Raw genomic sequence first — 57,671 nt, 5'->3', positions numbered from 1 at the left:
TGGGGGTAGGCGAAGACCGAAGGCGAAGACAAAAGCAGAAAACTAGAAGACAAAAAAGGGGGACAGGCACCTGGCGGAGCCAGTCCCCCTTTTTTGGGGAGGGGATGAGGCAAGTGAGCGGCCGTGATCGCTGTACGTCAGATTGACTCACAATATTCGGGGGAGTAATCTGTGTGGCAGTTGGCCACACGCGTGCTCCTCTCTGGTAAGGCAGGATTCATGGCAAGTCTCTCCCGAAATGATGCGCGGATCAATGTCCGGCTTCCGAGTGAATTGAAGCAGACCATCGAAGAGGCGGCTTCCGCTTTGGGGCAGACTGTCAGTGAGTTTGCGATCTCCACAGTCGTTCGCGAAGCCCGGCAGGTGCTCCAGGACGCTCAGATCACGCGTCTTACGAATCGGGATCGTGACCAATTCCTGCGGGCACTGGACGCCGCGGACGCGAAACCGAACGCAGCACTCAAAGCCGCAGCCCGTCGTTACGGAAAACTCCGTGGCTAAATCGCCAGTCTCGTCCTGGATCATCGAACCTTTCGACCGGATGCGGCACGACAGGTCTGGCTTCAATTGCGGGATTCCCATGTTGAACGACTGGCTCACAACAAAGGTGAGTCAGTTCGAGAAGAAGGATCTGGCTCGGACCTATGTGCTGATGGAGACCGGCAGCAATTTGGTCAAAGGATACTATGCCCTCTCGAACCACACTGTGATCTATGAATCCTTGACTGCAGATCAGGCGAAGGGGCTACCGCAGATCGACATGCCCGTCGTGTTGATCGGTCGTTTGGCGGTCGATCGATCCGTACAGGGACGGAAGCTGGGCGAGTCTCTGCTGATCGACGCACTCCGCCGAGCGGAATATCTCGCCGCGAAGATCGGGATCAGGGCCGTGGAAGTGGATGCCATCAACCCGTCTGCAAGATGTTTCTACGAACGGTACGGATTCCTCAGCCTGTCCGACGATCCTCATCACCTCTTCCTGCCCATGCATATCATTCGCAAGCTGCAGTTGCCGCCGCTTTAGTTGGCGCGAAGCATGTGGTGCTGATCGGATTAAAGCGGAAGAAGGAAGGCGGACAAAAAAGGGGGACAGGCACCTGGCGGAGCCAGTCCCCCTTTTTTGGGCAACCGGTTTTTAGGACGTGCCGCCGGGATTGGAGAATGTCGGCAATGTCGCGCGAGTGAAGGCGAGAGGCTCCACGTTCAAACCGAATGCCGCGATTGGGGGCTTGGTGAACGAAAGGCAAAGACGAAAAAAGGGGACCGGCACCTTGCGGAGCCAGTCCCCTTTTTCAGATACACCCCGCTGGGCTCGAACCAGCAACCTTCGGTTCCGTAGACCGATGCTCTATCCAATTGAGCTAGGGGTGCCCGGGCCAAAAGTCTAACGGATAACGGGGTTAACGCAAGTGAGCGAAACTCATTCGATGTGAATTCGGCATCGAGAACGGGCGATGTGTCGGAAATCCTGATGAGGACTCGATTTTTGACGATGCTCGCCGTACGGATTGATACCGATGGTGGCACGAGCGACGTCGTGGAGGGGCTCAATCGTCACGCGATTTCGGAGCGGCGTCGCGCGCATTTGGAGGAGCTGGGTAGCGAGAATTCGGCTTTTGACGATTTTTCCGGGATCCTGAGCGATGCAGGAACGAATTTCGTTTCTTGGGCGTCTTAGGCTGGGTTAAGCTGTTTTCCGTCGCGGTCCCGAAATAAAGGGGACAGGCACCTGGGCGTTTGTGACGTTCTGGCGTGATTGAATTGGGTGGGGCCAGTCCCCGTTATTTCGGAAATCGGTGGACAGGCACTTGGGCGTTTGCGGCGCTATGGCTTGTGTGGGTTTTGGCGGAGCCAGTTCCCGCGATTTTAACTTGGTGCAAGGAGTGGAAACGTGCGAAAGTTCTCGATGCTCATGGTGTTCGTGGTGGGGGTGTCTGTCCTCTCGTTTGGCTTGGCAGGAGGCATGGATGACGAGGCGGCCAAACCGGCGGGGAATGAGATTTCGGAACTCAAAGCCGAATTCGCCAACCTGAACAAGAAAGTCGCTGAGCTCGAGGAAAAGGTGCGTCAGTTGGAGACGAACCCTCAAATCGCGATTGGTTCCGTGCCCGCTCCTGATTCCAAGGCGGTTCCCAAAAGCTGGCAGCAGCGGCAATTCAATGGTCAGCCCTATTATGTCGTCCCGCTGATGGACACCAAATCCAAGCGATAGGCCGCACGTTCCCCGCTGATCGCTGCAGGGGCATCGGGGTGACCTGTTCGCTTGAAATCATTTGCTGGCGATGCAGTACAGATGGGTGTCGGTGCGGAGCAGGATCTGGCCGTTGACCAGTACCGGGGAGGCGACGGTTTGAGCTCCATTGAGTTCGTTGGCGGCGAGGACTTTGAATTCATCGCCCTGGGCCAGCACGAACGTCTTGCCATCTTCGCGCGTGATGAAGATTTTTCCGTCGGCCAGGATTGGGGACGAGCTGAAGGTGTGGCGGTTCTTTTCGGCTTGTCCGGACCAGATTTTCTTGCCGGATTTCAGATCGACGCAGGTCAGCATCCCTTTGTCGCTCAGGATGTACGCGCGACCGTTCGCCACAGCGGGGGTGGGAACGTCGGGTCCGTCGCCCTTGGTCTGCCAGGCGATGTTGGTTTTGGTCACGTCGCCATGTCCACCGAGCTTGATGGCCGTCACGGTTCCGCCGCGGGCGTACGGGGCCACGACGATGCCGTCGAGCACAGCGGGTGAGGCAATGGAACGAAAGTATTTGTCTTGCGAGGGATTCAGGCCACCCACGCGCCAGATTTCGGCACCGTTGTCGGCGCGATGGGCCGTGACATGGTCTGCGCCGAGGACGATCAAGGTTTCTTTGCCGTCCTCGTCAACGACCAGTGGCGTCGAATAGCTTTGAGCGGCTTCTTCGGGGGCGTCGAGATTGCGATCGACTTTCCAGGCTTCAGTGCCCTTTTCTTTGTTGATCGCGACGAGGTACGAGCCGCCGGTCTGCATCACAGCGATGACGCAGTTGTCTTTCGTGAGGACGGGTGAGGTTCCCAGGTCCCACCACAGGGTATCTTTGCCGTACTTTTCTTGCAGGTTGATGGTCCAGAGCGTTTTGCCGGTGAAATCAATGCTCGCCAGATCACCACTTTTGAAATAGGCGAAGACCGAATGACCATCCGTGACGCAGGAGGAATTGCTGCCCGAGGCTTTCTTGTGTTTGCCGGGCTTTTCTGTTCCGACGGTCGTGCTCCAGAGTTGTTTGCCGTGCAGGTCGTAAGCGAGGACCGTGTTTTTTTCGTCGATTCCGCAGGTTAGAAAAATTTGATTGTCCCAGACGATCGGTGTCGACGAACCGCGTCCCGGGAGATTGATGCGCCAGGCGACATTCTGCTTGTCACTCCACTCGATGGGATAGCCGCTTCCATCCGCGACGCCGTTGAAATGAGGGCCTCGCCAGTTTGTCCAATTGCCGGCCCAGACGGTGGGGGCGGCGAGCATGATCGAGCAGACGGCTATCATCAATCGCATGAGGGAATTCCTTGAGGGAGGGCTCGCGGGGTGAGTTTGCGTTGCGTCTGAGTGTGAAGCGAGGGGCCTTCGCAGGCGGTTGGGGGGACTGCAGGAATATACCGGGGTTGCGAGGGCGGCGACAACATTTCGACGAAGGTTTCAGGTTTGACGGCTGATGCAAGAACGGGGCGGGGGTATGGGTAATGATGAGGTGTAGGTGATGTTTGAGCTCGGCGGAGCCATCTGTTTTTGGAATAGGTTGTGAACCCTGCATGGGGCGAAGCGAGGCGGGGGCCCGGTATCCGTGGGGGGGAGGAGGCGTTACCAAGCGGGAGCTTGACAACGAGGGAACTTCAGCAATTTCAACTAAATCAACAAGCCGGGGAGCTTGGTAACGAGGGACACGTAACGAGGAAGTGAGGGAGCTTGGCATCGGAGCCGAAGAGAGGGGGCCGGGCACAATTTCCCGGGGGATTGGAATTCATGGTGCTTCGACTGGGGCAGGTCTTCTGATTGCTGCGGGAAAATGAGCCAGTCCCCGGTGTCTGTGGGCGGTTTGCGGGAGGCGTTACCAAGCGGGAGCTTGGTAACGAGGGGTCAACGAGAGGGCAAGGAGGGGAGTGTGACGAGGAAAAATTGGGTGTGTCGGGAGGTTGAGGATTTCGAAGTCTGGGGGCATCGGGATATACTGCCGGGGCGCGGAATCTCGGCATTGAGACGTTGACGGTGTGCACGACCAGTCAGGCAGGGGATGTCAGTCACCATGCTCTCGTTTCTCGATCGACAGACTCGGTTATGTGACGGGATTCCTCGTCGTGAGTGGTTGCGCGTGGGTGGGTTGGGGGTGCTCGGTCTCTCGTTGACCGACCTGTTGGCGCCGCGTCCTTTGCAGGCGGTACCGCACGTCAATGATTTGACGAAGGGGCTGTCGGGGACGATGTTCGGCCGGGCCAAGAATGTCATTTTTCTCTGGCTTCAGGGTGGTCCGCCCCAGCACGAAACGTTTGATCCCAAGCCCGATGCGCCTCGGGAGATTCGGGGGCCGTTCAGTCCGATTCAGACCAACATCCCCGGAATCCAGTTTAGTGAACTGCTGCCGCGAACCGCGCAGCGCGCCGACAAGCTGGCGGTAATTCGTTCGCTCTCGACCGACGATAACAACCACGACGTGAGCGGTTACTGGGTTCTGACGGGGTATCCCTATGGGCCCGGCAGTGCGCGGCAGATTAAGCCGACCGATTGGCCCTATCTGGGGTCGGTCGTCAAGATGCTGAAGCCGAGTGAACGACTGCCGGCGCTGTCGAGTGTGTGGCTGCCCGACATGATGCGGTTGAACGACAACGTGACGCCGGCCGGGCAAACGGGCGGATTTTTGGGATCCATGTGGGACCCTGAGCGATTTGTCGGCGACCCCGCGTCCGATCAGTATCGCGTGGAGGGGCTTAGTCTGCCCGTGGATCTGCCACCGCCGCGGATGACAAGTCGTGCGGAACTCTTGGGGCAACTGAATCGTCGCATTCACGAGATCGAGCGGCAGTCGAATCAGGGGAATTGGGACAAGCTGTCGACGTTCGCCATGGAACTGGTTACCTCGGGCAAAGCGAAAGCCGCGTTCGATCTGTCACAAGAGCCGCAGGCATTGCGGGATCGGTATGGCCGGAATACCTGGGGGCAGAGTTGTCTGTTGGCGCGGCGACTGGTCGAGGCGGGGGTACGGTTGGTTCATGTCAACTGGTTGCGTGAGCCGGGTGATTCGGCCGTCGATAATCCGATGTGGGATACGCACGCGTTGAACGCAGAACGTCTGCAAGATTTTCTTTGTCCCGTGTTTGATGTTTCGTTCGCGGCGCTGCTCGATGATTTGGACTCGCGCGGGTTGCTCTCCGAGACTCTGGTTGTGGCGGTCGGTGAGTTCGGCCGGACGCCGAAGATCAATCGTGTGGGGGGCCGCGATCACTGGGGGCCCGTCTTTAGTTGTGCTCTGGCGGGCGCCGGCATCTCAGGCGGTCAAGTCTTTGGTGCCAGCGATCGCAACGGGGCGTATCCGATTGCAGACGCCATCCGGCCGCATGATCTCACGGCGACGATTTATCACCTGTTGGGGATTCCGCACGACAGTGTGTTCCACGATTTGACGAATCGACCTCATCCCCTCACGAAGGGTGAACCGCTCTATCGACTACTGGGAACAGAACCTGCGACGAGTTTGCGATGTGCGGCGACCGGCGATGAGGCGCTTGTTCCCCCGCTGGATTCCAGTCCGATCGTCGATACGGATTTTGCATCGGGCAAATTGATTCCGGTCACACCGGTCTCGCAAGCAAAAGGCTGGCGTGCCGTACCGTTGGCAGAAAACGGGATGCAAGTTCGCACCGAACCTGTGACGGCAACTGGGGGAGTCAATGCGGGAGTGCGGATGAGCGTGCTGAACGCGGCGGGAATTGTGCCCGTCGCTGTCCCGGCGAATTCGAAGATGGTGCTGTCCCAAGAAATCCGGAATGCGCGTGGCGGCCACTACCTGTTCAAGGCGTTCGTCGACGGGGACGGTTCGTCGCCAGACGTGTTTGATCGTTGGTTCCATAAAGTGTTGAGCTGTCGCCTGGTGTTGTTTCGATTCTCCAACCAGGACAAGACGCCGCTTGAGATTCAGGAACTGGCGAGCGAATCATTCCGTCCGACGTTTGGTGTTTCGAATGAGCCGACAGTGGTCTCTGTCGCGAAGTTTCTGGGCTCGACAGTGCCTGGGGCGAATTTCTCGATTGGAAACGGGCTGGGGATCGCGGTTGTCGTCGAATCGCAACGGGCACAAGACGTCTTGCCTGGCGAAGTCGCATCGCTGTGTCTCGTGCGTGTGGAACTAGAGTTCCAGGCGCGCCTCCGCGACGACAATGTCACGGTGTGACCCGCGAGTCGTCTTGATCGGGCCCGCTGGGGCGACTTCGGCAGGCGGAATCCATCGATCGCAGTGATCTCTCAAAAGTCGATGACAGTCCTCTGAAGGATCTGAAGGAACAGACGATGATGCGAAGGCGGTTCGGTTGCTGGCTGGCGGCGTTGGCATTGCTTCCGAACGGACTGCTGGCCGACACCTTGCGGGGAGTGGTTCGTGATGATCGGGGGCAGCCCGTGGCCAATGCCCGGATCGATGTCGCGACGGCTGCACCCAAAGTGGGGCCGGGGATCTTCTGTCCTTCCTGCTATCTCGATTGCAAGAAATGGACGAGGACAAACCGCGAAGGGCAATTTGAGATTCCGGGTCTCGATCCGACGCTCAAGTTTCGCATTCTGTCGACGGCGACGGGCAAGCGGACCCAGATGACGAAGCTGGTCGATCCGGCGACTGAAACAGTGACGCTGGTGTTGCCGGACTTTCCTCAGAATGTTCCGGCCAGTCGGATCGTGCAGGGGACCGTCGTGACTTCACATGGGACGCCGATCCCGGGCGCGCTGATCGAACCCTACGGAGCAAAAACCAAGGAAAAGCGATGGTGGGGACGTGTCGATGCACAGGCAACGGTCAGTGACGATCAAGGTCACTTTCAGATGTTGCTGGAGGACGATTTTCTCGGTGTCGATCTGACCGTGATCGCGGATGGGTATGCGGGGACACGCGCCGAACTTCTGTCGCCCGGGCACGATCATCACGAGATTCACGTTCCGGTGGGAGCGGCCGTGACGGGCCAACTGGTGTTCCAAGGAAAGCCTATCGCCGGTCAGCAGGTTGCCGTGGTGCAAAAGGATCGAAGTACACAGCGGCATTTCATCAAGTCAGTGCTGGCGGTGACCGACGGTGACGGGCGATTTCAAATCAGTGCACTTCCGGCCAGCCAGGAGTATGCCATCTTCTCGCCAGTTGGCGGTGGCCATGGCGAACGCGGTCGCAATCCAATGTCATTGGTTCTGTCGACGAAAACGTTCCTGATGCCGGACGACGACAAATCGCGTGACCTTGGTCAATTGGAATTGCAGCAGGGATTCACCTTCAGTGGACGGTTGGAACGATTGGATGGGATCGCAGTTCCGGTTGGGACGAAATTAATCTTTCAGCGTGATCCAGCCTGGGATCTGATCGAAGCCGTCACTCAAGAAGAAGGACGGTTTGCTCTTGCTGGACTGCCGCCGGAGACGTACGAGGTCGTATTCCGTTTAAAGGACGTTCGGATCGAGACGGGAGGATTGAAATTCCAAACGATGTCGACGAATTCGTTTGGTGTCCGGCTCGTGAAATCGGTTGACGATCTGGTTGTTCCGCTTGTGGCTGACGTGCCTGAGTCCAACGCAAATGACGTCGATTCGGCGATTGCGGAGCGGGCGGAACCAGACCCGCCGTTGGAGATCCCCTTCGTTGCGCCCAGTGTGCCTGCGGCAGTCGCCGGGCCACAGATCGTCGTTCGCCCCACTGTTCGATTGACGGACGAGCCCGTTTCGGAGCATGGGCCAACGCTCAGTGTGCGGGGGACTGTAGTCACCGCGAGTGGCGAGCGAATTCGTGGAGCGACGATCATTCTTCGGGCGAAGATCAATGGGCAGCACTATGCCAATGGATTGCGTCACAATCGAGACATTCTGGCGGAAACGAATGCTGATCAAAACGGACGATTCTTGCTGGGCGGGGTGCCAATCCCGCTGCGGATGCGGGAATCGATCACGAGTCTTGTCTTGGGACGAGGCGGAGCAGAGATTGTTGCGTTTGCGAGTGGATACGCAATGACGGTGGTGGAAGTGACGTCTGCGAATGACAAGACTCCGCTTCGAGTCGTGCTTGAGAAAGAGGTTCCCATTCGCGGCGTCGTTCGAGATGAAAATGGCGTTGGTGTTTCCGGTGTCCACGTTGAACTGCATGGATGGACGAGTTCGACCGTCACCATGGATAATTTGATGAGTGGTCCAGGGGACATCAGTTTCTCGTTGTCTCAGCTCGATCGGGTGACACTCACGGGTGCGAATGGCGAGTTTACAATCAAACACGCTCCTGCCAATCGGCGGGTGATTGTGAGTTGCGACGGCGACGGTTTCAAACGGCAATTGATTGCGATCGACACGACGCCGGGACTTGCCGACGCGGCGATCTCTTCGTTGGCGTCGATGAATCGACATCTCCTTGTGTTGTCGGCATCGCCAGCGATCACACTCGAACGCGATGCTTCAATCCAGGTGCGGGTCGTGGATCAAAAGAATCAACCTGTTCAGACAGGTGCGGTCACGATTAGCTCCAATTCAAGACACTCAATGAGGTCCATGGCCAATTCCTCGGGCACGGTGAGCCTGTCGAATGTTTCTGAAGGCATTGGCTGGGTTTTTTACGCCAGCGAACCGATGGAGTCCGGGATCGGTCTCTCCTTAAAACGAACTTTCAAAAGTGGCGAGAGATTTGAACTGCGGTTGCCAGAATCACGATGGCTCACCGGTCGAGTGGTCAGTCTGGCGACGGGAGAACCGATCGTCGGTGTGCTTGTCAGTCTGCATCAAGATCTGGCCGAGCCAGGAGATCTTCGATACTCGAGTTCGGCGGTGAGCCGCGGGAACGGAGAATTCCGGATTGCGGCAATGCCGGGCAAACAGCGTCTGACGATTTCGCGAGAACTGTACGGCTATGCCGACCATGAGTTGATGGCGTTCCACGTTGGGGACCATGGAATGCCGATCGAGATTCCAGAGATGGGAGACGTGCCCGAAGCAATTGTAAAGGTGTCGCCCGGACTGATCGTCGAAGGTGTCGTTGTGAACGTGGACGGTCGTCCGATTGCCGGGGCGTTGGTGCGGGTTGACCAACTCGGTCAGCCCTTTCTTTCGGATGCGGCAAGGACGGACGAAAGGGGGACGTTTCGAATCTCGGGGATGTCATTGGGAGACAAAACGGTCGTGAATGTGAGTGCGGATGGGATTGGTGTTCGCACGGTGCTCGACCCGCCTGCCAATGCGGACGACAAGGAACTTCGGCACGAGCAGGTTCGCTTGATCTTGAAACCGGGGATTCAGCTAGCGGGAAGAGTCTTGCGTGGCGGAAAACCGCAGGCCGGGGTAAAAATGGAACTGTCGCGGACCATGGCAGGCCCCTTTCGATCGCAGCTTCCATTCGTTACCAAGGTGACCGATGCAGAAGGACGCTACGTTGTGGGTGGTCTGGAACGGGGCGATGGTTATGAATTCAAGATCACCACACACGATCGGCTGGCAGATCCGAATTGGACGCATCAGTCCCCATACGTTCGATCGATTCCGGACGACGCTTCAGATGTGGTTGAATTGCCGGACGTCCATTTGATGGGCATGCATCAGTCAATAAGTGGTCAGGTTGTTGATCCCGACGGGCAGCCCGTGGCGGGAATCACCGTGTCGGTTCAGTTGAAAAATGGGATGTCGTTGTCGCGTCGTGACAATGCCCCTGTGCCATGGGCTGACACGGATACGCAGGGTGCATTCCGACTGGAGCAACTTCCCGACACCGAGCTGGAACTGATGGCGTATAAAGGCAACCCGGCAGGCGGACGGATTCTGAATCCTGTTCGGATCAAGGCGACAAGAAACCAGTCTGATGTTCGAATGGTGCTTGATCCTCGACTCTTTGAAGGAGTCGAAAGTCTGGACGCGCCGCCATCAGGGAAATGAGGCTTGCTACTCGGCAGGCCAGCGTTCGTCGATCAATTGACGCAGTTGATCGCGATGCTGTTTTGAGAAGTTTTTTGATCGGACCAGTGTCGTCATGAGGGGGGCGATGGCACCATTGCAAAGCCTGTCGGCCAGATCGCATAGACGATGATGGAGGAATTGTTCGCGGTCAACGATCGCATAGAATCGGTGTGCTCGTTCGCGCCGGTCGCGTGCGATGTAGCCTTTGTCTTCAAGGCGTTCTAACAACTTCTGGGCCGAGGCCATTTTTGAATCAGTGACTCGGACATAGGTCGCATCGGCGATGTCACGACATGTTGGCTTCTGTTGGTTCCAGATGACCTCGAGGATCGAAAGCTCGCCTTCCGTTAGTGGTTCGAATGTCATTGATGCAGCCTTGCTAACGGTCTGTCGACTTCAGGGGCAAACAACGAATCTGAGATCTTCTGTTGGCCATGCTTGCTCAGTCGCGATTCGATGTCGCCTTGAGACGCATTGTCTTTAAATTGCGAGTAAAGTCAAATCGAGGTCGACTCTCACAAAAATAACTCTCGATGGCGTATGACGTGGAAAATTCGAGATGATGGTCAATTGTTGCGATGACCGTGCGAAATGTGATTCGTCAGGACTCTTTTCGGCAGATGTGTGGGGCCGAAGACTCCAACAGGATTATGAAGCGATTCTCTGTCAGATGTCAGCGCGGAATCTGCGCAATCAGATCAACATCGGAGGAGCTCGTGAAGAGCGCAACGTGGGAAAATGCACCGTTGGAGTCTGTGGAATTAAGTGAGGCAGGCACCGCGGACTTCACGACGTCGTGCCGTCCTTAAGTGTGAGCGGGGCCAGCCGCCGTGACTTCAGCAGGCTGTTAATGGCCAGACCGTCGATTTGTCTTGGCTTGAGAAACAAGTTGTTGCCTGATCTGTTCCCCGTCTGCGAGCAGAATCGGATGACCGTCAACATCGGTGTGACAGCCGAAGGCGCCCCGCGGGAACGTCGAGCCCAGTTGGCGCGTGCTCAGATCAATTCCGTCGAAAGCAACCGCACCGGCGATCGTGAACGGTCCCACAAATTGATGTGGCGCGCGCGACTCGAACACACGGAACGAATTGCTTCCCTGTGACGAGATGACGAGCCATTCGGCACCTTGGTCGAACTTGGCGAGGGTCAGGCGTTCCAGATCGGCGACCAAACCATTCTCACCCACTTTCAGGATTTGGAGAGGCGGAGTCGGGTCTGTCGGTTCGGCCGGCAATTTCCAGATTCCCGGGTCTTCTTCCGCGACGTGGAACGTCCCGGTTGCATCGTCGGCGACGGCTCCTTCACAGGCCTTCAAGGACCAACCTCGAACTCTGGTCCCAGTCACGGTTCCCTGCCCCGACCAGCTCAGTTCGTACTGGCCGATATCTCCTGGACCTTCGAAAAAACATGTGAGACGGGATGAAATACGGTGTGGGTGCGCGCTGACGCATCTCATCGTGAAATGAGCCAGGTGCGTGCCGATTGAATTTCCGAGCATGGACTCTCAATGGGCGATTGATTGCTGGAGGATTCCATTTCGGGACCTGCATCAAACATGACAGAGAGGCAGGGAATCTAGAACTCGCCCAAGACTTCGCCGCCGCCGCGCGTGATCAGGCCCGCCCAGGTGCGAAGATCCAGGTTTTGCGAGACGAACCGGACTGAACCGTCGGCGAGGAGGGCGTTGACGCCGCCCGCATGAAAGCTGTACGGCTCGTTGTCGTTGCTGACATTCATGATGGCGAGCGGCGTGGTTCCTGGGCCGCTTTTGAAACCGTCCAGCGTGCACCCTGCCAGGCCACCGACGCGATCAGGGTCAGCCCATGCCGCTCCTTTGACCTGCACGTACATTCCATTGCCGTTCGTCGCGGTATAGTCGGCGACATTGGTGGATGAGGCAAATGGACCGCCCACAGCGAATGGTGTACGGTTGGGCCCGTAGGCATAGGGGGCGCCCGCCATTTCCACAAGGACGATCGTATTCGATGCGCCGTCTGTGATATCGGTCATGCGGCTGGGGCGAAACTGCAAGTAGGTGGCGTCTTTGAAGGGATTGCCCGCCTTGACCATCACTCCGTTTCGCATGGCTGTGCCCGCGGGGTCATCTTTGGTGGTCAACGTCGATGGCGAGCCGGGAATCGCCTGGTATAGCTTGTAGCTGACGGATGCCGTGGCCATGTAATCACCCGTAACAGGGGCCACCGTTCCCTGATTGGGGTCGACGCCATTGCCATTGGGGCTCGTCGGACAGGAATAGACGCCCAGTCGTGTCGTCGAGACTTGAGCGTTGACCGGGTCATTCCACTTGAAGTTCGTATTGTACAGTCCGTACAGATTTGCCTGATCGACGTACGGCAGAATCATGATGGCCCACGACGCCCATTGTTCGACCCATTTTGTCGGGTCGGCAGGATTCACATGGCCAAGCCGTGCGGGCGGAAATACACCGAACGAGCTTTCATAGTTTGCAAGGGCCAGTCCCATTTGCTTCAGGTTGTTTTTGCATTGCATGCGACGCGCCGCCTCGCGAGCGGACTGGACTGCCGGCAGGAGCAACGCAATCAAGACCGCGATAATGGAGATGACGACGAGTAATTCGATCAGCGTGAAGGCCTGGCGGCGGCCTTGGGTTCGATCCGGCACAAAACAACTCCTGTTCGGAAACTTCGGAAATCCAGAAGTCACATGAAAAGCGAATCGAATGCCGTTCGCTCGACATTCAGAATGTTCTCGTATTACCTCGCGTTTTTCGGTTTGTGTCTGAAGTTCATCCGGAATTCAGGACGTTGGTGGAGGCAACATTCCCCACGCGTGGCGAATGTTTCGCCACTGTGGGCATCTGTTGTTCGCTGTCGCAAGAAATCAGCGTGGCTTGGTGTCGGTTCTCAAGGTAAACTGATCACGACAGGTTGATTTGTCAGTGATGAGGGCAAGACGCAATGCGACTGTTTACCGGTGCGGCCAACCAATATTGTGATCGGGTATCACGGCGATCGTTTTTACAGATCGGATCTCTGGCCGTTGGCGGACTGACATTGCCGCGATTACTGCAGGCCGAAACGGCCGCGGCGGCGCGCTCGCACAAAGCTGTCATCATGGTCTATCTGTCTGGTGGCATGCCGCACCAGGACACGTTCGATCTGAAGATGGAAGCTCCTGCGGAGATTCGCGGTGAGTTTTCGACGATTCCATCGGTCGTGCCCGGAATCGATGTTTGTGAGCTGTTGCCAAAGATGGCGACCGTGATGGATCGCTGTTCGGTCATTCGTTCGGTCGTAGGCCAGCGTGATGAGCACTCCAGCTTTCAGAATTTGACCGGCTACACGATGCGCGAGGTGGAGCGCAACTACTATCCAAACTTCGGATCGATGGTGGCGAAGGTTCAGGGGCCGACGACTCCCTTGGTTCCACCGTTTGTCGATCTGTTCCCCACGATGCAGCACCGCCCTTACAACAGTACCGGCGCGGGGTATCTGGGCAGCCAGTACAATCAGGTTCGTGCGGACGGCGAAGATCTCGCGAGTATGAAGCTGCGATACGTTGAATCGATGCAGTTCGCAAATCGCCAGAAACTGTTAGAGGGACTCGACGGATTCCGCCGAACCGCAGATCGGGGTGGTTTGGACAATCTCGAAGAGAGCTACCGTCGCGCATTCGAAGTGCTGACCTCGAGCAAGCTGATGGAGGCGATGGATGTCAGCAAGGAAGATCCCGCGGTGCGGGCTCGGTATGCGATGGGGTCGTCAAAGCATCTGGGCGACGGCGGCCCGCTTTGGAACGATCAGCTGCTGATCGCACGTCGCCTGGTGGAAGCCGGGGTGCGCGTGGTCACGGTGGCCTATGGATTCTGGGATACACACGGCAACAACTTTGGGCATCTGAAGGCCCACCTGCCGACTGTCGACAGCGGAATCTCGGCGTTGATTGAAGACATCTATCAGCGTGGGTTGGGCGACGATGTGTCGCTGGTCGTGTGGGGCGAATTCGGTCGTACGCCCAAGATCAACAAGGATGCGGGACGCGATCACTGGGCTCCGGTGCAGGCCGCGTTGATGGCGGGCGGCGGAATGAAGGTTGGACAGGTCATTGGTTCGACGGACAGGACCGGCGGTTTTGCTGAATCGCGTCCTGTCCACTATCGCGATGTCCTCGCGACGATTTACCACAACCTGGGAATCGACACGCATCAATTCGTCCGCAGCTTCGGTGACCGTCCGGTACCTATCTTTGACGAAGATGCACGTCCGATTCGGGAACTGATCGGCTGACGATTGTAGTCAGTGTCACCAGTTCCTGCGATGAGATGTGAGACGCCAGTGCCCGTTCCGTGACGAGTCGTCACAGAACGTTGAACGTTTTGGCCAACGCAAGCTGGCCGTGAGGCCCGCCGATTTCCTTACTTGATGGGCAGATGCACGTGGACTTCGTTGTGCATCGTGTACAACCGATACGACGTCCCGTCCTGGATCAGCAGTCCACTCGATTTGTTGTCGGCGATTGGCAGCAGAGGATTGCCTGGGTATTTCTTCCAGTGGACCAGATCCGTCGAGACGGCCAGGCAGGTGCACCATTGGTTCGGAATCTTGGGGTCATTCGAGTTCTTGGTGCCGTGGTACACCGTATAGTACCGGCCCTTATGAAAAATGATCTGATTCATGGCGATCTGATCCTGGTCATAAACATCAGGGCCGATGTTGATGACCGGTTCGTCCTGCACGTTCGTAAAAATCTTCAGGTCCGATGATCGAGCCAGCCAGATCCCTTGATCCTTCCGTTCATAGAACAAGTTCCATTGCCCATTTTCGTGCCACGCGGTGGGGGTGCCGTAGGGGCCGTCGGGAATCGGTTCGCCATTGGCAAGTCGAATGTCGATGCGTCCCTGTTGTTCCCAGTGGATGCCGTCGCGCGACGTGAGTAATTGAGCGTGGTCTTCTTCTCCTTCGGCGAACATGTAGTACGTGCCGTTCAGGGGGATGATGCACAGGTCTTCCACCCAGCGGTCGGAGTAGATCGGATTGTGCGGGTCGCGCGTCCAGACGAAACCATCGGGTGAGGTGGCATAGCCGAGCATTTTCTTGCCGGGACGAGTCCCGTCGTAACCCGTGTACCACATCTTCCACTGATCACCTTCGCGAAGAATCCAGCCGCGTTCGCGAATTTTGACATCCCAATGTCCCGCGCCCGCTCCTTTCAAAAGTGGATTGCGGCTGTCGGGGGCGAATCGGGTCAGTTCGGGGGGGAACTCGTCGTCGGCAGATTCAACGTGTGCCGTAGAGACGAGGACGATCAGCAGGAGCGAACATGCTGTCGTGAAGGCGGTACGGATTCGACCGGCGGCCGAAACGCGTTGGAACCGATTGGAACGAGTGACATCAGCGAACATCGGATGGTCTCTTCAAGGGGCGGGAAAGCAGTCGTTCGAATCGGCGGGCGCGACGAGAGATTTATTCGCGGATTTCTCCGTAAAGATGCTGCGCCCCGGGAAGTACGACGTAGCCATCGCACGTTTCCAGCAGACGCGTGGCCTCACGCTCATTTTCCAGCGGAGTCATAAACGTTTCTTCGACGAGCTGACCGTCGAGTCGGCTGAGCAGATAGATCGATGCCCAGTCGGCCGCCGAAGCCAGTTGCGAGGCGGCAAGGACATCGGGCGGAGCCGCCTTGCGTAGTGGTTGCAGAGCCGATTTTGCGGACCGGCTGCTGCGAAGGATGTCGATCCCCGCACCCGGTTGCTCCGCGAGATCTGAGAGGACAACGATGCGTCCGCCTTGGACAATCAGTTTTTGAGCGGTCGCGACGGCGGCACCAAGGTCGTTCCAACTGGTTGCATCACCACTGCGTGGGATCGCCACGATTGCGGTTTCGCCGCGTTGGTCAAGCGTCATACGCCACTGTTCGTCGAGCAGGGTGCGTCCCTGTTCGGCGACACGATCGGTGTTTCCCGTCAGGATTCGGGCCATGCCGTCATGGCTGCAAGATGGCAAGACCTGAATGGCAAACTGAATTCCCAGCAGCCAGGCAATTTCATTGACCAACTGTCGAAACGGGCGTTCATCATCGGGGCCCAGTTCCTGGTGTCCCTGTCCAATCGACTTGGCGAAAGCCTCGGGATTCGACAGGCCGGGGAAGAATGCGCTCGTCAGCTCGCGTCGGCCGAGCATCGAGTCGAATCCCAGGCGGCTGATCGGCAGGACGAAATCGGCATCCAGAACTTCGCGTGCCAGGTAGATTCGTTCACCGGCGGCGCTCGATGCCAAATAGCCTGTCCCATTGTCGGCGGTAGGGTCATGGATCTTCCAACCGATCAGATCGCGCACTTGCGGCGCCAACAGTCGTCTTGGATCGACGGGGGCCGGAGACGTCATGGAGGCGGGTTGCAGGACCAAGACGTTTTCCGGGGCGACACCTGCCGTGGCAAGTGACGTCCAGGTTCCCGACAGGATTTCCGCGGCCGAGGGGACACCGCGATCAAGTACGATCACGACGCGGTCATCGGGGACCAGTGCGAACTCGAGGGCTGGGAACTCGATGGGATCGGTGAGTGCGCTGCGGGTGGCGGTCAGCGGATCGGCCAGCGGTTCTGGTCCCTTGTGGACGTACAGCAGACGCTCGCTCGGCAGTTCGCTTTCCCAGCGTTCAGTCAGCCCGTAGTCGAGCGAGATCAAAGGCATGAATATCCACTTTCGCCATTCGGGTCCGACGAGCGAACTCGACTGCTATCCGCTGGTTGAAAATGCGGGGGCAGGCTCCGCCGAATCTCAAAATTCTCCAGGACACTCGTCCCCTGGGGCCTGACCACCGTCTTTCAGCAGGCGGTTAACTAACTCGTTTCAGTAGGCCGAGCTCGACCAGCTTGTCTCGACATTCGTCGCGTTCGCGGCACCGCGTCAGTTCTTTCCAGGTCACATCTTGCACTGCCAGGAAGTCGGCTTCCGAGTAAGGCGGGGCCGCTTTGGTCTCGGCTCCTTGCGCGATCAACCGCTTGATGACACCGGATTCCAGGCGGCTGAGCGTCGATCCCCCCATTCGGTAGTCTTCGAACGCTTCCCAGACGACGGGGAACAGCGGCTTGACAATTTGCTGCCCGATCGCGGTCGCGTACAGGCGAATTTCTTCCTGAGCGTGACTATCCATTCGCAACGCGAGAAAGTGCAACAGGTTGTGCAGGTCGATTTTCCAATACGCTTCGGTGTACGTCGACAGTGGCAAGTCCTTGCGGGCCTGTTCTCGTGCGACACCGGCTTCGAGGCGTGCTTCGTAGACGCGTCTCGATTGTTCCTGCAATTGCAATTCCTCGGCGGTCAGTTGTGCGCCGAGTTGCTCGGACAGTGGCGCTTCACTTCCCTGGCGATTCTGGGTGGCCTGTGACCGCCAGGCGTCGGGGGCCGTCGACTGTGTTGAGTCGATCGCTTCCGAATAGCGAGTGCTGTATTCGTTGACGTTTGCCGTGCGATGCCTGATCCATTGTCGCCAGCAATCCATCGGAACGCGGATCAACAACTTGATCTCGGCCATTTCGAATGGTGTGGTGTGGCGATGCCGCAGAAGGTAGCGGATGAGGGTCCGGTCATCTGAAACGCGCTTGGTGCCCACGCCATAACTGACGCGGGCCGCCTGCACGACGGCCGAATCGTCCCCCATGACATCGACCAAACAGACGAAACCGTCGTTCAAGACCGGAAATTTCTTCCAGCGCAATTGTTCCAGCAACGAAGTCGTTTCGGTCATGACGTAGAGCTTTCTCAGGCAGCCTGTGCAGACGAAGGACGTTTCGACTTCGTCGACATCAAGGATTTGATGGTCCGACGAGACACTTGCGTTCGGGGTGAACGCAATGTTTCCGCCAGAACGACGAACTCTAGGCGATCATTGCCGCAATTTCTACCTTGCCGAAGACTCGAGCTGGGGGCGTACGTTTGGAAGTTGCGATCCGTTGCGATGTTGCGCTCTTTGGCGTGTTGGCTCGATCCGTTCGCTGAGAGGTTGTGAGTTTCGAACACCGAGACGGTTTCTTGCTCTTCCGTTCCGAAAGTCGACGGAGGCCAGCGTGTGATGGTGGAGCGCAACGAAATGCCCGGCAAGGCAACGCTGTAAGGCGGGGAACAAAACAGGTCGTGAAGTTGCGGGGTGGCGATTCAGAGTATTTTCTTTCTCGTCAGAAAACGAGATTGCAGGAGGCGTTACCAAGCGGGAGCGTGGTAACGACGTGGCCGGTGGCCGGGGGGCTTGGGGCGGTAAGCATCGTCGGTGGCCAAGTCGGCGACCTATTTTTGACGGTTGTGATGGCCGAAATCGGTCGGGGCTCGAACTGAGATTCTTTCCGCTTGACGATCGCGGAACGTGCGCGTTACAAGGAATTTGATGCGTGGTGACTGCACAGGCGCCGAGCTCATCACCTCTGCATTTCAGTTAAATTCGTTTGGTTTTGGAATTTCTGAATGACCTTCGTGACATTTCGAGTTCTCGAAGGCATGGAACAGGGTCGCGTTTTCACCCGACTCAAGCTACCCGTCTCGCTGGGCCGCGAAGATGAGAACTCGATTCAGTTGAATGACGACCATATCAGTCGTTTTCATGCCAGAGTCCAGGAGCTCTCGGGCCGAGTCATCCTCACGGATCTGGACAGTACCAATGGTACGCGGGTCAACGGACATTCGGTGCAGGTTCGCATTCTGCAAGTCGGGGATGTCATTGTCGTGGGGCGCTGCGTGCTGTTACTCAGCGAATGCCAGAACGAGGCTCAGCCGGTTCTTTCGGACGACCCCGATCCTTACCGGACGGCCTACGTCCAAAAAGGCCGGACGATTGAGGATGATTCGAAGCATTGGGAGATCATCGAACCTCTGCCGGGTGAACCCGCGCATCCACCGAGCTTGTTTCCCAACGGTCCTCCTGAACTGCCCACGAACCTGGTGAAGCTGCAGAAAATTCAGTTGTCAGACCTGTTGTGGCATCTGAAAGATCGAATCGGATGCGTCGTCAAAAAGGCGGAAGAGCTGCCTGAAGCGGGTTCGGTTCGCAGTGTGAAATGTGATTGGGAAACCTGGTCGCAGTTGATCCAACTGATGGTGGATCTCTCGACTTATATCGACAAGGTCAACGAAACCGAGTGACACCGTGCGCTGCCGCGTGTCGAATCATGCGTTGTCGCCATCGGCTGTGATATCCTGCAATTGGGTGGTCAATGGCATCGACGATGGCCCCATGGAATCGAAGTCAGGCGGATCTCGATGAGTGACAATCCCGATTCGAATCGGCTCGATCGCCGACAGTTCACCAAACAACTGGCCACACTTTCGGGCGCCGCCACCACAGCCCTGTTATCCACGTCCATTTCCAAAGCAGAGGGTCATCCACCTCCCTCAGACCCAGCCAACCCTGTGGATGCACCGGCTGAAGCCAAGCCTGAACGGAAAGATGACGGCCGCGAACGTGCCGTTCATCCGTCCGAAGAACTGCTTCTGCTGCATCTGCTGGTTCAGCGCTATCCCAGCGAACGGCTGGATGATGCCGCAATTCGGGGAATCTTTGGTGAGATTCGTGGAGACCTGGTCCGAGGGCGAGTCTTGAGCCAGTTTCCGCTGAAGAACTCGGATGGGCCGAGTCCAGGTTTTCGCGCGTATCGCCGTGCCCGATAAATTTCGTGACAACCCTGCCCTCGCGACCCGCAAGTCTCGACGAAATCGAATAGAATCGCTGCTGCGATCGCATCGGCGGCGGATGCGATGGGTCGTTTGAGATCTCGATTTCGTTTTGGACTTGGTTGAAGATATGCTTCGTGATGAGTATCGCCAGCAGAATCGCACGGCGTGGGATCGACTTGCCGACGGCAGTCAGTTCGCCAAGCTGGCGACAGATCAAGAATGCCTCGAACCGCTGAAGACGCTTGATGGACGGGGGTGGCTGCCGGCCAGTGTCGCGGGGCTGGACGTACTGTGCCTGGCGTCGGGAGGTGGATGGCAGTCCATTCTGTACGCTTCGGCGGGGGCGCGTGTGACGGTCGTGGATCTCAGTCAGGGAATGCTCGAACTGGATGACCGTGAAGCGGCCCGCCGAAAATTGAGCGTGCGGACGATCAATGCGTCGATGGATGATCTGTCGATGTTGATGGACGAATCGTTTGATATCGTCCATCAACCTGTCAGCACCTGTTATGTCCCCGATATCAGTCGCGTCTACTCGGAAATCGCTCGCGTCACGCGCGATCAGGGGTTGTACATTTGCCAGCACAAACAGCCCACGAGTGCTCAGATCACGCATCGGGATGAACGCGATCATTTCGTCGTAGGAATCGAGTACTACCATACCGGCCCCCTGCCCCGCACCGAAGATACCTCTTATCGCGAGCGGGGTGCGGTGGAATACCTGCACCGCTGGGACGAGTTGGTCGGTAGCTTGTGTCGGTCGGGGTTTGTGATCGAAGACCTGCGAGAGCCTCGTCGAGCCGACCGCAAGGCGCCGGTTGAACACTTTGGCTACCGCGGCCGGTTCATCCCCCCGTATGTCCGAATGAAGGCACGTCGGCTGCCACGAACCCGTTCGGAATCGGCCGCTCCCTCCAAACTGTGGCTTCCGTGACGGGGCTTCGCGAGTTTCCGTGCGAATTCTTCGAAAACAAATGGGGCGGAAACCGTCACTCTAGGGTGCGGTTTTCGGCAAGATCGCCCGGGTGGGATCGTCGAGATACGACTGGAGGATGATCTTCGCCGCCAGGCTGTCGAGCGGTTGCTTGCGCTTCGAGGGAGATTCCCCTCGCTGCCAGATGAGTAATTCTGCCTCGGCCGACGAGTAGCGTTCGTCGATGTAGACGAGTGGCATCTTCGTCTGGGCCTGGATCCAATCACCGAATTCTCTAACAGCCGCCGCGGCGGTGCCTTCTTCGCCATTCGTGCGGATTGGCAATCCCAGAACCAGCCCGACGACGCGGTAGTCGGCGAAGAGCTCGCGCAGGTGGCGCAACGTGTGCGTGCTATCGCGAACCTGCCATGTTTCGACGGGGACGCCGACGGTCTGGTCTGAATTTGACACGGCGACTCCCATGCGCTTGGTCCCATAGTCGAGGCCAAGCAGGGCTCCATGCGTCGGGAAAATTATGGGCGATGCGGCGGGTTCGTTCATGTCAGCATTGTGACTTCAGAACGGCCTTCGGCAACCGTCAGTCGATTTTAGGTCGCCCCAGAATTCCTAGAATTCCCATATTGATATAACCGGAATAGGCGATACAATCCGTTTATTCGCTACAATCAGAACAGCGACGGCTGTCAGGCGGAACCCTCGTAAGGTGTGATCGAGGGAGGATTTCAGTTTCCTTCCTAGGAATAGCACATGAGTTTACTTCGCGATTTGTGGAACGATGAGTCTGGTTTGATCATGTCGGCCGAGACGGTCACCTTGGGAACGGTTGGTGTACTGGGGGCGGTTGTGGGCATGAACGCCGCCGGGACGGCCGTTAACGACGAATTGAAAGAAATGTCGGGCGCCATTCGCAGCCTCGACCAAAGCTACGGCTACGCGGGCCAACGCAGTTGTCACGCATGGACAGCCGGTTCTTGCTATATCCAGCCCGACGTTCGGCAATCCTTGACCGATATCTACGGCGAAGAACCAACTGACCTTCGATCGTTGCAACAGCGCGTTCGGGACGACAACAAGGCGGTCATTCAACCCAACGCCGACAAGCCGGCTCCGTTGCCGAACGATTTGCCCCGCAACGAAAAGAAGGCCTCCGAAGCGACGACGGTGCCCCCGAAAAGCAAGTAATTTCGCTTTGCGGATTCACATCGACGTCATCGATCTGATGGCTTAACATCGCGGCTGAAGATCAATACCGCCTAAGCGGTCTGCCGAAAACTATGGGGAACTGGCTTCACGAGGGCCAGACGACACGGTGGCTGTGCCCTGTGTTTGAGAGGCCTGCCCCTTGCTTTGGCACGATCCTTACGGCGGTTTTTTTATCCACGGACAAGATGTCTTGCGGAATCGGCCGTCATGGAATCGACGCTGCACCGGGAACTGAAGCTGCTGTACGGCGGTACGGCCGACGAGACCGAAGTGCGCGTTGACAGCTATCGAATCGACGCCGTCGTCGATGGAAAGCTGTACGAAATTCAGCAGGCGTCACTCGGTGCATTGCGTTCCAAGGTGCGAGCTCTACTGGAGCAGTATCGCGTGGTCGTGGTGAAGCCGTTGGCGTCACGAAAGCTGCTCATTCGTCGTGCGACGCCGGACGGTCCCATTGTTTCTTCGCGATACAGTCCCACGCGTGAGACGATTTATCACTTGTTCGTGGATCTCGTTTATTTCATTGACCTGTTTCCGCATCGGCGACTCACCTTGGAAGTTGTGTTGACGGAACAAGAGGAACATCGGGTCACGAAAACGCGACGACGTCGCTTTGGCCCTGACTATCGCGTGGTTGATCGTCGCTTACGGGAAGTCGTGTCGACCTGTTCACTGCGGACACTGGCTGACCTGCGAATGCTGCTTCCTGGCACCTTGGAAGCCACATTCACGACCGCCGATTTGGCCCGTGAAGCGAAGATTCCTCGCTGGGTAGCTCAAAAGATGGCGTACTGCCTGCGAAAAACCGGTGCGATTGAGCATCTGGGGATGCAGGGGCGAGCCCAACTGTACGGGCTGCCAACCAAAAAGAAACGCCGTGCGGCATAAGACACGATCCGTTGGCCTCGTGGTGTCGTGGTCGCATGCCGAGCGATCCCTTCTGAATTCGTGGTCGTGAATTTGAGGGTGGGCATCGTGGTCAATCTGGCACCTCGACTCAAATACGCCCTGTGACAACGGAATGTCCGAGCCACATTTCCGGCATCAGTTGCGAGACTCGACAAATGACGGCATTGTGATGGCGTCTTCATCCCTCAAAACGTCTTTCGAGAGTCTTTCTGCGCATGCGGCACGATCAGCGACAACCCAATGAATTGCGAACCATCCGAGTCCAACGACATTTCGTCGGGGCGGCCCCAGGAAGTGTGCTGATCTCGGCTGGCCGAACGACGGTACTTTGCACGGCCAGCATCGATAGCACGTTGCCACCGTGGAAAGCGGCAGCCGATCCCGCGAAGGCGGTGGGTTGGCTGACAGCCGAGTATTCGATGCTTCCCGGCAGCACGTCACCGCGAAAGCGACGCGAACGTGACAAGATGGATGGTCGATCGACCGAAATCCAGCGTTTGATCGGTCGCAGTCTGCGCGCTGCGGTGGATTTCAGCGCCTTGGGACCGCGGACGATCACGGTGGACTGCGATGTGCTGCAGGCCGACGGGGGAACTCGAACGCTCAGTATCACCGGCGGCTTCATCGCCCTGTGTGACGCGATCAACTCGATCCGCGCGGAACTACCGATCGATCGCCCCGTGATCGTGCAAAGCATCGCCGCGATCAGCGTGGGGATCGTCGATGGGGTTCCCGTCTTGGACCTCGACTACAAAGAGGATAGTACTGCCGAAGTTGATTTGAACGTGGTCATGTCCGGCGCTAGCCAGTTTATCGAAGTCCAGGGAACTGCCGAAGGAAAACCGTTCTCGCGCACCATGCTCGACCAGCAACTGGATCTCGCCACACAGGGCATTTCACAATTGACTCGACTGCAGCGCGAAGCGCTGGGCGACGACTGGCCGCCGATGACGCCGATGCTGATCTGTTAGTTGTCTGGAAAATGACGGAGGCTTCATGCGCCTCAGGCGGATTGACGTTGTCGTGAGCGCCGCAGTGATTGTGGTTTTGTTGGTGTTGCTTGTTCCCGCGATCGTGCACACCCGTGAGGCTGCGCGACGGACGCAATCGAAGAGCAACCTTAAACAGCTTGGCGGCGCTTGCTTCACGTATCATGAGCATTTCAAATGCTTACCTGCGGGTGGGACTTTTGATTCCGATGGTCGTGGATATCACGGATGGATGACACAACTTCTTTGGTACCTGGATCAAAATGATATCGGGAATTCGCTCGACTGGAGTCAGCCGTGGGACTCATCCCGAAACTCGGGACACTTGTTGACCCCAATTCCCGGATTCGAAATTCCCGGTGAACAGGCGACGGCCGGTCCTTGGGCGTTTCCAATAGCGCACTATTCTGCGAACGCGCATTTGCTGGACGTGAATTCCGCCGTTTCGTTTGCAGAGATCGACTCAGAGGCGTCGCAATTCCTGGCCGCGGAACGATATGGTGATTTTGTTCCCTGGGCCAGTCCGTACAACTTTCGGCGGCTTACCACGCTGAATGGCGATCCGGGTTCGTATGGTCATTACTCCAGGAAGGGGTGCCAGTTCCTTTATGTGGATGGTCATGTCGATTTCGTTGCAAACGATGGATTTTCAACGCGTCGTGAGTCGCTTAGCGGCCCTGACCTTGTCGGCTTCAATATGACGACGGCAAGTTTGGTCCGGACTCCAGAATTTCTTGTCCCGATCGATGCTTTGAGGCCCGCTTCAATTCGCCTGCAATCAAGTCGCCAATCCATCTTGGCGCAGAGGGACGTTCGAGGTGACGTGATTCGTGTCGAATCAACAGATTCGAATCCGAAGCATGGTCAGCGGGTAACGATTCACGACGCGGATTTGACTGCGATCATTCAGCATCGGGAACTTCAAGATCTGAATCTGGACGGAGATTTCACGGATGCGGGTCTCGTCCGAATCTGCGTTTTGAGCAAACTCACACGATTGCAATTGAAGTCGGATTACATCACCGAAGCGGGACTTTTGGTTCTTGATCAATTTCCACAACTCAAAGAGGTGCGTGTCGAAGGATCGCACGTCACGGACGAGATTCGCGATCGATTGAGAATCCGACGGCCCGCATGTCGTGTGCAACCTGAGTCATCCCAATCCCAATAGCGAGTGATTTCAACGCCCTCATGTCTTGCTGAATCCGTTCAAACGGCGATGCAAGCAGATCTCGCATCACATCCTTCGATTGGCGATGTGTGGTTTCGACTGGTAGGATCAAACTTCGCCCGGTACGGCAGTGTGATCGTTCGCCCGGGATCAGTGGTCTGACGACAGGAGAAACGTCCCGTGAACATCGCCCTGCTCTGCCTGAATGCCTTGCGACAACGTGCTTCGAAATTCGTGTTGCTGGCCTTGGTTCTTGCGCTCGTCTGTCACCGACCCGCGTTGAGCGCCGATGATGCCGATCCCAAGAAGGCGCCCAAGCCGCCCAATGCGGACGAGGTCGAAAATCCGTTTCCGAATCGACATCCCGCGCCAGACCTGGATGGCGGCGTTGAATGGCTGAATAGCAGCGGTCCGATCTCGATCAAAGATCTGCGAGGAAAGATCGTTCTGATCGACTTCTGGACCTTCTGCTGTATTAACTGCATGCATGTCCTGCCGGATCTGGCTTACCTCGAAAAGAAGTTCCCGAATGAATTGGTTGTCGTCGGCGTGCACTCGGCAAAGTTCGACAATGAGAAGGAAACGGGAAACATCCGCAATGCGATCGTGCGGTATGAGATCGAACATCCCGTCGTCAACGATGCCAACATGACAATCTGGCGCAAGTTCGGGGTTCGTTCCTGGCCCACTTTGGCGGTCATTGATCCCGAGGGGCAATACTGTGGTTTTGTTTCGGGCGAGGGCAATCGGGAGTTGCTCGAAAAAGTTGTTGAGAAGTTGATTGCGTATCACAAGTCGAAAAAGACATTGGACGAAACGCCACTGCATTTCGATCTGGAACGAAACAAGTCAGTCAGCGAACCGCTTCGTTACCCAGGCAAGATTCTGGCCGATGCGGCAAACGATCGGTTGTTCATTTCGGACAGCAATCACAATCGATTGATTGTATGTACGCTGACTGGAAAGCTGATCGATGTGATCGGCAGCGGTGCGATTGGTCACAAAGATGGCGGATATGCCGTGGCTCAATTTGATCATCCACAAGGGATGACGCTGGTCGGTGACACATTGTATGTGGCTGACACCGAAAACCATTTGCTGCGTGCCATCGATCTTAAGCAAAAGCATGTTTCCACCTTCGCCGGTGTGGGCGAGCAGGCGCGAACGCGTGCGCCTGGGGGCACGTTGCGCGAAACGGCCCTTAACAGTCCCTGGGATCTGACCGTCGTCGACGGCGTGATGTACATCGCAATGGCGGGGCCACACCAAGTGTGGGCTCATAAGCTGGGAACGAATACTCTCGCGCAGTACGCCGGATCAGGACGAGAAGACATTACGAATGGTGAGCTCGATCAGTCGGCACTCGCGCAGCCATCGGGCATCGTCCATGATGGCCAGACGCTGTACGTTGTCGACAGCGAAGGGTCCGCCGTCCGTGCCATCACCACTGACGCGAAGAATGATCTGTCCGATCCCAAAGGGATGGTCACCACGATCGCCGGGCCACACGATCTGCCACGAGGGCGAAGCCTGTTTGAGTTCGGGAACATCGACGGCAGTGGCGACGAGGTGCGTTTTCAACATCCGCTTGGGCTGGTCCATCACGATGGATCATTGTTTGTTGCCGACAGCTACAACCACCAGGTGCGCCAGGTCGATCTGAAGACCCGAGCCGTGTCGACATGGGCGGGCACCGGTAAACCAGGACGCGAACTCGCCCCCGTGCAGTTTGCTGAGCCAGCGGGGTTGGCGATTGCAAACGGGACGCTTTACGTTGCCGATACCAACAATCATCGGATTGTTCTGATCGACCTTGCGACCAAGAATGCCTCCGAATTGGCCATTGAAGGGCTGACCGCACCATCGCCGACCGCGGATGAACCAGAACCGCAGGCCGTGACTTTGGCTTCGACGAAGGCGACCGACGTCGAGCGACAGGTGCTGGTGGCGGCCAATGGGATTCCATTCCAGATCGACTTTGAACTTCCGGAAGGATTCAAGCTCAACGAACTACTGCCTGTCTCGTATCGTCTGAAAGCGGACGGGAGTCAGAAGCTGGTGGCGAAAGCACAATTGGGCGTCAAACACGAAGGAAAATCGTCGGGTGTGTCAGCCAATTTCACGGTCCCAACGACAATGACGAACGGCGAGGCGAAGTTGACTCTGGCGGTGACGTATGGCTATTGCCGCGATGGCGAAGGCGGCGTCTGCAAGATCGCGACAAAGACCTGGTCCATTCCGGTTGTCTTGCAGGATGGGGCGAAGCAGGACGTGATCAAATTGACGGCCAAACCCGCGAAGTAAGTCGCGGGCGCTGCGGAGAACTCGTCGACGGCAGGCCATCAGGCTGGGGTGATGCTGATTCAGGACAGCGTCTTTTCTATCGATCCCTCGTTCCCAAGCTCCCGCTTGGGAACGCCTTGTGTGACGGCGGTGTTACTGAGCCGATCAGGGCTTCAGGGTGGATGGGATCGGGAGCGTTACCAAGCGGGAGCCTGGTAACGAGGGTGGATGGCGAGGAAAGAGGCGATATTAAATCGAAACCAGATCCCTGTTCCAGTTACTCCGACAGGCCACTGATGATGGCCTCGGCCGGTAGCTCTTGCCCGGTTAATGATTTGAACAGCAGGCCCACATAGTCACCGAAAACGTCCGCTGGATCGACGACTTTGCATCCGCGCTCGCGCGCTTCTTGTGTCAGGTTCGACTCGCCAGGAATTTCGCTGAGATCCATCACCGTCATTCCGGCTCGTAGCAATGACGGGTTCAGGGCGGCTTTTTTGGACCCCGAATCCAGGTGATTCGTGGTCAGGATGACGACATCCGCAAGCGTTTCGTAAAGGTTTGCGACGGGTACGTAACGGATATCGCTGGTTTGGGCGATTTTGTGTGCTTCGACCTCGTCAGCTGAGCAGATGCTGACGAGCCCATGGCGGCGTTTCACGGCCTGCGCCATCGCGACCGCCAGTCCACCCGAACCGACAATCATCGTGTTGCGTTTGTCGAGGGGCCGGTCGTCGGCGCTCTGCTTGCCGAGTTTGGTTTCCAGGGCTCGGACTGCCGATTTCCAGATCAGGTTATGCGCCTGCCACCCATCGGCGGTCTTGATGACGACATCGGAAAACTGGGAAGCCGTCGCCGCGTCGTCACCCTTGTCTGCGATCGCCATGATCTGACGGCCGGTCTGCGGGGTGGCGATGATGGCGGGGATCTTGAGAATTTCCAACATCTTGGTGGCTTGGCTGATCGACTTGAAGTCGAGCGGCAAGCAGCGTGTATTCATTCCCGACAGGTCGAACGCGGCGTTCAAAATCTTCGCCATTGCGAGTTCGATGACTCCGCCGCCAACGATTCCGATAAAGCGGGTCTTCGAATCAACTTGTCTCCAGCGGTAGACGTCATCGAGCTCTCCCACCGTTGGCTGACCGGGAAACGCTTCCATACCGCGTTCGAGTGCAGCATAGATCCAGGGGGAACCGTATTTGCGTCCGAGCAGGGAGAAGGTGAGTCCACATCGTCCCAGTCCCAACCCGACGACAGGCAGCATGCGCTTTTGGCTAACGACGGCCAGCAGCGGCCAAGCCTGTTCAAGTGTGTCTGTGGGCCAGGTGAACTTGACGATATCGGCCTTACAGCGTGTTGCCTCGTCAAACACTTCTTCGACATCGCTCAGCGGACGCGTCATGCTGGCAAAGCTGACGACTCGCTGAGTTGTTCCGAAGCGAGGGATCTTCATCGCCGAATCGGGGTCGAGTTCCACATAGGCGGGCCCTGCCAGGATCGCCTGACGCAAAAGTGCCAGCCGTTCGTCTTCCGTCCCCTCGAACTTCCCACCCTCTTCAGGTGGACGGCACGAGATCAGCACGGGCATTTTGCTGCCGGAAATCATGTCTTTGACATCAGGTTCTTTGTGCAGCCGATCAAGGCAGACCTCGACCAGGTCGCACTGATTCGAAGCATTGTAGATATCAACCTTTGCAAGCTGCCTCGATTCGGGTGTCACGGAGATACAAATCATGAGTCGCCTGCTTCTCAAATGAGACGGGTAATAAGTGTTGCGTCGCGCTTGTTCAGTGCATCATACGGAGCGCGAACGGTTGGAAGCTACTGTCTAGTTTAGCCCACATTTTCGGTTCAGAGTTGCTTATTCGTCCACAATGGATTTCAACAGGCCGTCAAGGTTGACGTCGAGAAATTTTGCGTTTTCTCTGTGCCTCCGCGTCTCTGTGTCTCCCTCACCCCCACTGGACCCACTTGTACGTGTCGCGTACTTCGGGTGGCGCACTGGCGGTGAGGGAGACACAGAGACGCGGAGGCACAGAGTTGTAAAACGGGGATCATCGGTCACGATCAATGCATTGGATGTTGGCTCGCTGGGGTGGAGTGGAATTCATGGTTGTTTCTCTCGCTTGTCGCCGTAGGATGAGGGCATGAATACCACAACCTCTCATCCGCAGAAGCCCGCAGAGCGGTCACTGAATGTGCCAAATGCGATCACGCTGGCGCGGCTGCTGTTGTCGTTTGTTCTGTTTGCACTGATTCAGTGGAGCACTGCCTGGGTGTGGGCCGCGGGGCTGTTCGTGTTCTCGGTCGCGACCGATGTGCTCGACGGCTATATTGCCCGGAAGTATCAGCTCATCACTCAGCTGGGGCGGATCCTCGATCCGTTCGTCGATAAGTTCATTACAATCGGCACATTTCTGTTCTTATTGCCGCATCCGCAATCGGGTGTGACGCCCTGGATGGTGGTGATTGTGCTGGGGCGCGAAATTCTGGTCACCAGCCTGCGTGGCTATCTCGAGCAGCAGGGGGCCGATTTCTCGGCGTCGGCGTCTGGCAAGCTGAAGATGTTTTTGCAGTGTGTGGCCGCGACGTTGGCGCTGCTGTCGCTCGACCCTGCCTACGCTGCATGGTCAGTCGGCCCGATCGGATTGCCTCTCGTGCGAGATATTCTGCTCTGGACAATGGTCGCGGTCACGCTTTGGAGCGGATTCGATTATGTCAAGCGGGCGATCGAGTTGCTGCGAGTCACCGGCTGATCAGGTGCATCGTGTTGGTGACCGAGTCGATTGGGCAGCCGAAAGGAATCCTGGGCGTATGGGACGCACGCTTGGGATTCTGACGTGAGACGTTGCACATTCCCCGCATATTCTCGTGCGTTGCCAAGCGGGAGTTTGGCAACGAGAACGATAAAAGGCTTCTCAAGAGTCAGAGTTGAGCTTGCTCATGGGCGTCTGCTGCAACATCCGTTCATAGGCCACTGCGGAAAACAGGTCGACAAGTGGCACCGTCAAAACCAAACCAATGTAGCAGGCAATCATGCCCACGTAGTAACACGCGATGCTGAGGATGACGAGTAGCAACAGTGATCCCCAGTTTCCGTCGGTCAGTTCTTTGGAACGAGACAGACAGTCCAGACTCGATCGATTTTCTCCCACCAGGATGTATCCGTAAGGCAGAAAAATCGCCTGCACAATCAGACTTGGAATGAAGCAGGCGATCGCGGCCAGGCAAATCATCAGATTGACCAGCAGTCCGCATACAAACATTCGAGACCAATAGGGCCCCCCTGCAAACAGATCTCCGATGGATGCGGGCTGTTGCCGTGCGACTTTCAGATGCAGTACAAAAGATCCGGCCTGCAGATAGGTCGTAAGGGCCAATGTGAGCAGAGTTAGGAGCAGAGTTCCTCCCAATAGAATACCGACGACGACGTCGTCGTTTCCTTGTTGATTCGGCACAAAAGCGGATTGGACGATTGCGAACAGGCCGAGCAAAACGACCGCGGGGAGTCCGATGAGAACGCATTTCAGCAGAAATGCGGCGGCCAGCAGCGGCCATCGCTTCGACCAGATTCTGACGGCTTCTGAAATGACTTCACCTGGTGGAAACGGCCGAGTCTCTCGTTGACGACTGAGGCGCTCGGGATTCGATTGATCGCGTTCGAATGCGGCACCGCACAGCGAGCAACGTGACTGATGCGGCAAGATCGGTTCGCCGCAGACCGGGCAGCGCACATCGGAATGATCATCGACCACTGCATCATGTGGTTCGCCGAATTGATCTCCCTCCGTTGACGGAGTGGGGACCACGACGAGTTCACCGCAGCCAGGACACTTGGCTTCGAGGCCCGCTCGATCGGGAGACGTCTTCAAAAGCTTGTCGCAGTGCGGACAATAAAATTCGATCATGCGGCGACGTCTTTGCGAGGAATGGTGACATCACGGAACGTGGCGATGGTTCGATTAGAACAAGATAGAGTCTTTGATTTGTCGAAAAACAATACAAAACTCAGGGCCGCATTAGAATGGAATGGGATGGATCGCCATTTCAATAGTGTGGAGAATCGGCTTCGTCATTGCTAGCTTGAGTACCTCTTGGGGGCGGACTTGTGAATCGGCAACCGCAGCGATTCCGTCACTGGAAGGGCTGTTCGCAATTCCGGTGAGGAGCGTTCAATCATGCAAGAATTCTGGAGATTCCTGGCGGAGTTTTTTGATGACCACAGGCGGTATGCCGCCGCGATGACGATCCTGGTGGCACTTCCGTTTGCGTTCGGATGGGTGAATAGTATTGGCTATAACAACGGGTTCGACTCAGTTCAAATGGTCTATGCCATCGTTGTCGTGCCGTTAACTGCCCTCGCGGCGTGGTTCTTATTGAGTTCACCCCGAACCAAAAAACCTTCGTCGCGATGACGTAATTCGAGCGAAGTGGATTCAGATGGTTCGGACTTTTCGCGCCGTGTTCCAATTCTCGCGAAAGTGATCGAAGTCCATTCCGCCGACGATCAGGCTGGTCACATTGGGGTTGCTCAGGACAAACTCGATCGACCCCTGCGGATTCAATCGGCCCGAAGAGAGCCCCTTTTTAACGAAGACGGGAACTCCTGCATCGGCTGCTTGATCGATCACCACGGCATGGCTTGTGTCCTGCAGGTGGTACTCGATCATCAGGAGGTCGGCCCATTTCAGCGCGAGTCGTGCGCCATCGACGGTCTTCCCCGAAAGCCCGATGGCACGAATGAAGCCGCGCGAACGGAGTTCCTGCAGAGTGGCGACGATGTCTGTCTGCTCAAGAATCGTCTGATCCTCACCATTCGAATGAATCAGCACGATATCCAGGACGTCGGTTTTCAATGCTCGCAGGCTGCGTTCGACGCTCATACGCACGCCGGACGAGGAAAAATCGAATGTTGAATGACCCTCTTCAAATCGCTCACCGACTTTCGTCGACAAGACGAACTCCTGGCGGCGATGACTGATCGCCTCTCCAATGCGCGATTCGCTGAGTCCATACGCGGGCGCGGTATCGATGAGCGTACAGCCGAGATCGAGGATGGAATTGAGCAATCGAGTGGCCTCTGCGGCGCCAGGCAACTCATACGGATGGGGATATTTCACATTTTGATTGCGTCCAATCTTGAATGTGCCGAATCCGAGTGGAGGGACACGCAGTCCGGTTTGTCCGATCGATTGCATTTGTGATGCCCACTGCCACGGATCTCGCGTGACCGAGTTCAAATGAATTTGCCGCGGGCGGAAATCGGCCAGACCGCTTCGAGTCGATTCCCGCGAAAGCACAGAAACTCGTCATGCAGCATTGTTGTGAGGTCGGAATATCCTACCACGAGTTCCACCTGGTCGCCGATCCGCAATTCTCGTGAACTGGGGCCCAATTCCAGCACGGTATGCTCGGCGCTCAGGCGCTGAATGCGGGCGTCGTCCCAGCCTTTTACGATCGGCATCTGCTTATCGGCGGTCATCGCTTTCAAGCCCGCGTCGAGTACGGCGCAGTCATACGAGGGGCGGCTGACGACTGTCGTCAGCAGGGTCAGTGCGGATGTCAGGCCTTGCACATCGGGCATCTGTAAATAGTAGGGATCGCCAAAAATGGCGCCGCCTGCTTGCACTTCGGTCAACGCCGGACAAAGCAGTGCTTGTTGCAGCGAGCCGGTTCCCCCCGCGCTGACGATGTCGCAACAAAGTCCGTTCTTGCGATAAAGGTCGCGGGCATGCGAGAGAATTCCCAAGGCGGCATCGATGCAGTCGCGTTTCTCGATCGGGTCCGTCAGAGACATCGCGTGGCCTTCGTAGCCCATGATGCCGACGAGTTGCAGTCCGGGCAGTCTTTGAATTCCGTGAGCCAGCTCGCGCGCGTCACGTCCCGGGCGGACTCCGGTTCGATTCATGCCGATGTTGAGCTCGACCAGTGCCCTGCAGCGGACGCCCAGTCGCACACATTCGGCGGAAAGCTCGGCGGCCTGGACGTAGTGATCACACGTGACGATCGGGGCGGCTGACCGGCAAAGTTCTGCGAGCCGTCGAACGCGCCCGGCTCCCACCGGAAGATGGGCAATCAACAGATCCTTGATTCCGGCAGAGGCAAAGACTTCCGCTTCGGACACTTTTGCACAGGTGATTCCGATCGCGCCCTGTTCAAGACAGCGTAGCGCGATTTCGGGTGATTTGTGGCACTTTGCGTGAGGCCGCCAGTGCTTTCCCGCAGCAGAAACCCTTGATGCCACTGATTTGAGATTTGACTCAAACGCGGCGAGGTCAAGGCAAAGGCACGGAGTGTCGATTTCGGACCGCGTCCAGCCGACAAAGCGGATAGAGCTGGACGGAAAGTTCCCCAAGGACATCGATCACTCCGCGCATCATGAGCAGTTCGATTCGCCAAAGGCGAGGTCGAGCTTACTTAGGAGCTTCAGGAGCCTTTTCGCCTTCAGCTGGGGTCTCTGCTGGCTTTTCGGCAGGCTTGTCAGCTGGCGTTTCGGCGGGGGTTTCAGGCTTGGCTGCAGGTGTTTCGGCAGGTGTCGCGGATTCCGTCTTCGCGGCGGGTGTTTCCGTTTTTGGAGCAGGTTTCGGCTCGCAACCAACAACGACCAAACCGAGCAGCAATGCGAGAGTCATCTTCTTCATGTAAATTTGCCTTCTTCTAAGTAGAAAGAACACGTGACCGCCAGTCGCGAATTGGAACGAAGTCAGTTTGCAACAATGCTTTCGGCAATTCGCTTCGGTCGCCACCATAAAGTGTTAGGATGATGAGAGCAAGCAGGCGGCTCATCAATCGCGGGCCGTCGCGAGGATGATTTTGCAAATGTCCGCAAGCTTCGCCAAATTCGCACCGAGGTTGGTGTGCGAACTTTCACCACGCCGATCGCGGGGGTATGCTGACTCGGCTGATCGCGTTTGATGAATGGCAGGTGTGTCGAGATCCGCTCTGGCGAGCGGTCTTAAATGCCGCGCCAGGTTTCGATGGCGATGCACAGGCGCGCGGTCTGAGTGCCGAGTGTTTCGGTGGTGTTTTGGACTTGAAGCAGAGTTCGATTCGACGAAAAGGAAGATGACGAGATGTCCGCAGAAGCTGAACTGCTTGAACTGAGCAAAAAACTGCTCACAACAATCGATACCGGTGATTGGGCGGCGTATGCCAATTTGTGCGACCCGTCGATCACGTGCTTCGAGCCCGAAGCGCTAGGGCATCTGGTGGAAGGCTTGCCATTCCACAAATTCTATTTTGACCTGCCTGCCACCGCGACGAAGCCTGCCAAGCAGTCATCGATTGCCTCACCCCGCGTGCGGCTGCTGGGCGATTCTGCTGTGGTGACGTATGTGCGGCTCGTTCAAAAGCTCGATGGTGCCGGCGCTCCTGTCACGGTTTCCGCGATGGAAACACGCATTTGGCAAAAGTCAGCCGCTGGGTGGAAGCACGTTCATTTCCATCGCACCCCCTGCTGAGCTTCAGCAAGCGACAATTTTCTTGAAGAACGGCGCTTCGGCGCTCTGTTCTTCTTTCTGATGCCCCACGGCGCGCGTGCAAGCCCCGAAGTTGCGATCATTACGGTCGCGACTTCGGGGCTCTGGCATTGCATTCGGAAATTTTTCCTCGTAACCCCTCGTTACCAAGGTCCCGCATTGTAACGCCACCTACAGCACCCGAAAGGTGTAGGGCGGTCCGAGGCGACCGTCGCGCTCGACAGAATTTCACATCGCACGAGCCGTCCCCAAGCGGGAGCTTGGGGACGAGGGGAAATCAACAAACCGAGGAGCTTGGGGGCGAGTGCCGGGCATAAGAATCGACTGCACGTGCCGCGATCAGAGTTCGACGCTGAGTGGACGGCCGTTGTCTTTTGGGCCAATGCTGAGCAGGAATGGAACCGCCGCCCGGCTCCATTCGTCGGGTGTCGGATAGTGGTTCGCGGCATCGGAAAAGCAGGACTGCAGCATCTCGGTATTGATGATTCCTGGATTCAGTGCCACCGCGGCCATTCCTTTGGGGAGTTCCTGCGCGAGGGCCTGGGAAAGACCTTCGATCGCAAATTTTGTCGCGCAGTATGGAGCGACGTCGGGGGCTGTTGTGCGTCCCCAGCCTGAGCTGAAATTCACAATCGTTCCTCGGTTTCGATCGATCATCGACGGCAGGAAGTGGCGGATGACGTTTGCTGTGCCGGCGATGTTGACGTCGATCACCTGTTGAAACTCTTGCGCGGAAATTGTCCAGAGCGGCGCACTGCGGTTGATGACCGCGGCGTTATTCAGCAGCAGGTCCGGTATGAGGTTGGCGTCGAGTACTGATCTCGCCCAGGTTTGAACCTGATCGTCGTTCGCCACGTCGACGACATCAAACCGATGTGGCGACGGAAACTGTCTTCGCAGCTCTTGAATTGATTTCGTGTTACGGCCACAGCCGACGACCGTATGGCCCGCTTCGGCGAAGCGTTCGACCATCGCTCGGCCGCAGCCTCGCGTTGTTCCCGTGATGACAATGACTTTTTTCAGCTCGTTTGGCATGCAAAAGCAGTCCTTGGATTGCGAGAGGTGGCTGACGTTATTCGACGATCCGGGCGACGGGAAGGCTGTTGCCAAATCGTCGAAAGTCTTTGAATGTCCAGGTGATCTTCTTGTTGGAGTCGACTTCAATGAGTTGGGGATTCTGATCGCCGCCATGGCAATTCACGATCAGTGTGTTTCCATTGGGTAGGCGTTCGACCATTGTAATCCAGGCGAGACTGATTCCCGGTAATTCCTTCTCTTCGACGGACCAGACGATCTGGTGATTGGGGTGGACCTCAAGCACGCGATGGCCATCGCCCGTTCCGATCAATGTGTTGCCGTTTTTGAGGCGAATCGCGGAGTACACTTTGGTGTGCGTGGGGTATTCCCAGACGACTTTGCCGTCTCCGTCGTACTCGCGGACGATCTTGTTGTCGCCTTCGTGTGCGACCAGATAGTGGCCGTTTTCGAGCTTTCGTGCCAGACGCGTGTCGGTGTGTGCGTTGGGGTGCTCCACTTTCAGTGGGATTTCTTTCCGGATCTTCCCTTCGTGGTCGACTTCAATAATGCGGGCGCGTCCGCTTTCGGCCAGCATGGTGTGGCCGTTCGGCAATCGCTGGAAGGCATGGATTTCGACTCGTTGACCGTCAGTCGCGTTTTGCTGTTTGGCGTCGTATTTCCAGACGATTTTCCTTTCGGGGCTCATCTCAAGGATTTCGGTCCAGTCGGTTTGGAACAAGATGTTGCCATTGGGCAGGACCGCCGCGTCGTGAATGTTTCGAATTGGCGTCTGCCATTCGATCTCACCTTTTTGGTCGACGAGGGCCAGTGTTGTCGTTGAGTAGTCGCCGATCAGGACTTTGTGCGGGGGCCCGGTGTGGACTGATCGGTTGTCGTCAGCGGCCAGTGCGATTGCGGTAGAAGAAAGCAGTCCGAGGTATGTGATCGCGTGGCAAATTGTCGTCAATGGAGACTCCTTTTGGCGGGTGAATCCGGGTTTAGAAGGGCGCGCCGTGTGGCCGATTGTAGCCAATAAGATGCCTGTTCGGATCGGTCGGCCTGTGCATTGCTCGAATTGCGAAAACTGAGCCACGAAGGCATCAATTGAGAACCAAAAGTGAGAAAAGTTTTGCCATCAAACGGGCTGCTTTGACATCACTTATCCGCAAGGCTAGGATTTCGACCTTCCTGTACGAACTGTAATTCATGTCAGGTCTGTTGTGACCAACAACGATGACGACCGTGATGGGCGTAGTGCCACTGCTCGCGGCTACGTTCTCGCGACACGCGTCACCTCAATCGGAATGCAAATGGCGATTCCGCCGGCAATCGGTTGGTGGGCTGACAGTAAGTTCAACACGGGGCCGTGGTTGTTGATTTTGGGTGCGGCTTTCGGGTTTACAGTTTCGATGCTGGAGTTGGTGCGTCTCGCCAAGGATAGCGAAGAATCGGACAAATAGTTTAGGCGTGGCGGCTGAGAGTAGAGGTTGGGATGTACTCCCTGTCGCGTCGTCTGGCGTTGTTCATGGTTGGGATGCTGGTTTGCGGTGGGCTGGAAGCCGCGCTGGCGTACTGGGTGGTCGGTGCGAGGGGTGTCGAAGGGGTTGCGTACTCGGTGTTGCTTTGTGCGGTGCCGGGGTTGTTGACGATCTATGCAGGTGACTTGCTGAAGCATGCGGATCTGTCGGCGTACGTGGTTCTGGTTGGTACCGGTGTGCGATTGTTGTTTGTGATGCTGGGGATGATCACGATCGGTGCGGTTCGTCCGGATCTTGGATTTCGTGAGTTTTTAGTTTGGTTGATAGTGGGCTATATGGTTTCGCTGGCGCTGGAGACGTGGATGGTGTTGCTGCCGTCTAAGGTCGAAGCGGTTAAGTAGTGCAAATCTTATACTTGTTGGCGGTTATGGATCCATTTCATCACGTACGCGACACGCAGACCTGGGAATTGCCCGGGTTTGTGCTCCATTTGCTGGGGCGTACGACTCAGCCTGTTCTGCCGCTCTTTCTGACCAAATACATGGTCTTGCAAGTGCTGGCCGCCGTTCTGGTTTACCTGGTCTTTCGTGGCTTGGCAAAGCGGATTCAGGGTGGCAAGCCCGCAAAGGGGATGTGGTGGAACTTTTGGGAGATGCTGGCCCTGTTCGTGCGAGACGAGGTAGTTCGCCCGTCGATCGGTATTCCGCACGATGATCATGGGCATGGGCACGACGATCACGGTCACGATAGCCATGGGCGCGTTGATCATGGGCACGTTGATCATTCTCATGCAGGCGAACACCCTCCTCTGTTGGCAGCTCATGCCACGGGCGGTCATGTGCCGGTCGAAGTTGGCCATCCTGCTGACAAGTATCTGCCGTACGTCTGGAGCGTCTTCTTCTTCATTCTGTTCTGCAATTTGCTGGGTGCGATTCCGTTGTTGGGGTCCCCAACAGCCGATATTAATCTGACCGGTGTGCTCGCAGTGGTGACGTTCGCTCATGTGGTCTACTTCGGATCGCAGCGGACCGGTTTTGCGGGCTTCTTGAAGTCGCTTGTTCCGCACATGGATCTTCCCGGCCCGATTGCCGTGCTCCTTCTGCCGATGATTTGGCTGATCGAAGCGGGTGGGTTGCTGATCAAGCACGGTGTGCTCGCGATTCGATTGTTCGCCAACATCATGGCCGGTCATACCGTGCTGGGCGTGTTTCTGGGCTTTATCGCCCTGGCGGACGGCGTGCTCTGGAATCTGGTGATGCCCGCCAGCATCTTGGGACAAGTTGCTATTGGGATGTTGGAGTTGTTTGTGGCCTTCCTGCAGGCCTATGTGTTTGCCTTGTTGACGTCGTTATTCATCAGTGCGGCCGTGAATCCGCACTAATGTCGTGGTTTGCCAAAGGTTTTGAGTACTGCCCAAGTTTCCGGGTGAGGAGAGTTGAAGTGAGTCAGAATTTGCGAGTGTTGGTTTACGGCGTTGGGTTGTTTCTCGCCTTTGCGGCGCCAGCATGTGCCGCTGATGGTGGCAATGGTGGTCTGCACTTCTCGGCCGCAATCGGCGCCGCGTTGACGATCTGTGGTGCTGGCTACGGCATCGGCCGTATTGGTCAAGCCGCTGTCGAAGGTATGGCCCGCCAGCCAGAAGCTGCTGCCAAGATTCAAACCGCGATGATTATCGCCGCGGCTTTGATCGAAGGTGCAACGTTCTTCGCGTTGATCGTCTGCATGGGCAGCAACGCCAACTACAAGCCGTTCAACTGATCCGGTCGGTTCCGTCAATCAAGTGAACTCTGTCCCTGCAGGTCGTTCGCCATGGTCTCTTCAGTCTCTCGATTGTTGTTCGCTCTTATTCTGTGCTGTTCGTTGTCGTCGCCAGCTTTGGTGTCGGCGGCGGGCGAGGCCGCTCATGGCGATGCTCATGCTGCAGCCGAACACGGAGGTGGAGCGCATGACACGAGCCTGCCGATGAACTGGAAGTACGATCTGGCTCTGTTCTCGCTCGTGACGTTCGTCGTCTATGTGGCGGTTCTTCGTGCCGGGGCCTGGGGGCCATTGCAAGCAGGGTTGAATGAGCGTGAGCGTGGGATTCGGCAGAACATTGCAGACGCGGAAGAGAGCCGACTGAAGTCAGAAGCTTTGCTCAAGGACTACGAAGTCAAATTGGCAAAGGTTCAGGAAGAAGTCCGTGACATTCTGGCGGAAGCACGACGTGATGCCGAACACACCAAGCAAGAGATTGTGGCGACGGCTCAGCGAGAAGCCGATGCAACCAAGCATCGTGCAATTGCCGAGATCGAACGTTCGCGAGATCTCGCTCTGACGGAACTGTTTGACTTTGTGTCATCGAACGTCGTGAATGCGACCGAACAAGTGATCGGTCGTAGTCTCTCCGGTGCGGATCAAGATCGTTTGGTCAGTGACGCACTCGCTCAGATCAACGTTCGTCGGAACTAGGGGACTGGTGTCGTGCAATCACAAGACCTGATCACCCGAATTCCTTCGGTGATGGAAGATCCTGGCGCTCGTTCGGTCGCCAAGGTGTACTCGCAGGCATATCTCGACACGGCGGGGCCTGACGGAGTAACGTCGGCGTTGGAAGAGTTGGGTTCGTTTGTGGATGATGTCATGGCGCAGAATGCGGAATTCGACCGCATGCTGCGGACGCAAGAGCTGAGCGTCGAAGCGAAGTTACAACTGCTTGAGAAAGTGGTCGTGCCGCGATCGACGCCGCTGTTTGCAAACTTCATCCGCGTGGTCGCTCATCATGATCGACTGGAGTTGCTGCCGTTGATTCGCCAGTTGGCTGTTCGAGAAGTCGAACGGCGTCTGGGTCAGCGGCGGGTACAGGTGACGAGTGCAGTGGAGTTGTCGTCCGAGACACTCGAATCAATTCGAAACTCGATGGCAACCGCCTTATCAGTACAGCCGATTTTGGAAACGCAAATCGATCCATCGTTACTCGGTGGAATGAAGATTCGCGTAGGCGATACCGTCTATGACGGTTCCTTGAAAACTCAAGTAAAACAACTTCGCGCTCGTTTGCGCGAGAGGTGTCTGAATGAAATTCAACGCGGGCGAGATCGCTTCAGTCATCAAGACGGAAATTGAAGGCTTTCGCGGACAGATCCAAACCAGTGAAGTCGGACGCGTCGTCGAGGTCGGTGACGGCATCGCGCGTGTCTACGGCCTGGCATCGGCAATGGCCGGCGAAATGGTCGAGTTCACCAGGAGCGGGGTTCGTGGCCAGGTGTTTAACCTGGAAGAGAACTCCGTTGGGGTGATTATTCTCGGCAATTACCTGAAGATCACCGAAGGCGAAGAAGTTCGCACGACGGGATCGCTGTTGTCCGTGCCGGTCGGTGAAGAACTGATCGGCCGCGTCGTCGATCCGCTGGGGGTGCCACTCGACGGCAAAGGCCCGGTGATGTCGACCCAGACTCGTCCGTTGGAAACGACGGCTCCGGGTGTTGCCGGACGACAGCCAGTGAAGCAGCCATTGCAGTCGGGGATCAAGGCTGTCGATGCCATGACACCCGTGGGACGTGGCCAGCGTCAGTTGATCATTGGTGACCGCAAGACCGGAAAGACGGCCGTTGCGATCGACGCGATCATCAATCAGAAGGGCGGCGACGTCATCTGCGTGTATGTGTCGTGTGGCCAGCGAGCCAGCTCGACCGCAGGCGTTGTGGAAGCTCTCACGAAGGCCGGTGCGATGGATTACACCATCGTCGTCAGTGCTTCGGCCAGCGATCCAGCCCCATTGCAGTATATCGCTCCTTATGCTGGTGCTTCGATTGCCGAGTACTTCATGTACCAGGGTAAACATACCCTGATCGTCTATGATGATCTCACGCGTCAAGCCACCGCCTATCGTCAGTTGTCGTTGTTGATGCGTCGCCCCCCTGGTCGTGAAGCGTATCCTGGGGACGTGTTCTACTGCCACAGCCGTTTGCTCGAACGAGCGGCGAAGCTCAGTGATGAACTGGGCGGTGGTTCGATGACGGCATTGCCGATTATTGAAACATTGGAAGGTGAAGTTTCGGCGTATATTCCGACTAACGTGATTTCGATCACCGATGGTCAGATCTACCTGGAACCGGACTTGTTCTTTAAGGGTGTTCGTCCCGCCATCAACGTGGGCATCTCTGTGTCCCGCGTGGGCGGTAATGCCCAGACGAAGGCAATGAAGAAGGTCGCTGGTAGTTTGCGACTTGACTTGGCCGCGTTCCGCGAACTGGAAGCGTTCGCACAGATGGGTACGGAACTGGATAAGTCGACGCAACAGCAACTTGACCGCGGTTACCGCATGGTCGAATTGTTGAAGCAGCCCCAATTCCAACCACTCGCCATGACCGATCAGGTCATGAGTATCTACGCCGGTTCGAAGGGTTACTTCGATAAGGTGCCGGTACCGCGTGTGCAGGAAGCGGAAAGCAACATGCTGCGGTTCATTCGCGAAGAGAAAGCGGAAGTGCGCGAGGCGTTGCTGGCGAGCGGTGCTCTCGATGATAAGACAGAAGCACTGCTGAAGCAGGCTCTGGAAGAATGGCGAACGCGTTGGCAGACCACCGAAGCCAAGTAAGTTTCGCGTCTGTCGTTCGTGAACGCAGGCTTGGATTAGTATGAATTTGGTCAGCCCCTATCGCGGGGAAAAGTGAGACATGGCAAAAGCACGCGCGATCATCAAACGGTTGAAAGGCGTTCGCAACGTCCGCAAGATCACGCGGACGATGGAACTCGTCGCGACCGCGCGCTTTAAGAAGGCAATGGATCGCGCCACACAGGCTGCCGCGTATACGCGCAAGATCTCTGAGATTGTGGCGGACCTGAGCGCTGCGATGCAAGAAGGGGCGACGTCGTTCCAACACCCACTGCTACAACCTCGCGAGATCGAGAAGAAGAGCATCCTGCTTGTGATCACGTCGAATCGCGGCTTGTGCGGCGGTTATAACGGCGGCGTGATTCGGCATGCACAGACCCGGATTCGTCAGGCCAAGAGCGATAGTATCGTTTTAGAAGTCGAAGTTTCCGGCAAGCGAGGGATCGGGTTCTTCAAGTTTCAGAAGGTGGAGACGACCGCCAGCTACACGAATTTTGAAGACAAACCGACATTCGCCGAAGTGGATGTGCTTGCCAAGCGGTATGTGGAACTGTTCGTGCGAGGCGAGATCGATCGACTGGACGTCGCCTACACCCGGTTTGAAACGATGGCGCGACAGAAGGCCGTCATTGAAACGCTGTTACCGATTGGCCAGTTGCAGTCGTCCGATGCGGCAGCGGCCAGTTCAGTGGTGCAGGCGACAAAGCCGAAAGTGGAGTACGATTTCCTTCCGTCACCACAAGAGATTCTGGAAGAGATTGTGCCTGCGTCGTTCAAAGCACGATTGTTCAAGTGCTTCTTGGATGCAGCGGTTAGCGAGCAGATCGCGCGAATGGTGGCCATGAAGAGTGCGACCTCGAACGCGGATGACATGATTCGATCGATTCGGGCTCAGTACAACCGAGCTCGCCAATCGCAGATCACTTCAGAACTGAGCGAAATCATCGGCGGTGCAGCCGCGTTGGAATAGTTCGGCTCGCGACGCGAGACGATCCATTAGCAAGACAACCCGTTAGTTTGATCAGAGTGGCAAACGAGACCATTCGAGAATAGAGACCACAGATATGACGACCGGCACCAATATTGGCCATGTCACACAGATCATCGGTTCGACTTTTGATGCAGAGTTCTCCGATGCCAGTCTGCCCGCAATCTACAACGCGGTGAAGATCGAGACCGAAGTCAAAGGTCTTAAGGTCAAAGTCACGGGCGAAGTGCAACAGCACCTCGGCGGTGGTCGTGTGCGATGCGTCGCGCTGGGGTCCACCGACGGGATGGTCCGCGGGATGGACGTGTTGGATACGGGAGCGCCTGTGAGCGTGCCGGTCGGCAAAGCCACCCTGGGACGCGTCTTTAATGTGCTGGGTGACCCGATCGACGGTCGTGGTGACGTGCCTTGCGAAGAGCGATGGGCGATTCACCGTGATCCACCCAAGTTGTCGGACCTGAGTTCCAAGACGGAACTGTTCGAGACCGGCATCAAGGTGATCGACTTGCTCGTTCCGTTCGTCCGCGGTGGTAAAGCCGGTCTGTTCGGTGGTGCGGGTCTCGGCAAGACTGTGATTCTGACCGAATTGATCGCTCGTATCGCGTCGGCACATGGCGGTTATTCGGTGTTCGCAGGGGTCGGTGAGCGAACCCGCGAAGGTAACGACTTGTGGCTGGAAATGCAGGAAGCCGAAATCGGCAGCACTGGTCGACACGTGATCGACCAGACCGCGATGGTGTTCGGTCAGATGAACGAACCGCCAGGTGCGCGTCTTCGCGTCGCGTTGACGGCACTGACCATGGCTGAGTGGTTCCGTGATGCAACTGGTGCCGACACGCTGCTGTTCGTTGACAACATTTTCCGGTTCTCGCAAGCCGGTTCGGAAGTGTCCGCGTTGCTCGGACGTATGCCGAGTGCCGTGGGTTATCAGCCAACGCTGGGAACCGAACTCGGTGCCTTGCAAGAGCGAATTACCTCAACGAATCGCGGGGCTATTACATCAGTGCAAGCCGTATACGTTCCCGCTGACGATCCGACAGATCCGGCACCCGCCACGGCGTTCGCACACTTGGATGCGTTCCTGTATCTCGAACGACGTATCGCGGAAAAGGGTCTTTATCCCGCGATCGACCCACTGTCATCGTCGTCGCGAATTCTTGATCCGCTGGTCGTGGGTGAACGTCACTACAAGATCGCTCGCCGCGTTCAACAGAATTTGCAGCGATACCGTGAATTGCAGGACATCATCGCGATGCTCGGTATCGATGAGTTGAGTCAAGAAGATAAGCTGGTGGTGCATCGCGCACGCCGCATCGAACGCTTCTTGTCGCAGCCGTTCCTGGTGGCGGAACCGTTTACCGGCAAGAAGGGGAAGATCACTCCTCGCGACGAAACGATCGAGAGCTTCGAAGAACTGTGCGATGGCAAGTGGGATCACCTGCCGGAAGCGGCGTTCACGTATGTCGGTGGAATTTCGGAAGCCGCAGAGCAAGCGGAACGAATGGCGAAGGCCTGATTGACGACCGGAAGAAGCGTGGTCGTCGAGGATGGTCGTCGGAAATGAGAGCCGGTCGTTGTTTGGTTCTCGAACGAGTCAATGAGCTGTCGTCGTGAACAAGTTCACGGCGACAGATGCGAAGTGGTAGCGAGGTTAACATGGCTGGCGGCGACAAACTGCGACTGATCGTCGTAACTCCCGAGCGAACATTGCTCGACGAGCCTGTCTCCGCCTTGCGGTTCCCGCTGTATGACGGTGACATCGGGATTCTTCCCGGTCGTCTGCCACTCATTGGCCGGTTGGGAGTCGGCGAATTGCACGTGACGAAGTCGACGGGCGAAGAACACTATTTTGTTGATGGTGGTTTCGTTCAGGTATTAGGACCGAACGTCACCCTGCTGACGGATCGCGCGATTCCGGCTGCGGACTTGTCAGCCGCGGACGCCGCGAAACAGCTCGAGGCCGCTTTGAGCCGCCCTGCGAAAACCGACGAAGAGGTCGCTGCGAAGTTCGCGGAACAGCAGCGCGCTCGCAGAATGCTGGCCTTGGCTCAACAGACGCATTGAGGACTGATTGTCCCTTAGTGCCGAGCTGGTGCATGTGGCTGGAGATGTTTGCCAACCCATTGGACCAATGGGAAGCGGCTCCGTCCAGATTGAAGTGCGTCGCGGCATGGTAAATCGCCGGGCATCTGGTCCGCTGATTTCAACCGGCTGCCAAGAGATTCAGTTGTCGCAAAGTGGCGATTCTTCTTTCTGCCAACGCAATGTGAGCGGCGTAACTCAATGCGTGGTCATTTGAACGGGCGGGATGTGCTCGTCAAATGCCGGCTCGGGCTCTAAAGACGATCAGGCCGCTGACTCAAACTATTTCGCGTCCTGACCCGGATCCCAGATCGTCGCGGCGATGTATCGGTCGCTCGCAGGTTGATCGTGGAAGTAATAGATCGTGACAATTTTTCCGTCGGGGCGCTGGACCGTTGCAGGATATCCGATATCGCGTCCTCCTCCTTTTCCACGGAGGACAATTTCCTTGTGCCAGCTTCGGCCACCATCGCTGCTGAGTCGAGCCCGCATCTCATAGGGTTCGGCCCGCACGCCGTAGGTCAAGCAAACACGTCCGTCCGCGAGTCGGATCATGGCAGGAGGGTTTCCCTCACCTGCATCGGGAACCGGAGTCGAATCAAGTTTCCAGGTCTTGCCGTCATCGGCCGAACGGTAAGAGTCGATCCAGGCCTTCTTCGAATCACGGCAGCGAACGGAACAGAGGAGTTCGCTGGGGCCAAGTCGAGTCGCCGACGGCATGATGGCATAGCCTTGTGGCTCGTCACCGATCCAGCCGACGAATTGCCATGTCTTGGCGCCGTCTGTTGTCCGTGCACAGAAGACACGTCCTTCTTCACGATTGGTCTTTCCGGCGGTCAGGAAGGCCAGGCAATCGTGAGGGCCGTTGACGATGTAGTTGGTTCTGGCGGCGACGAACAGGGGCTTGCCGTCTGGGTCATTGACCGTCAGGCGATAGGGGCCCAGCCAGTTCTTGCCGCGATCCAACGAATAATAGAATCGTGACGGACCGACGTGATGGTCTGTCATACGCAATGCCATCACGAAATTGGGATTTGTAAAGTCAATTTCGCCAGGGCAGTCTTGCCATGTTCTTTCTTTGAGTCCCGGTGGCGTGACGCCGTGGAGCGTCTTACCGACAGGAATGAGAGCTCCTTTGGCAGCAGGATTTTCGATGGCCCAAGTTTGGCCGCCGTCGAGACTGCGTGCGAGCAGGTGTTCTTCCGGTTGTTCACGATCGATGTTGTGTTTGGTCGGACCTAGATCCTTAGTGGTCCCGGCCGAGAATCCAACAAGGATCTCATTTCCCCAACTCCAAATCCCATGATTCGCGGGCCAGCCACCAAACTTCTGAGCGACGGAGTAAACATTTGCGTGCTGGATCGCCGGAGCGGGGGATTTCGTTTGATCAATCGCTTGAGCCAATAAGTGCGGTGCGGAAAGGGGGACTGAAACCCAGGTCAAAATTGCGATGAAAAGCAGGCGTGAAGACTTCATCCAATGACTTCCTATCCTGGACTGATTGCGGTCAACAGCAAAATTGACCGCGCGGACGAAACGACCGGGCTGACGACAAACCGTTACGGGATAGTGCGGTTCCTAGACTAGTGTCCTTGGACGATACCAAAACTGTTCATGCGCCAACAGGGGGCGATCGAGCATGGATTTCCGCGAGAATCCGCAAGCGACGCAGGGCGGTCGGTTTCCCGGCAATTTTGCGGGATTCCGGCGAACGGAACTCAAGAAAAAGCACGGGTCGGCAGATTTACCCAGTATCAGGTGACGAATAGTCGCAATTCGGTTCATTCTCAAGGAGTGTTTGACCAGAATTTGGCGTCCTTTGGGGCACCTCATGGACGGTCTGACGGCGGCCCTGTGGCAAATGGTGAACGGGTCGCAGATCAAGCCGGCATGGCACTGAATTTGCCGAAAATCAGTCGGGGCAGGGTCATTGGGTTGTTGACCTCTCGTAAAGTCCGCGGGAGAATATCAGGTGGTTTTGGCCTCAGTCGCCCAAGTCAGAACAGGCGCAAGATGGTGACGTCGCAAGCGGTTGAATCCTTTTGGATGCAACTCACGCAAAGTGGATTGATTCCGCCCCGTGAAGTGCGGGCTCTCGCGCGCTCGTTGTCCTCGGAAGGGATGGTGACGGATGCGGCGGCGGCACGGAAACTTGTTGAACAGGGCCATTTGACGCGGTTTCAGGCCGATCGGCTGTTGGAAGGCCGCGCACGCGGTTTCTTTTTCGATCAGTATAAGTTGCTCGACCTTGTCGGTGTCGGCGGGATGGGCTGGGTTTATCGGGCCTCCAATACCGAAACCGGTGAAATCTACGCACTGAAAATCTTGCTTGAGCAGTTCAAGAATGATCGCGGCATGATCGTTCGCTTCGAGCAGGAAGCCCGCGCGGGGCTGAAGCTCCAGCACGAGAATATCCTTCGTACAGATGGGTTTGGGTCGGCCGGCGGGCTGCCTTATGTCGTGATGGAGTTCGTTCAAGGGCCCAGCCTGCTTGAGCTACTGCGCATGCGTGAAAGAAGCCGGTTGCCGTGGGAGCAAGCGTGTGACGTCATTCGTCAGGCTGCAAAGGCCGTCCATCACGTGCATCAGGTCGGTTTTGTCCATCGTGACATCAAGCCACAGAATCTGCTGATCGATCATTCGGGGCACGTCAAGCTTCTCGACTTCGGGCTGGCGATGTTTCGTGATGGGGAAAAGGGCGATGAGTTCTCGATGGCCATGATTTTTGGCCACGAATGCGTCGGAACCGCCGCTTTCATGGCGCCCGAGCAAGTCGCCGACAGTTTGAATGCCGATGCTCGTTCCGATGTTTACAGCCTCGGATGTACGATGTTCGCAATTCTGACCGGTGATACGCCGTTTCCGTATGCGGATACGAAAGAGGTTGTGAGGGCCCATCAATCACAGATACCTCGGAATGTCTGTGACATTGTTCCCTCGATTCCTCAGGGCGTTGGCGAAATCGTAGCGAAGATGTTGGCCAAGAATCCAGACGATCGTTTTGCGACGGCGGACGACGTTGTGAACGCGTTGTCCATCTGGGCCAAAACTTCGCCGGTGGAATTCGACTTCGATAAGGTCCTTGCCGAACGAAATAAATGCGCCCGCGACAAGCTGGCCGAGTTTCAGCGGCGACAGCGTAGTTCGTCAAGTGCTGCAAACTCGACCGCCAAGCCAGCCACTGTCAGTTCAGTTGCGACGTCTGCCAGCGGCACGGTTTCGGCGACGGGACTCGAAAAGCGATCCCCGATGCTGAATTCGTCGATCGTCCGACGTGACCCGTTTGGGTTCGAGCATCCACCTGCAATCGTTCTGCGTCCGGGCGGGACCGACATCAAGACGGATACCTTTTCAACAAAAGCGTTGAAATCGGGCAAGGCACTTTTGCCGCTAAGTGGTGGTGGATTGGTTCCGCTTGTCAAAGACCGATTCGTAATCGGACGAGCTCCAGGATGTGACATGCAGGTCCAGGACGCATCGGTTTCCAGCCGCCATTGCGAATTGCAATTCGATGGGAGCCAATGGTCGCTTGTCGATCTCAAGAGTCGCAATGGGGTGCGCGTGAATGGCGACGTCGTGAAGAGTCACCTGCTGCAGCCTGGCGACATGATTCTACTTGGTGCGTCGCTACGTCTTCGCTTTACGGACCTGCACGGAGATGCCCGGAATGCGGCGTCCCGCCGATATCGCAGCTATCTTCTCGCCATGTCCGTGGCTTTGGCTGTGGCAACCCTGGCGGCCACCGCATGGATGGTTTGGGGTTCGGGCGGGGTCTGATCACACTTCAGTTCGAGTATTCGTCGCGTGGAATTTCCTGTCGAACTGCTGGTGAAATGTTGGTTTCTCGCTGGGCCGACGGCGTGCGGCAAGACGAATGCGTCGCTATTGCTGGCCGAGCGAATCGGTGCGGAAATCGTCGCGCTTGATTCGATGACGCTGTATCGCGGCATGGATATCGGCACCGCCAAAGCAACGATGGACGATCGTGAACGCGTTCCGCACCATCTGGTCGATATCCTCGATCCACAGGACGAATACAGTCTTGCGGATTACTTGCAGTCGGCGGCAGAAGCCTGTCAGGGAATCATTGACCGAGGGCGTGTCCCCCTGTTTGTGGGGGGGACCGGACTCTATTTGCGTGGAATCCTGCGAGGTGTCTTTGAGGGCCCGGCTGCCGATTGGGAACTTCGCCATCGGCTTGAAGAGCAGTCCCTGCGAGAGGGGCCGTTGGCGCTGCACCGTCAATTGCAGCAGGTCGATGCGAAGACGGCACTGCGGCTTCATCCGAACGACCAGCGGCGAGTGATCCGAGCGCTGGAAGTGTTCGAACTGACCGGGCAACCTCTTTCGGAACTCCAGGATCAGGGACCGCGGCCGCTCAATGAGCGGCCGGCGCATGTCTACTGGATTTCGCCACCGCGCGACTGGCTGTACCACAGAATCGATGTCCGCGTCGAGCAGATGATCGCGGCGGGATTGATCGAAGAAGTCGACCGACTTCGCCGCCGGACGCAATCGTTCAGCCATACGGCTCGACAAGCCCTGGGTTACAAAGAGGTTCTCGATTGGTTCGAGACGGACGCGTTACGAGGCAACTTCCGCTCGCCGGAGGATTCTGCATTGCGGCCGTCAGGAAAGGCTCTTGGCGACCTTGTGGAACTGATCCAGACAAGGACCCGACAATTTGCCAAACGCCAGCATACGTGGTTTCGAAACCTGGAAGAGTGTCGGCCGATTGAGCGCTCGGAAGTTGAGAGCGATCATGACGTCGTCGACTTGATTCTAAAAGAGGCTTGAGATTCGACGGAACGAGAGGCGTTGGCAACGCGTCCGCCTGTTGAAATCACGTGGGGACAGGCTCCCTGTTCTTCGCGCGGTCCTGGTGCTTTTAGATCGAGCGGAGTCCGTTCCCGTGATTTCCACGGGTGTTGGCGGATTCCCAACGAGCGAGTGATGGGAATCCGCGTCGCGAGTGCAGCCATGTCGGATGGAGGGGGCTGCTTCGCCGAGCACTACTGGAATGACAGGCCGTTGACGAAGATGCGTCCCGTTCGGTTGCCACTCAGCAAGAGCCAATCTGCCGCGGTAACACCCGCAAGATTGGGGACCGTGTTGGTGTTGTTAATCGTCACTGAGTTGCTCAGGTTACCCTGCAACTGGATCGTGCCGAGCACCGATTGGAAAGCGATCCCTTGCCCAGGGAATGAACCGTTGGGCAACGAGTTGATATTGATGGAGTTGTTGCTCAGGGTAACCGTTGCAGGGGCCTGCAGGGTTGTGAACAGGATGCCTCGATCCGTGTTCTGACCCGTCATGCTGATGATGTTGTCCGTGAGCGAGATGTTCGAGGTCAACGTCGTCGAATTGAGGACCGAGAACCGCATTGCAGTGTCCGCATTCGCCGCGACGGTGGTCGTCGGTGTGAAGAAGGTAAACGTCTGTTGTGTGTTCGATCCGTCCGAGTTCAACAGAGTGCCGATGGACAGATTCGTCGGGCCAAAATTGTTGACGTCGAGACCAATATTGCCGCCGTTATTGGCTGTGACGGTGTTGCCCAGGATGTTGTAACCTGTCAGGAATGTCGTGTCGGTGTTGTTGATCTTGAATGCGGTGTTGAAACCGGCCAGATTGACGGTGTTTGCATTGATCGATCCGGTCGTGAAGCCCTTCCAGTTCATGGCGACACCGGCCGTCTGATTCGCGGCCGTTCCCGCCGCGGCGATGATGGAGTTGTTGACGAATGTGAACACCAGCGGAGTGGCTTGCGTCTCGGTCGATGATGTTTGGACTTTCAATGTCGTTCCATTGCTGTCCACGACGACGAGATCACCAGACCCGGCTGCCCCAATGAAGCCCGCGGCCTGCCCGGCGGATGTCGTATTGTTGTTCGAGACGTTCCAGATGTACTCGCCAAGCAGTAGTCGATTGAATGGCAGCGATTTCGTGGCTCGCAAGTGGATCGCGTTGTCCGTCGTGTTGGTTCCGTTCAGCGAGAAGTTCGATGTCACGATGTCGATGCGTGGGATGTCGGTGGCGAAGATGCCGGTGTGCGTGTTGCTGCTGATGTCCGAGTTCGACACCGAGAGTTGGAGCAACCCACTGGCATTGATGCCCTGATTTCCGTTGGTATCGACGGTGATTTGATTCAAGCTGACGCCACCGGTCTGTGCAAAGTTGCCGGTTTGAGAAATTACGATACCCGTTCCGTTCGCTCCACTGATTTCACCGCCGTTACGCACCACGCTTCCAGGCTGGCCCGTAATCTGGAACATGAAGTCGTTGAAGGCCGGGTTCGAGAGAACTCGGAACGACTGGTTGTTGGTCAGGATGATTCCGTTGGTTAGCGAATTGGTGCTGGTCACCTGATTCAGTCGCACGTCGATCACCGAGTTCTGAATATTGACCGCCGCACCGCCGGTGGCGGTGATCGCCGTCAAGTTCGGGTCGTTGACCGCGGTCGCGGCGAGGATTCTAAGGCCGGTGATCAAGGCATTTCCAGAGGCGTCGACGGCTGTCGCCTGACCGACGTTGTTGACTCGCAGCGCGTCGAAGGCACTATTGGTGCTGTTGGTCGCGTTCGTAATTTGCAACGAGTTGATGGTGATGTTTTGAGGGTTCGCATCTGCGCCTATCCCACCAAGGTTGACGCCTGTGCCATTCGGATTGGCGACGGTCAACTGGTTAAACGTCACGCCCGCCGTCAAGTTTTGGTTGCCGCGAATGTCCACTGCGGGGACGGCGATCGCATTCTCGTTACTGATGGTTGTCGTCCCATTGAAGGTGACGGGACCGCTGTTCTGACGGACGCGAATACCGACATCGCCGCGTTGTGAGATGTTCAACGTCCTTGATGTGCCGGACGCTCCGTTGAATATCACGGTCGACTTGTCGTCAATAATATCGATGGCGACGCCGCTGACGTTTGTGATCGAGGTGTCACCAGAAACCAGGAAGCGTCCGGTGTTGTCGATCGCATTTCCACCGCCGTCGAGAGCCGTGGTGCCGATGACGATCCCGGGCCCGCCACCGGTAATGTTAAGTGATCTTGCGGTGGTCCCAGTGAATCCGAACGTCGCGTTTCCAGAGCTTCCCTGATATTCGACGGCTGCCAGTCCAAGGGTACTGGACTGAGCAGAAATGCTGACCGGAGTCTGGAATGTGACATTCCCCGCATTGTTATTCAGATAGATACCACGAGCGTTGCGATTGGTGATGTTGATGCCAGCGGCGGCGGTTCCCGTGCCTGATGTGCCAGGATCAGAGAAGACGACCTGGCCCGATGCGCCGGTATTCTGAATGTTGATGGCGTCGAGCAGCGAGTTATCAATGTTGAAAGTGCCGTTGCCGACGATGGTGCCGGTGTTGTCCAGAATGTTCAGGCCGATTCCCAAGCCATTCTTGATGTTCAGATCACCAAGTCCGACGGAGCCTGCATTGTTGGTGACGAGCACGCCGTTGCCGGTCGTGTCGTTCGTGGTCGACCCTGTAAAGTTCACAATACTGCCTGCTGCGCCACCTTCGATGACCAGGGCACGTCCCCCGATTCCGACGACATTATTGATCACACCCGGGGTGTTGATAATGGCGCCCGTCGTGGGGTTCGTGAGCGTACTGAGTGGATCCGAGCTGAAAATAATGTTGCCGGTGGCGGCAGTATTCGAAATATGGACGGTCGTTGAGTTCGAAGTTGGATCATTGATTGTGTCACCCAGGAACTTCACGGTCCCGGTAATTCCGGTCAGAGAAACCGCCTCACCCCCGGTCGAATAGACGTCGGTTTGTCGGACCAGGGCGTTGCTGATGCCATTGCCGACGATTCCGGCGCCCGCTGGTCCGGATGTGGGGGTTCCAATCTGGAACCCGCTGAATTCCGAGTTGTTCGCCAGAATGACACCATTACCCGGCGAATTCGTGAAGATGGGCTTTGCGCCTGATGGCAGTCCGTTGGTTTGTGTTGGGTGCGGCAAGTTGAGCAGTCCGCCCGAAGTTTGAACTTGATGTTCAACACCTGACGACTCACCCAGTACACGGACTCCCTCTTGCAGCGCGACCTGCGTACCAGAAAACGAGCTGTTGGCATGGACGAAGATGATGTCATCGCCCACCACGCCCGTCCCATTGGCGGTCATTGCGTTTTGAGCGTCGAGCAACGTCTTGAAGGGGTGTTCGACGGTTCCGTCACCGACGACGCCGTTGATCACGGGGCCGCTCGCGCTGCTGGAGACGTGTTCAAAGTAATAGGGATTGTTGGTTGAGGGGTCGATGACCGTGACACCCTTCAGCGTTGTCGAGGTCAAGCCTACGACCATGTTGTACTGACGCTGAACCGGTGTCGTCATGCGGCCGAACTGAGTCTTGCGTTGTTCGTCAGGCTGACGGTAACCGCCAAAGCTCCAGGTTGCTCCGAACACCACGTTGGTATGAAACTGAGCGTCGTCTGAGACTTGCAGGTTGATTGCAACGCTGGGAATCACATTCGCTTGAATGCGTGCTTTCCAGCCGCCGAAGCTGGTGACATTCGGCCCTTCGAACCAGTAACCGCCGCCGAAAGCTCTGACGTCGTGGCGTTTGGCGATGCGCCCGGGCAAGGGAAATCCGATTTCGGCATCGAACCCCTGAAGCGCGTTGGCGAGTTGTTTGAGTTGGTCAACCTGCAGATTGTGGCCCACGAAGGTCTGCGTGCCGTTGATGTTGCTGATGCCTAGGGTTTGCGAATTGATGCCGGTCGGCAGATAGGCATTCGCCCGGACGTCATAGAGTTCGCCCAGCGATTCAACGCCGAAGCCGATTTCGCGGAACAGGACGCCGCTAGTGTTGTCGTAGTCGTAATACGCGTTGACACCTAGGATGCGATCAAACATTGGAAGGTACCGACGATAGCCCCCCCCGAAGTTGCCGCCCCAGCCGTTACTCATGTCGGTAAAGCCGCGGATGTCTGCGAAGAACAGGTTGTTGTCGGCGAATGCGTACGGCATCAATTCGATGGGAAGAATCGGATGTTCACGCCCGATGGCCGGTCCCGTGATGATGCTTGTTCGAACTTGAGCGCCATAGGCCTGTCCCGATCGGCCCGTCAGACGGTCGTCACTGAACATCCCCATGGATGTGCTGTCGTCTTCTGTCGGGGGGCCTGCGGTGGGACCCATTTCATAGGCGGGAGCAGGATACTGAGGCCCTGCAGCATCGAGTGATGGCGATTGGCTGCGGAAGATCGAGGGCGACGTCGGGGCCGGCTGTGACGGCCGTCGCACCACAGAAATGGTCAACGGCGAGATCGACGACAGTCCTCGTTTCCGATTTCGAGGTTCCGATGCGGAAGGTGCATCCGGCTCCGTGTCCCAGATGGTCGCACTCGGTGCGAGATCTGTTCGCGGGGGAAGACCCGTTCGAGATGGCGAGGTTTGGACGTCCTGAAGGCGATCATCATCGTCATCGATGACATGTTGCGTACCGCCAGAGGGAACCGTTTCTTCTTGGCCGCAGATGTGCCGCCATGGAACCACGGCCAATAGGCCGAAGCAAATCCAAAGCAGACACTGCAAGGACAAGCCAAATCGGTGGGAACGCCGGGAAAGCGACACGTGCATCGAGGCACCTCTACGGTGGCAGGCTGGGCGCGGAAGGAACCGCGACCGGACTTCGGACGAGGGAGACGTGCTAACGAAATGTCAATTGATGGGAGAGAAGCGGTGGGGGTTGTAGTGATGTGTGCCAATCGCATCAACCCGAATCAAGCGAGGTAATCTGGACGAATCCTCAATTTCCACACCAACTTAGTACGAGGACCAGCACGAATTGCCGGAAAAACGATCTTCGCGGATCGAATCAATCCCGAATTGCTGACATTTGTGAGACAAACGGCTGTTCCAGTGATCGCCGTGATCGTTACAAGATTCCGTTACGAAGGATGCCGACTCAGCGCGATTGACGATTGACCAGAATTCCTGGTTTACCGCGGTGTTCCGATCTCTCTCGTTCCAGGCATGGTTTCCTCGTGGTTAAAAAATGAGTGGCGTCGCGGATTTCACTCTTGATTTTCTGGAATCAAAGTGACGCTGATTCGGACAATTCGGATAGTTGTTCGAGTCAAAATTGAGCACTAGACTTTGTGTCTCGACAACGCCCCTGCGGTGGGGTTCAATGGCTTTTCAATTGGACCGTGAACTCTTTCACGGGTGACGCGCCGTGACGAGAAGTCGTCATGCCCGAGATCGCGTCGGATTCCTCAAGAGGTAGAATCCACCATGTTTCACTCCTTCTTTCAGCCCGGTTGCGCCTATCGCTTTCACTACCCACGCCACAACTATCGTCACGTTCCCGTCGCGACCGAGGTGCGACGAATTCTGGTCGAATCGGTTCGCGATACACTCTACGAGCCAATCGAATCGATGACGATTTCGCTGAACCCCTTCTTGCAACGCGGGCGATGGCTGATCACTGGCACGGATCTCGACAAAGCCGATCGACGTTCGTTTTATGTCGAAGCGATGAACGAGATTCAGCCGCTGACCCGTGACGACCTTCAACCATTGAAGGGGGCCGAATACGTCGTCATCGAGCAAACGCATGTCACGTACAAAACGACGAAACTTGGCGACGCACTTCAGTTCCGTCATGAGCGCCATTCGGGAACTATCTGTGCCGTGCTGTATCACGAACCACGTGAGATTGATCTGACTCAAACGGATGATCCGCCTTTCGCTTTTGATTTTTAGCGTGGCTCGTTTCTTCGAACTTGAGACGTCTTTCGATGACGACCGGTGAGTCCGTCCCATCAGAGATTCAACGACGATGAAGGGCCGGCCTTTCCATTTTTTTTTGAGTCGAATGCGGATACGGCACTTGCCTGTCGGAGTCCTTCGGCCTCCTCTGGGTGGGGCTGGTGGACTCGCTGCGCCTTCCGTCTGCAATGCTCGTACGGGCACCCCGAAAACTGGGGGCATCGTGTGTTCGCGACGCTCGCGGTCACTGGCACACAAAGGTCGTAAGCGTCAAGGCAGGCCGTCGCTCTGCGGTGGCTTGCGATTGTTGTCGCGCACAATTATAAACGCACCCTCAATCTAAGACGCAATGACTCTGTTTTCTCGGTTGTATGGGGTGCGATATGTTCACTCGCTCGGCGGGAATTCGGCGAACGGCATTTACGTTAGTCGAACTTCTGGTGGTGATCGCGATCATTGCCGTGTTAATTGCCCTCTTATTACCTGCGGTTCAACAGGCCCGTGAAGCGGCTCGTCGAACGCAATGCAAGAATCAGTTGAAGCAATTCGGCCTGGCGATTCACAACTATGAATCGTCGATGACATGCCTGCCCCCTGCCTCTGTGATCGTCAAACTGCCAAGTGGAGCGATCTGGACAATCGACGCAAGCCCCTTTGCTCGACTGCTTCCGTACTTCGAGCAGGGCAACACGTACAACATGATGAACTTGAATGCGGACTACAACGATCCCACCTTATTCAATAAGGCGGCCGTCGGACGTGTGATTCCGATGTTTTTGTGTCCGTCAGAACCCCGCGTTCAGCCGGTTGATCATGCGAAGTACGGCAGGATTGGCGGCAATAACTATGGTTTTGTGATGGGCGATTGGTACGTCTGGTCTGGCATCAATGGAAGTGCCGCAGGCGACCCACCCACGCGGTCGGCCTTCGGTGTCAATCTGAACCGGAAATGGGCTGATTTCACCGATGGAATGAGTAACACGTTGCTGATGTCCGAGGTCAAGAACTATCAGCCGTATGTCCGCGATTGTGGTTCGCTGTCGCAGATCAACTCGCCAAACAATATTCCGTCACCCGACGCCGATCCGATGACGGTTGCTCCTGAATACAGCGGGGCGGGATGTTCGCTGTTTGACAACGCACATACTCAATGGAATGAGGTCGCCGTGCATCACATTGGCGTCACGACGGCGTGGCCACCGAACAAGAAGACTCCTGGAGGCCCGGGCAATTTGTACCCCGATGCCGATTTGAATAGCCAGCGTGAACGAATCGGCGGGCCAACGTACGCCGCCATTACGTCCCGCAGTCACCACGTGGGTGGCGTGCATTCCCTGATGGCCGACGGCGGAGTACGCTTTGTCTCGTCGTCGATCAATGGGCAAACCTGGCGCGCCCTGGGAACCGTGGGCGTCGGCGAAATTGTTGGCGAATTCTGAGTGGCACGTCCACTCCATTCCAATTGATGTGCGAGCATCGCCCGCAGGCTCGGAACGAGTTCATCGACGTCTCAATTCAAGTTTGACGCTTCACGAAGTTAAGCGGGGAGTGAGCGGTGGAATGGAAGCCTGCTTTCGGATTGGACTGTTCGCCAGTGTTTTAAGCCTGGTCGGTTGTGGAGTGAGTCAACCGAACGACGCTGGCTATTCTGCCCATGCGAAGTATGTGCTGGTGTCTGCATTGGACGCGTGGAAATCCGGAACGCCCAAGGCACTTTCGAGCCGCACGCCACCCATCCGCTTTGTCGACGACGATCTCAGCGCGGGATTCAGCCTGGTTGACTACTATTTTGAGAACGAGAGTGGGACGATCACTCCGTTTCAGAATGTGCGTATCTCTCTGTTCTTGAAAGACAATCAGGGACGCACGGCCGAAAAGCTTGCCACCTATCAGGTCGGCATTGAGCCCCGTCTGACCGTACTTCGCAGCGACAACTAGTAGTGTTTGGCTGCGACAAAGCGAAGGTGTCATCGAGACCGTCGGAATTCTTCCGTCTCCTTTGTCGGGGCGGGTGGGATTGCTGGAACTTTGGTCCACGGGGCGCG

49 protein-coding genes and 1 tRNA gene are annotated in these 57,671 nt (G+C 56.8%); 32 read left to right on the top strand and 18 right to left on the bottom strand.

All coding sequences use genetic code 11. The features are described from left to right. The first annotated feature begins 219 nt into the window (after window positions 1-219). Together OSO_RS0114230 and OSO_RS0114225 are read left to right on the top strand one after the other, a co-directional pair. Window positions 220-501 carry a type II toxin-antitoxin system TacA family antitoxin gene (locus OSO_RS0114230; RefSeq protein WP_010583944.1) on the top strand — a complete coding sequence of 94 codons (282 nt, stop codon included), beginning with the start codon at window positions 220-222 and terminating at the stop codon, window positions 499-501. Further along, the gene (locus tag OSO_RS0114225) at window positions 494-1,024 is read left to right on the top strand and encodes a GNAT family N-acetyltransferase (RefSeq protein WP_010583943.1); all 531 of its coding nucleotides are present in this window, start codon (window positions 494-496) and stop codon (window positions 1,022-1,024) included. Before OSO_RS0114230 ends, OSO_RS0114225 begins: the two co-directional genes overlap by 8 nt. A gap of 273 nt (window positions 1,025-1,297) precedes the next feature. Here OSO_RS0114225 and OSO_RS0114220 read toward each other — a convergent pair. Beyond that, window positions 1,298-1,371 (bottom strand) — tRNA-Arg (locus OSO_RS0114220). Between the two features lie 520 nt (window positions 1,372-1,891). Between OSO_RS0114220 and OSO_RS0114210 the strand changes: the two genes are divergently transcribed. After that, window positions 1,892-2,212 (top strand): hypothetical protein, encoded by a 321-nt coding sequence (locus tag OSO_RS0114210; protein ID WP_010583941.1) that lies wholly within the window; start codon window positions 1,892-1,894, stop codon window positions 2,210-2,212. A 57-nt stretch (window positions 2,213-2,269) separates the two neighbouring features. Here OSO_RS0114210 and OSO_RS0114205 read toward each other — a convergent pair whose 3' ends face one another. Next, complete coding sequence (locus OSO_RS0114205; RefSeq protein WP_010583940.1) at window positions 2,270-3,520, bottom strand: BamB-related PQQ repeat family beta-propellar protein; 1,251 nt, start codon at window positions 3,518-3,520, stop codon at window positions 2,270-2,272. A gap of 745 nt (window positions 3,521-4,265) precedes the next feature. Here OSO_RS0114205 and OSO_RS0114200 point away from each other — a divergent pair. Continuing rightward, the gene (locus tag OSO_RS0114200; RefSeq protein WP_010583939.1) at window positions 4,266-6,404 is read left to right on the top strand and encodes a DUF1501 domain-containing protein; all 2,139 of its coding nucleotides are present in this window, start codon (window positions 4,266-4,268) and stop codon (window positions 6,402-6,404) included. Window positions 6,405-6,520: 116 nt separating this feature from the next. Further along, complete coding sequence (locus tag OSO_RS0114195; protein WP_029247003.1) at window positions 6,521-10,111, top strand: carboxypeptidase regulatory-like domain-containing protein; 3,591 nt, start codon at window positions 6,521-6,523, stop codon at window positions 10,109-10,111. A gap of 6 nt (window positions 10,112-10,117) precedes the next feature. On the opposite strand, the gene OSO_RS0114190 is transcribed toward OSO_RS0114195, so the two are convergent. The 3 genes from OSO_RS0114190 to OSO_RS0114175 all read right to left on the bottom strand — a co-directional run bounded on the left by OSO_RS0114190 (window position 10,118) and on the right by OSO_RS0114175 (window position 12,775). Continuing rightward, a complete protein-coding gene (locus OSO_RS0114190) occupies window positions 10,118-10,498 on the bottom strand; it encodes a BlaI/MecI/CopY family transcriptional regulator (protein WP_010583937.1) in 381 nt (126 codons plus the stop codon). A gap of 481 nt (window positions 10,499-10,979) precedes the next feature. Beyond that, window positions 10,980-11,588 carry a phytase gene (locus OSO_RS43500; protein WP_261340386.1) on the bottom strand — a complete coding sequence of 203 codons (609 nt, stop codon included), beginning with the start codon at window positions 11,586-11,588 and terminating at the stop codon, window positions 10,980-10,982. 119 nt (window positions 11,589-11,707) lie between these two features. Next, window positions 11,708-12,775, bottom strand: a complete 1,068-nt coding sequence (locus OSO_RS0114175) for a DUF1559 domain-containing protein (protein WP_010583934.1) — start codon at window positions 12,773-12,775, stop codon at window positions 11,708-11,710. 296 nt (window positions 12,776-13,071) lie between these two features. On the opposite strand from OSO_RS0114175, the gene OSO_RS0114165 reads away from it, so the two are divergent. Further along, window positions 13,072-14,400, top strand: a complete 1,329-nt coding sequence (locus OSO_RS0114165; protein ID WP_010583932.1) for a DUF1501 domain-containing protein — start codon at window positions 13,072-13,074, stop codon at window positions 14,398-14,400. 128 nt (window positions 14,401-14,528) lie between these two features. Here the strand turns inward: OSO_RS0114165 and OSO_RS0114160 are convergent, their stop codons facing one another. The 3 genes from OSO_RS0114160 to thyX form a co-directional block, all read right to left on the bottom strand. Next, entirely contained in the window at window positions 14,529-15,515 is a 987-nt protein-coding gene (locus OSO_RS0114160) for a glycoside hydrolase family protein (RefSeq protein WP_010583931.1), read from the bottom strand. A 61-nt stretch (window positions 15,516-15,576) separates the two neighbouring features. Continuing rightward, the gene (locus tag OSO_RS0114155; protein WP_010583930.1) at window positions 15,577-16,803 is read right to left on the bottom strand and encodes a lactate racemase domain-containing protein; all 1,227 of its coding nucleotides are present in this window, start codon (window positions 16,801-16,803) and stop codon (window positions 15,577-15,579) included. Window positions 16,804-16,948: 145 nt separating this feature from the next. Further along, window positions 16,949-17,860 (bottom strand): FAD-dependent thymidylate synthase, encoded by a 912-nt coding sequence (gene thyX, locus OSO_RS0114150; RefSeq protein ID WP_010583929.1) that lies wholly within the window; start codon window positions 17,858-17,860, stop codon window positions 16,949-16,951. Between the two features lie 710 nt (window positions 17,861-18,570). Here thyX and OSO_RS47970 point away from each other — a divergent pair. The 3 genes from OSO_RS47970 to OSO_RS0114130 all read left to right on the top strand — a co-directional run bounded on the left by OSO_RS47970 (window position 18,571) and on the right by OSO_RS0114130 (window position 20,710). Then, entirely contained in the window at window positions 18,571-19,245 is a 675-nt protein-coding gene (locus tag OSO_RS47970; RefSeq protein ID WP_010583926.1) for an FHA domain-containing protein, read from the top strand. 117 nt (window positions 19,246-19,362) lie between these two features. Beyond that, on the top strand, window positions 19,363-19,770 hold the full coding sequence (locus tag OSO_RS0114135; protein WP_010583925.1) for a hypothetical protein: 408 nt from the start codon (window positions 19,363-19,365) through the stop codon (window positions 19,768-19,770). 133 nt (window positions 19,771-19,903) lie between these two features. Continuing rightward, the gene (locus OSO_RS0114130) at window positions 19,904-20,710 is read left to right on the top strand and encodes a class I SAM-dependent methyltransferase (protein WP_010583924.1); all 807 of its coding nucleotides are present in this window, start codon (window positions 19,904-19,906) and stop codon (window positions 20,708-20,710) included. A gap of 60 nt (window positions 20,711-20,770) precedes the next feature. Here the strand turns inward: OSO_RS0114130 and ruvX are convergent, their stop codons facing one another. Beyond that, on the bottom strand, window positions 20,771-21,250 hold the full coding sequence (ruvX, locus tag OSO_RS43490) for a Holliday junction resolvase RuvX (protein ID WP_010583923.1): 480 nt from the start codon (window positions 21,248-21,250) through the stop codon (window positions 20,771-20,773). A 207-nt stretch (window positions 21,251-21,457) separates the two neighbouring features. Between ruvX and OSO_RS47965 the strand changes: the two genes are divergently transcribed. The 5 genes from OSO_RS47965 to OSO_RS0114100 all read left to right on the top strand — a co-directional run bounded on the left by OSO_RS47965 (window position 21,458) and on the right by OSO_RS0114100 (window position 27,286). Next, window positions 21,458-21,892: a hypothetical protein gene (locus tag OSO_RS47965; RefSeq protein ID WP_010583922.1), complete on the top strand. Its 435-nt coding sequence runs from the start codon at window positions 21,458-21,460 to the stop codon at window positions 21,890-21,892. 228 nt (window positions 21,893-22,120) lie between these two features. Next, the gene (locus OSO_RS43480) at window positions 22,121-22,801 is read left to right on the top strand and encodes a DUF8091 domain-containing protein (protein ID WP_010583921.1); all 681 of its coding nucleotides are present in this window, start codon (window positions 22,121-22,123) and stop codon (window positions 22,799-22,801) included. Window positions 22,802-23,037: 236 nt separating this feature from the next. Further along, window positions 23,038-23,793, top strand: a complete 756-nt coding sequence (gene rph / locus OSO_RS0114110; RefSeq protein WP_010583920.1) for a ribonuclease PH — start codon at window positions 23,038-23,040, stop codon at window positions 23,791-23,793. 25 nt (window positions 23,794-23,818) lie between these two features. After that, window positions 23,819-24,982, top strand: coding sequence for a DUF1559 family PulG-like putative transporter (locus OSO_RS47960; protein WP_010583919.1), 1,164 nt, complete (start codon window positions 23,819-23,821; stop codon window positions 24,980-24,982). Between the two features lie 180 nt (window positions 24,983-25,162). Continuing rightward, the gene (locus tag OSO_RS0114100; protein ID WP_010583918.1) at window positions 25,163-27,286 is read left to right on the top strand and encodes a thioredoxin-like domain-containing protein; all 2,124 of its coding nucleotides are present in this window, start codon (window positions 25,163-25,165) and stop codon (window positions 27,284-27,286) included. A gap of 256 nt (window positions 27,287-27,542) precedes the next feature. Here the strand turns inward: OSO_RS0114100 and OSO_RS0114095 are convergent, their stop codons facing one another. Next, window positions 27,543-29,000, bottom strand: coding sequence for a type I 3-dehydroquinate dehydratase (locus OSO_RS0114095; protein WP_010583917.1), 1,458 nt, complete (start codon window positions 28,998-29,000; stop codon window positions 27,543-27,545). Between the two features lie 412 nt (window positions 29,001-29,412). Between OSO_RS0114095 and pgsA the strand changes: the two genes are divergently transcribed. Beyond that, the gene (gene pgsA / locus OSO_RS0114090) at window positions 29,413-30,021 is read left to right on the top strand and encodes a CDP-diacylglycerol--glycerol-3-phosphate 3-phosphatidyltransferase (protein WP_010583916.1); all 609 of its coding nucleotides are present in this window, start codon (window positions 29,413-29,415) and stop codon (window positions 30,019-30,021) included. 162 nt (window positions 30,022-30,183) lie between these two features. Here pgsA and OSO_RS0114085 read toward each other — a convergent pair whose 3' ends face one another. Then, complete coding sequence (locus OSO_RS0114085) at window positions 30,184-31,173, bottom strand: bL32 family ribosomal protein (RefSeq protein WP_010583915.1); 990 nt, start codon at window positions 31,171-31,173, stop codon at window positions 30,184-30,186. Window positions 31,174-31,443: 270 nt separating this feature from the next. On the opposite strand from OSO_RS0114085, the gene OSO_RS0114080 reads away from it, so the two are divergent. Beyond that, on the top strand, window positions 31,444-31,680 hold the full coding sequence (locus tag OSO_RS0114080; RefSeq protein WP_010583914.1) for a hypothetical protein: 237 nt from the start codon (window positions 31,444-31,446) through the stop codon (window positions 31,678-31,680). Window positions 31,681-31,701: 21 nt separating this feature from the next. Here OSO_RS0114080 and OSO_RS0114075 read toward each other — a convergent pair whose 3' ends face one another. Genes OSO_RS0114075 through OSO_RS43470 form a run of 3 tightly spaced genes read right to left on the bottom strand, consistent with a single transcriptional unit; the run spans window position 31,702 to window position 33,906 of the window. Beyond that, window positions 31,702-32,463 (bottom strand): aldo/keto reductase, encoded by a 762-nt coding sequence (locus OSO_RS0114075; RefSeq protein WP_010583913.1) that lies wholly within the window; start codon window positions 32,461-32,463, stop codon window positions 31,702-31,704. Between the two features lie 38 nt (window positions 32,464-32,501). Next, window positions 32,502-33,626, bottom strand: a complete 1,125-nt coding sequence (locus tag OSO_RS0114070; RefSeq protein ID WP_010583912.1) for a DSD1 family PLP-dependent enzyme — start codon at window positions 33,624-33,626, stop codon at window positions 32,502-32,504. 52 nt (window positions 33,627-33,678) lie between these two features. Beyond that, complete coding sequence (locus OSO_RS43470; protein ID WP_010583911.1) at window positions 33,679-33,906, bottom strand: hypothetical protein; 228 nt, start codon at window positions 33,904-33,906, stop codon at window positions 33,679-33,681. A gap of 432 nt (window positions 33,907-34,338) precedes the next feature. Here OSO_RS43470 and OSO_RS0114055 point away from each other — a divergent pair, with 432 nt between their 5' ends. After that, entirely contained in the window at window positions 34,339-34,725 is a 387-nt protein-coding gene (locus tag OSO_RS0114055) for a DUF4440 domain-containing protein (RefSeq protein WP_010583910.1), read from the top strand. A 357-nt stretch (window positions 34,726-35,082) separates the two neighbouring features. Here the strand turns inward: OSO_RS0114055 and OSO_RS0114045 are convergent, their stop codons facing one another. Continuing rightward, window positions 35,083-35,778 carry an SDR family oxidoreductase gene (locus tag OSO_RS0114045; RefSeq protein ID WP_010583909.1) on the bottom strand — a complete coding sequence of 232 codons (696 nt, stop codon included), beginning with the start codon at window positions 35,776-35,778 and terminating at the stop codon, window positions 35,083-35,085. Window positions 35,779-35,815: 37 nt separating this feature from the next. Further along, the gene (locus tag OSO_RS0114040; protein ID WP_010583908.1) at window positions 35,816-36,727 is read right to left on the bottom strand and encodes a beta-propeller domain-containing protein; all 912 of its coding nucleotides are present in this window, start codon (window positions 36,725-36,727) and stop codon (window positions 35,816-35,818) included. Between the two features lie 253 nt (window positions 36,728-36,980). Between OSO_RS0114040 and OSO_RS52265 the strand changes: the two genes are divergently transcribed. The 10 genes from OSO_RS52265 to OSO_RS0113990 all read left to right on the top strand — a co-directional run bounded on the left by OSO_RS52265 (window position 36,981) and on the right by OSO_RS0113990 (window position 44,887). Then, on the top strand, window positions 36,981-37,220 hold the full coding sequence (locus OSO_RS52265) for an AtpZ/AtpI family protein (protein ID WP_010583907.1): 240 nt from the start codon (window positions 36,981-36,983) through the stop codon (window positions 37,218-37,220). Window positions 37,221-37,252: 32 nt separating this feature from the next. Then, the gene (locus OSO_RS0114030) at window positions 37,253-37,639 is read left to right on the top strand and encodes a hypothetical protein (protein WP_010583906.1); all 387 of its coding nucleotides are present in this window, start codon (window positions 37,253-37,255) and stop codon (window positions 37,637-37,639) included. A 26-nt stretch (window positions 37,640-37,665) separates the two neighbouring features. Further along, the gene (gene atpB, locus OSO_RS52260; protein ID WP_040592358.1) at window positions 37,666-38,619 is read left to right on the top strand and encodes a F0F1 ATP synthase subunit A; all 954 of its coding nucleotides are present in this window, start codon (window positions 37,666-37,668) and stop codon (window positions 38,617-38,619) included. A 59-nt stretch (window positions 38,620-38,678) separates the two neighbouring features. Next, window positions 38,679-38,996 carry an ATP synthase F0 subunit c gene (locus tag OSO_RS0114020; RefSeq protein ID WP_010583904.1) on the top strand — a complete coding sequence of 106 codons (318 nt, stop codon included), beginning with the start codon at window positions 38,679-38,681 and terminating at the stop codon, window positions 38,994-38,996. 204 nt (window positions 38,997-39,200) lie between these two features. After that, entirely contained in the window at window positions 39,201-39,689 is a 489-nt protein-coding gene (gene atpF / locus OSO_RS0114015; RefSeq protein WP_157605184.1) for a F0F1 ATP synthase subunit B, read from the top strand. 12 nt (window positions 39,690-39,701) lie between these two features. Further along, window positions 39,702-40,343, top strand: coding sequence for an ATP synthase F1 subunit delta (atpH, locus tag OSO_RS0114010; protein WP_010583902.1), 642 nt, complete (start codon window positions 39,702-39,704; stop codon window positions 40,341-40,343). Beyond that, window positions 40,294-41,817: a F0F1 ATP synthase subunit alpha gene (gene atpA / locus OSO_RS0114005; protein WP_010583901.1), complete on the top strand. Its 1,524-nt coding sequence runs from the start codon at window positions 40,294-40,296 to the stop codon at window positions 41,815-41,817. Before atpH ends, atpA begins: the two co-directional genes overlap by 50 nt. A 79-nt stretch (window positions 41,818-41,896) precedes the next feature. Then, window positions 41,897-42,805, top strand: a complete 909-nt coding sequence (gene atpG / locus OSO_RS0114000; protein WP_010583900.1) for an ATP synthase F1 subunit gamma — start codon at window positions 41,897-41,899, stop codon at window positions 42,803-42,805. A gap of 94 nt (window positions 42,806-42,899) precedes the next feature. Further along, window positions 42,900-44,339 carry a F0F1 ATP synthase subunit beta gene (atpD, locus tag OSO_RS0113995; RefSeq protein WP_010583899.1) on the top strand — a complete coding sequence of 480 codons (1,440 nt, stop codon included), beginning with the start codon at window positions 42,900-42,902 and terminating at the stop codon, window positions 44,337-44,339. Window positions 44,340-44,479: 140 nt separating this feature from the next. Continuing rightward, window positions 44,480-44,887 (top strand): F0F1 ATP synthase subunit delta/epsilon, encoded by a 408-nt coding sequence (locus tag OSO_RS0113990; protein WP_010583898.1) that lies wholly within the window; start codon window positions 44,480-44,482, stop codon window positions 44,885-44,887. Between the two features lie 300 nt (window positions 44,888-45,187). Here the strand turns inward: OSO_RS0113990 and OSO_RS0113980 are convergent, their stop codons facing one another. Next, window positions 45,188-46,381, bottom strand: coding sequence for a sialidase family protein (locus OSO_RS0113980; protein ID WP_010583897.1), 1,194 nt, complete (start codon window positions 46,379-46,381; stop codon window positions 45,188-45,190). 570 nt (window positions 46,382-46,951) lie between these two features. On the opposite strand from OSO_RS0113980, the gene OSO_RS0113975 reads away from it, so the two are divergent. After that, window positions 46,952-48,682 carry an FHA domain-containing serine/threonine-protein kinase gene (locus OSO_RS0113975; RefSeq protein ID WP_162130542.1) on the top strand — a complete coding sequence of 577 codons (1,731 nt, stop codon included), beginning with the start codon at window positions 46,952-46,954 and terminating at the stop codon, window positions 48,680-48,682. Between the two features lie 27 nt (window positions 48,683-48,709). After that, window positions 48,710-49,702: a tRNA (adenosine(37)-N6)-dimethylallyltransferase MiaA gene (miaA, locus tag OSO_RS43465; RefSeq protein WP_010583895.1), complete on the top strand. Its 993-nt coding sequence runs from the start codon at window positions 48,710-48,712 to the stop codon at window positions 49,700-49,702. A 215-nt stretch (window positions 49,703-49,917) separates the two neighbouring features. Here miaA and OSO_RS0113965 read toward each other — a convergent pair whose 3' ends face one another. Beyond that, entirely contained in the window at window positions 49,918-54,492 is a 4,575-nt protein-coding gene (locus tag OSO_RS0113965; RefSeq protein ID WP_157605183.1) for a beta strand repeat-containing protein, read from the bottom strand. Window positions 54,493-55,149: 657 nt separating this feature from the next. Here OSO_RS0113965 and OSO_RS0113955 point away from each other — a divergent pair. The 3 genes from OSO_RS0113955 (at window position 55,150) to OSO_RS0113945 (ending at window position 57,564) form a co-directional block, all read left to right on the top strand. Further along, on the top strand, window positions 55,150-55,620 hold the full coding sequence (locus tag OSO_RS0113955; protein ID WP_010583893.1) for an SH3 domain-containing protein: 471 nt from the start codon (window positions 55,150-55,152) through the stop codon (window positions 55,618-55,620). 389 nt (window positions 55,621-56,009) lie between these two features. Next, complete coding sequence (locus OSO_RS0113950; RefSeq protein ID WP_010583892.1) at window positions 56,010-57,065, top strand: DUF1559 domain-containing protein; 1,056 nt, start codon at window positions 56,010-56,012, stop codon at window positions 57,063-57,065. Window positions 57,066-57,186: 121 nt separating this feature from the next. Further along, a complete protein-coding gene (locus tag OSO_RS0113945; RefSeq protein ID WP_010583891.1) occupies window positions 57,187-57,564 on the top strand; it encodes a hypothetical protein in 378 nt (125 codons plus the stop codon). Window positions 57,565-57,671 lie beyond the last annotated feature (107 nt).

The organism is Schlesneria paludicola DSM 18645, assembly GCF_000255655.1.
Lineage (GTDB): Bacteria > Planctomycetota > Planctomycetia > Planctomycetales > Planctomycetaceae > Schlesneria > Schlesneria paludicola.
This window is presented reverse-complemented; position numbering and strand designations above follow the sequence as displayed.

Excerpts from the sequence above, each read along its gene's own strand:
- OSO_RS0114230 (WP_010583944.1), top strand. The coding sequence starts at position 220 with ATGGCAAGTCTCTCCCGAAATGATGCGCGGATCAATGTCCGGCTTCCG.
- OSO_RS0114205 (WP_010583940.1), bottom strand. The coding sequence starts at position 3,520 with ATGCGATTGATGATAGCCGTCTGCTCGATCATGCTCGCCGCCCCCACC.
- OSO_RS0114200 (WP_010583939.1), top strand. The coding sequence starts at position 4,266 with ATGCTCTCGTTTCTCGATCGACAGACTCGGTTATGTGACGGGATTCCT.
- OSO_RS0114195 (WP_029247003.1), top strand. The coding sequence starts at position 6,521 with ATGATGCGAAGGCGGTTCGGTTGCTGGCTGGCGGCGTTGGCATTGCTT.
- OSO_RS0114190 (WP_010583937.1), bottom strand. The coding sequence starts at position 10,498 with ATGACATTCGAACCACTAACGGAAGGCGAGCTTTCGATCCTCGAGGTC.
- OSO_RS43500 (WP_261340386.1), bottom strand. The coding sequence starts at position 11,588 with ATGAGATGCGTCAGCGCGCACCCACACCGTATTTCATCCCGTCTCACA.
- OSO_RS0114165 (WP_010583932.1), top strand. The coding sequence starts at position 13,072 with ATGCGACTGTTTACCGGTGCGGCCAACCAATATTGTGATCGGGTATCA.
- OSO_RS0114160 (WP_010583931.1), bottom strand. The coding sequence starts at position 15,515 with ATGTTCGCTGATGTCACTCGTTCCAATCGGTTCCAACGCGTTTCGGCC.
- OSO_RS0114155 (WP_010583930.1), bottom strand. The coding sequence starts at position 16,803 with ATGCCTTTGATCTCGCTCGACTACGGGCTGACTGAACGCTGGGAAAGC.
- thyX (WP_010583929.1), bottom strand. The coding sequence starts at position 17,860 with ATGACCGAAACGACTTCGTTGCTGGAACAATTGCGCTGGAAGAAATTT.
- OSO_RS47970 (WP_010583926.1), top strand. The coding sequence starts at position 18,571 with ATGACCTTCGTGACATTTCGAGTTCTCGAAGGCATGGAACAGGGTCGC.
- OSO_RS0114135 (WP_010583925.1), top strand. The coding sequence starts at position 19,363 with ATGAGTGACAATCCCGATTCGAATCGGCTCGATCGCCGACAGTTCACC.
- OSO_RS0114130 (WP_010583924.1), top strand. The coding sequence starts at position 19,904 with ATGCTTCGTGATGAGTATCGCCAGCAGAATCGCACGGCGTGGGATCGA.
- ruvX (WP_010583923.1), bottom strand. The coding sequence starts at position 21,250 with ATGAACGAACCCGCCGCATCGCCCATAATTTTCCCGACGCATGGAGCC.
- OSO_RS47965 (WP_010583922.1), top strand. The coding sequence starts at position 21,458 with ATGAGTTTACTTCGCGATTTGTGGAACGATGAGTCTGGTTTGATCATG.
- OSO_RS43480 (WP_010583921.1), top strand. The coding sequence starts at position 22,121 with ATGGAATCGACGCTGCACCGGGAACTGAAGCTGCTGTACGGCGGTACG.
- rph (WP_010583920.1), top strand. The coding sequence starts at position 23,038 with ATGCGGCACGATCAGCGACAACCCAATGAATTGCGAACCATCCGAGTC.
- OSO_RS47960 (WP_010583919.1), top strand. The coding sequence starts at position 23,819 with ATGCGCCTCAGGCGGATTGACGTTGTCGTGAGCGCCGCAGTGATTGTG.
- OSO_RS0114095 (WP_010583917.1), bottom strand. The coding sequence starts at position 29,000 with ATGATTTGTATCTCCGTGACACCCGAATCGAGGCAGCTTGCAAAGGTT.
- pgsA (WP_010583916.1), top strand. The coding sequence starts at position 29,413 with ATGAATACCACAACCTCTCATCCGCAGAAGCCCGCAGAGCGGTCACTG.
- OSO_RS0114085 (WP_010583915.1), bottom strand. The coding sequence starts at position 31,173 with ATGATCGAATTTTATTGTCCGCACTGCGACAAGCTTTTGAAGACGTCT.
- OSO_RS0114080 (WP_010583914.1), top strand. The coding sequence starts at position 31,444 with ATGCAAGAATTCTGGAGATTCCTGGCGGAGTTTTTTGATGACCACAGG.
- OSO_RS0114075 (WP_010583913.1), bottom strand. The coding sequence starts at position 32,463 with ATGCAATCGATCGGACAAACCGGACTGCGTGTCCCTCCACTCGGATTC.
- OSO_RS0114070 (WP_010583912.1), bottom strand. The coding sequence starts at position 33,626 with ATGTCCTTGGGGAACTTTCCGTCCAGCTCTATCCGCTTTGTCGGCTGG.
- OSO_RS43470 (WP_010583911.1), bottom strand. The coding sequence starts at position 33,906 with ATGAAGAAGATGACTCTCGCATTGCTGCTCGGTTTGGTCGTTGTTGGT.
- OSO_RS0114055 (WP_010583910.1), top strand. The coding sequence starts at position 34,339 with ATGTCCGCAGAAGCTGAACTGCTTGAACTGAGCAAAAAACTGCTCACA.
- OSO_RS0114045 (WP_010583909.1), bottom strand. The coding sequence starts at position 35,778 with ATGCCAAACGAGCTGAAAAAAGTCATTGTCATCACGGGAACAACGCGA.
- OSO_RS0114030 (WP_010583906.1), top strand. The coding sequence starts at position 37,253 with ATGTACTCCCTGTCGCGTCGTCTGGCGTTGTTCATGGTTGGGATGCTG.
- atpB (WP_040592358.1), top strand. The coding sequence starts at position 37,666 with ATGGATCCATTTCATCACGTACGCGACACGCAGACCTGGGAATTGCCC.
- atpF (WP_157605184.1), top strand. The coding sequence starts at position 39,201 with ATGAACTGGAAGTACGATCTGGCTCTGTTCTCGCTCGTGACGTTCGTC.
- atpA (WP_010583901.1), top strand. The coding sequence starts at position 40,294 with ATGAAATTCAACGCGGGCGAGATCGCTTCAGTCATCAAGACGGAAATT.
- atpG (WP_010583900.1), top strand. The coding sequence starts at position 41,897 with ATGGCAAAAGCACGCGCGATCATCAAACGGTTGAAAGGCGTTCGCAAC.
- atpD (WP_010583899.1), top strand. The coding sequence starts at position 42,900 with ATGACGACCGGCACCAATATTGGCCATGTCACACAGATCATCGGTTCG.
- OSO_RS0113990 (WP_010583898.1), top strand. The coding sequence starts at position 44,480 with ATGGCTGGCGGCGACAAACTGCGACTGATCGTCGTAACTCCCGAGCGA.
- OSO_RS0113980 (WP_010583897.1), bottom strand. The coding sequence starts at position 46,381 with ATGAAGTCTTCACGCCTGCTTTTCATCGCAATTTTGACCTGGGTTTCA.
- OSO_RS0113975 (WP_162130542.1), top strand. The coding sequence starts at position 46,952 with ATGCAACTCACGCAAAGTGGATTGATTCCGCCCCGTGAAGTGCGGGCT.
- OSO_RS0113965 (WP_157605183.1), bottom strand. The coding sequence starts at position 54,492 with ATGCACGTGTCGCTTTCCCGGCGTTCCCACCGATTTGGCTTGTCCTTG.
- OSO_RS0113955 (WP_010583893.1), top strand. The coding sequence starts at position 55,150 with ATGTTTCACTCCTTCTTTCAGCCCGGTTGCGCCTATCGCTTTCACTAC.
- OSO_RS0113950 (WP_010583892.1), top strand. The coding sequence starts at position 56,010 with ATGTTCACTCGCTCGGCGGGAATTCGGCGAACGGCATTTACGTTAGTC.
- OSO_RS0113945 (WP_010583891.1), top strand. The coding sequence starts at position 57,187 with ATGGAAGCCTGCTTTCGGATTGGACTGTTCGCCAGTGTTTTAAGCCTG.